The organism is Prevotella jejuni (assembly GCF_900187995.1).
GTDB classification, from domain to species: Bacteria; Bacteroidota; Bacteroidia; order Bacteroidales; family Bacteroidaceae; genus Prevotella; species Prevotella jejuni.
Window position 1 is genome coordinate 1 of the sequence record NZ_FZNZ01000024.1, and the last position, 57,671, is coordinate 57,671.

40 protein-coding genes, 2 pseudogenes and 1 riboswitch (1 of these 43 running past the window's edge) are annotated in these 57,671 nt (G+C 40.7%); of the genes and pseudogenes, 17 read left to right on the plus strand and 25 right to left on the minus strand.

The genetic code is table 11. The annotated features are described in order from the left end of the window. The first annotated feature begins 164 nt into the window (after positions 1–164). The 6 genes from CHB62_RS09775 to CHB62_RS09800 all read left to right on the plus strand — a co-directional run bounded on the left by CHB62_RS09775 (position 165) and on the right by CHB62_RS09800 (position 9,977). A complete protein-coding gene (locus tag CHB62_RS09775; protein WP_089366687.1) occupies positions 165–3,392 on the plus strand; it encodes a SusC/RagA family TonB-linked outer membrane protein in 3,228 nt (1,075 codons plus the stop codon). Between the two features lie 12 nt (positions 3,393–3,404). Continuing rightward, positions 3,405–5,471, plus strand: a complete 2,067-nt coding sequence (locus CHB62_RS09780; RefSeq protein WP_089366688.1) for a RagB/SusD family nutrient uptake outer membrane protein — start codon at positions 3,405–3,407, stop codon at positions 5,469–5,471. Between the two features lie 434 nt (positions 5,472–5,905). Then, positions 5,906–6,331: a hypothetical protein gene (locus CHB62_RS09785; RefSeq protein ID WP_089366689.1), complete on the plus strand. Its 426-nt coding sequence runs from the start codon at positions 5,906–5,908 to the stop codon at positions 6,329–6,331. Positions 6,332–6,513: 182 nt separating this feature from the next. Beyond that, entirely contained in the window at positions 6,514–7,701 is a 1,188-nt protein-coding gene (locus tag CHB62_RS09790) for a toxin-antitoxin system YwqK family antitoxin (RefSeq protein WP_089366690.1), read from the plus strand. A 4-nt stretch (positions 7,702–7,705) separates the two neighbouring features. Then, positions 7,706–8,674, plus strand: coding sequence for a hypothetical protein (locus CHB62_RS09795; protein WP_089366691.1), 969 nt, complete (start codon positions 7,706–7,708; stop codon positions 8,672–8,674). A gap of 322 nt (positions 8,675–8,996) precedes the next feature. Beyond that, positions 8,997–9,977 carry a hypothetical protein gene (locus CHB62_RS09800; protein ID WP_089366692.1) on the plus strand — a complete coding sequence of 327 codons (981 nt, stop codon included), beginning with the start codon at positions 8,997–8,999 and terminating at the stop codon, positions 9,975–9,977. A gap of 128 nt (positions 9,978–10,105) precedes the next feature. Here the strand turns inward: CHB62_RS09800 and CHB62_RS09805 are convergent, their stop codons facing one another. The 3 genes from CHB62_RS09805 to trmD all read right to left on the minus strand — a co-directional run bounded on the left by CHB62_RS09805 (position 10,106) and on the right by trmD (position 14,390). After that, on the minus strand, positions 10,106–12,415 hold the full coding sequence (locus CHB62_RS09805) for a TonB-dependent siderophore receptor (protein ID WP_089366693.1): 2,310 nt from the start codon (positions 12,413–12,415) through the stop codon (positions 10,106–10,108). Between the two features lie 716 nt (positions 12,416–13,131). After that, positions 13,132–13,668, minus strand: a complete 537-nt coding sequence (locus tag CHB62_RS09810; RefSeq protein ID WP_013264644.1) for a DUF805 domain-containing protein — start codon at positions 13,666–13,668, stop codon at positions 13,132–13,134. Positions 13,669–13,712: 44 nt separating this feature from the next. Beyond that, positions 13,713–14,390 carry a tRNA (guanosine(37)-N1)-methyltransferase TrmD gene (trmD, locus tag CHB62_RS09815; RefSeq protein ID WP_089366694.1) on the minus strand — a complete coding sequence of 226 codons (678 nt, stop codon included), beginning with the start codon at positions 14,388–14,390 and terminating at the stop codon, positions 13,713–13,715. Positions 14,391–14,488: 98 nt separating this feature from the next. Between trmD and CHB62_RS09820 the strand changes: the two genes are divergently transcribed. Next, positions 14,489–15,235 (plus strand): nucleoside-specific channel-forming Tsx family protein, encoded by a 747-nt coding sequence (locus CHB62_RS09820; RefSeq protein ID WP_089366695.1) that lies wholly within the window; start codon positions 14,489–14,491, stop codon positions 15,233–15,235. Positions 15,236–15,507: 272 nt separating this feature from the next. Continuing rightward, positions 15,508–15,604: pseudogene (locus CHB62_RS09825) on the plus strand (molybdenum ABC transporter ATP-binding protein); the annotation flags it as partial. 78 nt (positions 15,605–15,682) lie between these two features. Here CHB62_RS09825 and CHB62_RS09830 read toward each other — a convergent pair. Then, positions 15,683–16,237 carry a DUF4468 domain-containing protein gene (locus CHB62_RS09830; RefSeq protein ID WP_089366696.1) on the minus strand — a complete coding sequence of 185 codons (555 nt, stop codon included), beginning with the start codon at positions 16,235–16,237 and terminating at the stop codon, positions 15,683–15,685. 3 nt (positions 16,238–16,240) lie between these two features. Beyond that, a complete protein-coding gene (locus CHB62_RS09835; protein WP_089366697.1) occupies positions 16,241–17,188 on the minus strand; it encodes a bacteriophage abortive infection AbiH family protein in 948 nt (315 codons plus the stop codon). Between the two features lie 527 nt (positions 17,189–17,715). Between CHB62_RS09835 and CHB62_RS09840 the strand changes: the two genes are divergently transcribed. Beyond that, positions 17,716–18,183 carry an HU family DNA-binding protein gene (locus CHB62_RS09840; RefSeq protein WP_089366698.1) on the plus strand — a complete coding sequence of 156 codons (468 nt, stop codon included), beginning with the start codon at positions 17,716–17,718 and terminating at the stop codon, positions 18,181–18,183. Between the two features lie 197 nt (positions 18,184–18,380). Here the strand turns inward: CHB62_RS09840 and ligA are convergent, their stop codons facing one another. Next, positions 18,381–20,402 (minus strand): NAD-dependent DNA ligase LigA, encoded by a 2,022-nt coding sequence (ligA, locus tag CHB62_RS09845; protein ID WP_089366699.1) that lies wholly within the window; start codon positions 20,400–20,402, stop codon positions 18,381–18,383. A gap of 81 nt (positions 20,403–20,483) precedes the next feature. Next, positions 20,484–20,879, minus strand: a complete 396-nt coding sequence (locus CHB62_RS09850) for a (deoxy)nucleoside triphosphate pyrophosphohydrolase (protein WP_089366700.1) — start codon at positions 20,877–20,879, stop codon at positions 20,484–20,486. Positions 20,880–21,051: 172 nt separating this feature from the next. On the opposite strand from CHB62_RS09850, the gene nhaD (CHB62_RS09855) reads away from it, so the two are divergent. Continuing rightward, on the plus strand, positions 21,052–22,437 hold the full coding sequence (gene nhaD / locus CHB62_RS09855) for a sodium:proton antiporter NhaD (RefSeq protein WP_089366701.1): 1,386 nt from the start codon (positions 21,052–21,054) through the stop codon (positions 22,435–22,437). A gap of 205 nt (positions 22,438–22,642) precedes the next feature. Further along, entirely contained in the window at positions 22,643–24,028 is a 1,386-nt protein-coding gene (gene nhaD, locus CHB62_RS09860; protein WP_089366702.1) for a sodium:proton antiporter NhaD, read from the plus strand. Between the two features lie 782 nt (positions 24,029–24,810). Here nhaD (CHB62_RS09860) and CHB62_RS09865 read toward each other — a convergent pair. The 7 genes from CHB62_RS09865 to CHB62_RS09895 all read right to left on the minus strand — a co-directional run bounded on the left by CHB62_RS09865 (position 24,811) and on the right by CHB62_RS09895 (position 34,813). Then, entirely contained in the window at positions 24,811–25,875 is a 1,065-nt protein-coding gene (locus CHB62_RS09865) for a YncE family protein (RefSeq protein ID WP_089366725.1), read from the minus strand. A 65-nt stretch (positions 25,876–25,940) separates the two neighbouring features. Beyond that, the gene (locus CHB62_RS09870) at positions 25,941–27,917 is read right to left on the minus strand and encodes a TonB-dependent receptor plug domain-containing protein (RefSeq protein WP_089366703.1); all 1,977 of its coding nucleotides are present in this window, start codon (positions 27,915–27,917) and stop codon (positions 25,941–25,943) included. A gap of 31 nt (positions 27,918–27,948) precedes the next feature. Further along, positions 27,949–28,139: riboswitch (cobalamin riboswitch) on the minus strand. A 166-nt stretch (positions 28,140–28,305) separates the two neighbouring features. Continuing rightward, positions 28,306–28,878: a GNAT family N-acetyltransferase gene (locus tag CHB62_RS09875; RefSeq protein ID WP_089366704.1), complete on the minus strand. Its 573-nt coding sequence runs from the start codon at positions 28,876–28,878 to the stop codon at positions 28,306–28,308. Between the two features lie 122 nt (positions 28,879–29,000). Then, complete coding sequence (locus tag CHB62_RS09880) at positions 29,001–29,582, minus strand: biopolymer transporter (RefSeq protein ID WP_089366705.1); 582 nt, start codon at positions 29,580–29,582, stop codon at positions 29,001–29,003. Positions 29,583–30,401: 819 nt separating this feature from the next. Continuing rightward, positions 30,402–32,162 (minus strand): 1-deoxy-D-xylulose-5-phosphate synthase, encoded by a 1,761-nt coding sequence (locus CHB62_RS09885; protein WP_089366706.1) that lies wholly within the window; start codon positions 32,160–32,162, stop codon positions 30,402–30,404. Positions 32,163–32,373: 211 nt separating this feature from the next. Further along, positions 32,374–33,906, minus strand: a complete 1,533-nt coding sequence (locus CHB62_RS09890) for an ATP-dependent DNA helicase (RefSeq protein ID WP_089366707.1) — start codon at positions 33,904–33,906, stop codon at positions 32,374–32,376. Positions 33,907–33,928: 22 nt separating this feature from the next. Further along, positions 33,929–34,813, minus strand: a complete 885-nt coding sequence (locus CHB62_RS09895) for a DNA/RNA non-specific endonuclease (protein ID WP_089366708.1) — start codon at positions 34,811–34,813, stop codon at positions 33,929–33,931. Between the two features lie 679 nt (positions 34,814–35,492). Here CHB62_RS09895 and CHB62_RS09905 point away from each other — a divergent pair. From CHB62_RS09905 to CHB62_RS09920, 4 genes are read left to right on the plus strand one after another with little or no spacing between them, the layout of a single operon-like run. Further along, positions 35,493–36,314 (plus strand): ABC transporter ATP-binding protein, encoded by an 822-nt coding sequence (locus CHB62_RS09905; RefSeq protein ID WP_089366710.1) that lies wholly within the window; start codon positions 35,493–35,495, stop codon positions 36,312–36,314. Between the two features lie 19 nt (positions 36,315–36,333). Beyond that, on the plus strand, positions 36,334–37,062 hold the full coding sequence (locus CHB62_RS09910; protein WP_089366711.1) for a GIN domain-containing protein: 729 nt from the start codon (positions 36,334–36,336) through the stop codon (positions 37,060–37,062). Positions 37,063–37,082: 20 nt separating this feature from the next. Next, entirely contained in the window at positions 37,083–37,871 is a 789-nt protein-coding gene (locus tag CHB62_RS09915) for a hypothetical protein (protein ID WP_089366712.1), read from the plus strand. A 27-nt stretch (positions 37,872–37,898) separates the two neighbouring features. After that, complete coding sequence (locus CHB62_RS09920) at positions 37,899–38,258, plus strand: GntR family transcriptional regulator (protein WP_089366713.1); 360 nt, start codon at positions 37,899–37,901, stop codon at positions 38,256–38,258. Between the two features lie 177 nt (positions 38,259–38,435). Here the strand turns inward: CHB62_RS09920 and CHB62_RS09925 are convergent, their stop codons facing one another. The 8 genes from CHB62_RS09925 to CHB62_RS09965 form a co-directional block, all read right to left on the minus strand. Then, entirely contained in the window at positions 38,436–42,188 is a 3,753-nt protein-coding gene (locus CHB62_RS09925) for a DEAD/DEAH box helicase (protein ID WP_314698799.1), read from the minus strand. Positions 42,189–42,777: 589 nt separating this feature from the next. Next, positions 42,778–43,797, minus strand: coding sequence for a recombinase RecA (gene recA / locus CHB62_RS09930; protein ID WP_009011351.1), 1,020 nt, complete (start codon positions 43,795–43,797; stop codon positions 42,778–42,780). A 32-nt stretch (positions 43,798–43,829) separates the two neighbouring features. After that, positions 43,830–44,150 (minus strand): TfoX/Sxy family protein, encoded by a 321-nt coding sequence (locus tag CHB62_RS09935; RefSeq protein ID WP_089366715.1) that lies wholly within the window; start codon positions 44,148–44,150, stop codon positions 43,830–43,832. Between the two features lie 4 nt (positions 44,151–44,154). Continuing rightward, complete coding sequence (locus CHB62_RS09940; protein WP_089366716.1) at positions 44,155–45,393, minus strand: saccharopine dehydrogenase family protein; 1,239 nt, start codon at positions 45,391–45,393, stop codon at positions 44,155–44,157. A 114-nt stretch (positions 45,394–45,507) separates the two neighbouring features. Beyond that, on the minus strand, positions 45,508–46,128 hold the full coding sequence (locus CHB62_RS09945) for a DUF6621 family protein (protein ID WP_089366717.1): 621 nt from the start codon (positions 46,126–46,128) through the stop codon (positions 45,508–45,510). 52 nt (positions 46,129–46,180) lie between these two features. Then, positions 46,181–46,597, minus strand: coding sequence for a DUF1648 domain-containing protein (locus CHB62_RS09950; RefSeq protein ID WP_240616241.1), 417 nt, complete (start codon positions 46,595–46,597; stop codon positions 46,181–46,183). Positions 46,598–47,147: 550 nt separating this feature from the next. Next, on the minus strand, positions 47,148–50,723 hold the full coding sequence (gene nifJ, locus CHB62_RS09960) for a pyruvate:ferredoxin (flavodoxin) oxidoreductase (RefSeq protein ID WP_089366720.1): 3,576 nt from the start codon (positions 50,721–50,723) through the stop codon (positions 47,148–47,150). A 46-nt stretch (positions 50,724–50,769) separates the two neighbouring features. After that, positions 50,770–51,954 (minus strand): ATP-binding protein, encoded by a 1,185-nt coding sequence (locus CHB62_RS09965; RefSeq protein ID WP_042856055.1) that lies wholly within the window; start codon positions 51,952–51,954, stop codon positions 50,770–50,772. A gap of 152 nt (positions 51,955–52,106) precedes the next feature. Between CHB62_RS09965 and CHB62_RS09970 the strand changes: the two genes are divergently transcribed. Then, complete coding sequence (locus CHB62_RS09970) at positions 52,107–53,171, plus strand: ATP-grasp domain-containing protein (RefSeq protein WP_089366721.1); 1,065 nt, start codon at positions 52,107–52,109, stop codon at positions 53,169–53,171. 1,150 nt (positions 53,172–54,321) lie between these two features. Here the strand turns inward: CHB62_RS09970 and CHB62_RS14905 are convergent. From CHB62_RS14905 to rlmD, 3 genes are all read right to left on the minus strand, one after another. After that, positions 54,322–54,483 (minus strand): hypothetical protein, encoded by a 162-nt coding sequence (locus tag CHB62_RS14905; protein ID WP_158296829.1) that lies wholly within the window; start codon positions 54,481–54,483, stop codon positions 54,322–54,324. A 143-nt stretch (positions 54,484–54,626) separates the two neighbouring features. Next, the gene (locus CHB62_RS09975) at positions 54,627–55,757 is read right to left on the minus strand and encodes a porin (protein ID WP_089366722.1); all 1,131 of its coding nucleotides are present in this window, start codon (positions 55,755–55,757) and stop codon (positions 54,627–54,629) included. A 250-nt stretch (positions 55,758–56,007) separates the two neighbouring features. Next, positions 56,008–57,432, minus strand: a complete 1,425-nt coding sequence (gene rlmD, locus CHB62_RS09980) for a 23S rRNA (uracil(1939)-C(5))-methyltransferase RlmD (RefSeq protein WP_089366723.1) — start codon at positions 57,430–57,432, stop codon at positions 56,008–56,010. 203 nt (positions 57,433–57,635) lie between these two features. Between rlmD and ppdK the strand changes: the two are divergent. After that, positions 57,636–57,671, plus strand: a pseudogene (gene ppdK / locus CHB62_RS09985) (pyruvate, phosphate dikinase) (it continues 2,690 nt past the right edge of the window).

Below are 57,671 nucleotides of genomic sequence, written 5' to 3' on the forward strand. Positions count from 1 at the left end.
GGGGGCTTCTCGCCCCCAAACCCCGCGGTGTTTTCAGGTATAGATTATTAAGCTACACCAGCACTTGGGATTGCAGTTCTATGTTGAACTTGCGGTTTAATTTGATTTAACTTTGCGACTATAAAACCTAAAATAAGTTTTAATCTAAATATACTTAAAAGCCTATGTACCTAAGGAAGAAAAGGACTACAAGCTTAATGATGATGGCTTTGTTCAGTTCAAGTTTACTGCATGCCAACATTACGTATAAAGCTAATGCAGCTGTTGTTCAACAGCAAGCTGTATGTAAGGGAACAGTTGTCGACAGTAAAGGAGAACCAGTTGTTGGTGCCTCTGTTTTTGCCGTAAGTAATGGACACAAGAAAGGAAGTGTAACCGATCTTGATGGTAATTTCGAGATAGACGGTATCGCTTCAGGCTCTTCACTTACCATCTCTTATGTTGGTTATAAGACTCAGCAGGTGACTTGGAATGGTAAAGACCTAAAGGTAACACTTCAGGAGGGCAGTGAGATGCTTGATAACGTTGTCGTTGTCGGTTATGGTACACAGAAGAAGGTTAACCTTACTGGTGCTGTCTCTGTTGTATCTTCAAAGGCTCTTGACTCTCGTCCAGTAACGAGTGTAGCACAGGCATTGCAGGGTGAGGTTCCAGGATTGAACTTCAGCGTAGGTAATGGGGGTGGTTCATTGAAGAGCCGTATGGGACTTAACATTCGTGGTATAGGAACTATTGGTGATGGTTCTAATGCTGCTCCACTCGTACTTATCGATGGTTCGGAAGGTGATCTTTACTCTATTTCTCCAAATGACATCGAGAGTATCTCTGTATTGAAGGATGCTTCATCAAGTGCTATCTACGGTTCACGTGCTGCGTTTGGTGTTATCCTCGTTACAACTAAGAGTGGTAAGGAAGGTCGTACGAACGTTTCTTATAATGGTAACGTACGTTTCTCTACAGCTACTCAGATTCCAGAGATGCCTAACTCATACGATTTCGCACGCTATTGGAATGATGCTGCAGCAAACAGTGGCGGTAATGCGCCATTTAGTCAGGATATGCTTAACAAGATTAAGAACCATATTAACGGTACACCAGCGCCAGGTGAAGAGGTAACTACGACTTGGCAGGGTACTGCTGCTAATGAGCCATGGAGTATGTATAATGGTTCTTGGGATAACACCAACTGGTTTAAGGAGATGTATAAGTCTGCTGTTCCTTCAACAGAGCATAATATCTCTGTAAGTGGAGGCGGTAATAAGGTGAACTACTATATCAGTGGAGCTATCTTAAGTCAGCGTGGATTGATTCGTCATGGTAAGGATAAGCTGAAGAGATATAACTTCTCTTCTAAGGTTACAGCAAACCTCACTGATTGGGCGACAGTTACCTATAACACAAAGTGGATTCGCGAAGACTATAGCAGACCATCTTATATGACCGGACTCTTCTTCCATAACATCGCACGTCGCTGGCCTACCAACCCTGTTTACGACCCAAACGGCCACTATGTACATGGAAATGAGATCTTACAGATGGAGAATGGTGGTATTGATGCAACCCAGGAAGATAAGCTCTTCCAGCAGCTTGCTCTTGAGTTCCGACCAATTAAGGGTTGGAAGATAAGATTAGAAGGTAACTACAATACAACTAACTACCACAACCATTGGGACGTGTTGCCTATTTACTACTATGATCCAGATCAGCATCCAGTAGCTGCAGCGTGGAGCGGAGACTATTTAGCAGGAAAGTCTTATGTCGGTGAGGCTATGTCTAAGAATAATTACTACAATGGACGTTTCTTCACTGAGTATAACATGACCCTCAATGACAAGCATGAGTTTAAGTTCCTTGCTGGTTTGGACATGGAGTCTAATATTTATACTAACCTCAGTGCTTCTCAAGCTGACCTTGTAACACCATTAGTGCCAACCCTCAATAATGCAACTAATAAAGTTGTTGGACGTGGTTTCTCTAACACACACTGGTCAACAATGGGTATGTTTGGTCGTATCAACTATGCTTATGACTCACGTTATTTGGCTGAGTTCTCTATTCGTAGAGACGGCTCTTCACGTTTCATCGGAGATAAGACATGGGGTACATTCCCATCTATTGCACTCGGTTGGAATATTGCTAACGAGCAGTTCTTCAAGCCTCTTAATAAGACAGTTAATACTCTTAAGTTGAGATTAACATACGGTTCACTTGGTAATACTAATACAGACCAGCTCTATCCTTGGTTCCTCAGACAGCCTATCAACTCAAACTCTTCAGCATGGCTTGTTAATGGTGAACGCGTTAATACATCAGGCGTTCCTGGTCTTGTATCACCTTTCCTAACTTGGGAGAGAGTTCAGTCATGGAACATTGGTCTTGACTTCGGATTGTTTAATAACAAACTTCAAGGAACATTCGATTACTTCGTTCGTACAACAAAGAACATGGTTGGTCCTGCACCAGTTAAGCCATCTATTCTCGGAGCAACACAGCCAAAAGAGAATAATAGTGATATGAGATCAAATGGTTGGGACTTAGAAGTAAGATGGAGAGACAGAGTAGGACAAGTAAACTATGGTATCAAGCTCGTTCTCTCTGATGATTACCAGACTATTACGAACTTCTATAATCCAAACAGACTGCTTTCTCAGTGGTGTGCAGGTAAGCGTATGGGCGATATCTATGGCTATAAAGTAGAAGGTATAGCACAGACTGATCAGCAGATGAACGAATGGTTGGCTAATAACAAGCCTTCATGGGGTTCTGACTGGGCTGCAGGTGATGTAATGTACAAAGACCTCAATGGTGATAAGAAGGTGAACTCTGGTAAGAGCACATACGATGATATGGGTGACTTGACCAAGATTGGTAACTCATTACCACGCTATCGTTTCGGTATCACTTTGGATGCTAACTGGAAAGGATTTGACTTCCTCATCTTCATGCAGGGTGTTGGTAAGCGTGACTTCTGGGATGCCTCTCCTTATAGTATTGGTGCTAATACTGGTTTATGGCAGAGTGCAGCATTCAAGGATCACCTTGACTACTGGAGACCAGCTACCGATACCAACTTCGGACCTAATCCAAATGCTTTCTATCCAAGACCTCTCTTCGGTGCAGGTTCTAAGAACTTCCAGACAAGCGACAGATATCTACAGAACGCAGCATACATGAGAATCAAGAATATTCAGATTGGTTACACGCTGCCAATGTCTATCGCAAGCAAGATAGGAGCTAATAGAATACGTTTCTATTTCTCTGCTGAGAACCTCGCAACATTCACTAAGATGAATAAGATTTTCGACCCTGAAGCAACAGGAGGAGACTGGGGACCTGGAAAAATTTACCCTCTTCAGAGAACTGTTTCATTCGGTTTGAATCTTAACTTCTAAATATACGGAATTATGAAAAAGATTATTTCAGATATACTAAAAGGTGGTCTACCATTGCTGTGCCTTGGCATGACTGTTACTTCATGTGATGATTTCCTTGATAGAAAACCTCTTGATCAGGTTTCACCAAGCGAATACTTCAAAACTGCAGATCAACTTGGTACATTCACCATTAACTACTATACAAGAATCTTCCCTAATAACAGTGGCTGGTTTGGGGGTGTTGCAACATTTGATAATGGTACTGATAACCAAGCAGCAAGAAGTGGAAACTCAGGAATGTACCTACAGGACCAGTGGAAAGTCCCAACATCAGGAGGTCTTGATGTGTATGCTATCAGAGATGTAGATAAATTCATTAATGAAAGTGAAGCAAAGATTGCCAAAGAAGAAGTAACTGGTACACCAGAACTCATCAATCAATACATGGGTGAAGCTTACTTCATCAGAGCTATGCTCTACTTTGATAAGCTGAAGACTTACGGTGATTTCCCTATCATGCTTAATGAGTTAAACATTGATAAAGACCTCGTAGAAGCAAGTAAGCGTCAGCCTCGTAACCTTGTTGCACGTCAGATTCTTTCTGATATGGATAAGGCTATTGATAAGTTGCAGGTGAACTTTGCCAATAAGGTACGTATCAATAAGTATGCTGCTCTGGCTATGAAATCAAGAATGGCACTCTATGAAGCAACCTTCGAGAAGTATCACAGAGGAACAGGTCGTGTACCAGGTGATGCTAACTGGCCAGGTAAGAACAAGGAGTGGAACAAGAACTTCACTATCAATCAGGATGATGAAGTTAATTTCTTCCTTGATCAAGCGATTGATGCAGCTAAGAAGGTGTGTGATGCTGTACCATTGTCAACTCAGAATAACCACGTAATGAATCCTGGTACTGTTGGTAATTTCAATGGTTGGAATCCATACTATGATATGTTTGCAAGTCCAAACTTGACGAAGTATCCAGAAGTTCTATTGTGGAGAGAATTCAATACTGATATCAACGTAGCTCACCTCACGTCAAACAAACTGCGTGGTGGCTTGTCTTCAGGTTGGACTCGTGGTCTCGTAGAGTCATTCCTTATGAAGAATGGTTTGCCTATCTATGCTTCTGGTTCAGGCTATCATGGTGATACTACAGTAGACTTAGCTAAGACTGACCGTGATGAGCGTCTGCAGCTTTTCGTGTTCGGTGAGTCTAATGACCTTGATATTGATCAGAAGAGTATTGATTTAATTAATAAGCAAAGAGTTAAAGAAGGTAAACCTACCATTACTAAACTCTTATTCGATGCGGCAACTCTTTTTGCAACAGACCAGGCAAGTAGAGATGTAACTGGCTATCGTCAGCGTAAGTTCTACAACTATGATCCAGCAATGCAGTTAGGTCAGACCTTCTCTGATGTTGATGGTCAGATTATTATTCGTGTTGAGGAAGCTATGCTCAACTACATTGAAGCTTCTTATCTCCGTACTGGGTCATTGGATGCAACAGCTACTGGTTATTGGACAGCATTGCGTGCACGCGCTGGTATCACAGCTCCAATTTCAACAACTATCGCTGCAACTGATATGACTAAGGAGGCTGATGTAAATCGTCCATCATACGACTGGGCAGCATTCTCAGCTGGTCATCCAGTGGATGCAACACTCTATTCTATCCGTCGTGAGCGTCGTAGCGAGTTTGCTGGTGAGGGTCTTCGTGAAGATGACTTGATTCGTTGGGCAGCTTTGGATCAGGTGAAGAACTATCAGATCGAAGGTGTTAACTTCTGGGATCAGATATATCAGAGTCCTTCTTTCGTTGATAAGAATGGTGTGAGTCTGATTATTGCTGATGGTGGTGCTAATGCTACAATGTCTGCTAAGACACTTTCAAAGTATGTTCGTCCTTACCAGATTCAGACGACCAACAATATCCTCTACAACGGTTACACCTTCTATCAGGCACATTACTTGTCTCCATTCTCTTATCAGGAGATGCAGCTCTGTTCACCTGATCGTAATGCAGAGAACTCAAACTTGTACCAGAATATCTACTGGCCAGTTGAGGCAAATGGTGAAGCTATCAAGTAGGCTTTAACTGAATAAGACAGAATTAAATAAGGAGAGAGAGCATGTCAAGCGATTGATATGCTCTCTTTCTTTGTACGCTTACTTGTTGTCTGTGTAATAGTAGTTGCTTTATGGGACGTAAGTTTTATACTATGTCATTAGGTAGAGATGCGTTTCGATGACCTCAGTATATAATGCTGGTAGAATTATTTACGTGAAAAGAAATATTTATTGTCATGAAAAGAAATATTTATTGTCATGAAGAAAAATATTTTTTTTCATGAAAATAATTTGAGGAAGCTTTATTTTATAGACATGTAACCATGTTTTGTCTGCCAAAGAAGGCTGTTGTTTTTAGTTGTATCCCTTGTATATTAGAGTACAAAAGTTTATCTTTGCAAGATATAATTCTTACTGTTTAGGAGGCAGTCGATGACTGTAATAATAAATTAAGTATGTTCGCTTTTATCATCATTATACTACTTTGTGTTCTTGCTCTTGGTGTTTCACTGTTTGTTGGCCATTGGAATAAGAGCAATAAGAGTGGGGCAGAGGTCAGTGTTGTTGCTTTTTATAATAAGGATTGGCGGTCTTTATTCTGGATATTCCTCCGTGTGTTGTCTTTCGCTTTGGTTACTATTTTATTGTTCTTAATGGTAATTGCCACTTTTGGTGAGGATGATGCAGGCGAGTGTTTCTTTTGGATTATCATGTTTATTGTCGGCAGCTGGTTTATTTCAATACCTATTCTTGTTATTTATATCTGCTCAGCAGTGCAAGCCATTCGGCACCGTGATCATATGAATAACGTCTTTCTTGGCCTTTATTGTTTCAATGCTCTTCAGTTACTTTGCGTTGTGATATTGAGTAGTCAGCTATAAGTGGTTTGTATGAATAATTGTTATTTCATCTTTTTTTCCTTTGCAAGTATCATTAGAAACTCTTATCTTTGTAGTCAATCTATATTTTTTCAGAAAGACAACCATTTTTTAAGACCTATATTAATAACCTATAATCCTTGACTCCATTGTGGAGAAATGATTTATAATGAGTAGAAACTTACATGATAAAGAATAAAAAGCTTCGGATAGCCATAGCTTCTGTTATTATGGCTTTGATTTACCCACTTATTTTTATGTTCTTGTTTGCAATGGAGGCAGCTTCTGGAGACAGTACTGATGCGGCTGGTCGGGGGTTTGTAGCTTTGGGTATATACATAGAAGGCTTCATGGTTTCCGTAGTATACTTTATAATCAGTATAATCTTCTCACGTATTTTCCTACGAACTCTACTTCCTCCCTTCATTGCTTTATTACTTTTATTATTGGGATATGGGATATCTCTTATACCTGATTACATTGATACTCTTCCAAGTGAATACACAGAGTATTATGAAGATGGTAAGGTGAAACAAGTTGGAAAAAAGGAACATAGTTATGATACATGGGTTGGTTGGGTGAAGTCCTATAGGCGAGATGGCACCATTTGGAAGGAAGAGAAATTCCCTTCTATCAAGTCAGATAATCACTTAATCTATGCTAAGTATTATTATGAGGATGGTACTTTAAAGTCGGAGGGGTACACAACTTTTGATAACTTAGCGCATCGAGAAGGTGAATGGAAGTTCTATAAGCCTGATGGAACACTTGATGATATTCGCAATTATGACGAGAATGCAGTAAGATTAAACTCTTCTGAGAAATATCAACTATATACAGATGGGGTAAAGATATACAGAGTCGGTTCTGGGAAACTATTTACTGGTACACTCAGTAATACGCCTGTTGTCTATTTGAAAAACTATTTCAACGAATTCCCAGAAGCCTTTTTCCCAAGAGAAAATGAAGACGACGAGGAAGAGATATTTCCCGACTTATATACATGTAGGGTAAAGAATGGATTAAAGCAAGATAAGGTCGTTATTCGTTATGCTACTCATGGGCATCCTATTGCCTATCAGACTGTTATCTATGACGGTGGTAACTCATGGGCTCCTGCCAATGCTTATTATCCAAATGGACAGATACAAGATAAAGTAACAATACTTGATGATAGTACAAGGCGTTATGATTGCTATTATCAAGATTCAATAAAGCGCCGTCCGCATTGTGTTCTTCGTTTTAAAGTGAAGTACAGGAATGACGATGCTATTGATACGGCTTATTGGTATAATAGTCATGGGAAGCTACGTGCATGGGCTGTTTTCAAGGATGGGGATATCGTTAAACACTGGCCAGAAGAAACGTATTAAGATTATGAAGAAGAATATAATAAAGGTATGCCTGATAGTGCAGGTGATTTGTGTACTACTTTTCTTGATAGATGTCATTTGTTTAGGAAAAGACACCTTCTGCTATTTTATACAGCAGGTGGAGATTGTTGGGGCTGTTCTCACTTGTTGGGTATGGGTTTATTACCTTGCTAAACTTATCTCCTTTTGCACTAATGACTCAAAGGTTGGTAGGTTTCTTCTATGGTCAATATCTGTTATTGTTTTCTTTATCTTCCTAATACCCTCCTTGAACTTTATCCTCTCTAATATAGCTCTGGGTTGTGAGTATCGTGATAGTCGTCATGAGATACTTATAAAGGTCCATGATCCCATCTTTTTCTTAAGTTATAATCCGCAGTTTGTGTTCTATAAGAAAGGAATGATTATTAATCATTATATGGGAGAGGACATTGGCTATAACCTTCCAGGCGACCAAAATAAGCGATGGAAGTTCTATGATGACCTCGGAGTGGCTGTGCTTACGGCAGACAAAGACTTAAATGAAGGTTTAGGACTACTGTCTGACAACAAGTTCTATTATATTGATGAAGCCAAGGCCATGACCCACAAGAAGGAGATAAGCCAGTTATCACAGCAACTCTTCTGTGAGAACGATAAGTATATAGTCATTGCTGATGGGTATTACCTAAAGAATGGTTTTGATACTCGTTCTATCTATGATACAAAGTCACGCTTGTTGCGTCAACTCTTTTTTAGTGATAGCGTGGGCATAGAAGTACCAGATACACGATATAAGCATTTCTCAAAAGTTGATAATGATAGTATTATAGCTTGTATAAGATCAATTCCTTTATCTGTATTACCCGTCAATGTGGGGAAAGATGATACTTTAGGTATGAGTATTAATGAGCGAATTGTTACAGATCAGAATGCAAAGTCCAATCCAGCTGTGAAGAGGAAATTAATGTGGCTGTTCTATAAACTAAACTAAGAAGCTGTCTTTATGTTTGCTCTAGTCTAAAGTGAACAATTCAGTAAAACTAATTTTGCTGTCATTACTGTCATGCTTTTTGAAGATGCAATACTTTGTCATACAGATAGTTGCTGCCAAATGTTAAAATGACAGCAACTTGATAATAACATTATTCTTATAATAGTGTGTGATAAAAGACTTCTGTTTTTAGTAGTTTTTAATGCCTTTATTAGTGAACATTTTTGTAGTTGGCAACCTTATAGGTAAAGAATTAAATAAGTAAGGTTGTCAGATACGTATAAAAGACTCATGGTACTGATAAATATATCAATAGTCTATTATGATGGTATTTACGATTAATATTCTACTATTCCTACTTGTCCTTGGTGTTTGGCTATGGATGGATAATAGGAAGAAAAGTAAACAAAAGGATGTAGTTGTCGATGCAGAAGATTCTTGTAAAAGCGGTTATCGTTTTTTCTTCTGGCTGTTTCTACGTTTTTTGATATATGTTCTTGTAACAGTCCTGTTGTTTACAATCATGTTGAGCTTCTACGAAGATGATTATCCAGAGGATTCGCTCTCCTGGTTAATGATTTTTGCAATACTTGGTTGGTTCATTTCAATACCTATTGTTCTTGTTTATATCTGTTCTCTTGTACAGTCGGTTTGGTATCGTAATTATGTGAACAATATCTTTCTTGGACTCCATTGCTTTAATATCTTACAGGTGTTGTGTATTACGGTATTTGCTGTTGTTCCACAAGAAGAGTGTACCCCTGAGACGATGGAGGCGTCCTACAAGGCTAATCAGCAGAACATAGAGAGACTTATTAAGGTTACAAGAAGTTGGTTGCCAGACAGTACTGGGTTCTCTGTAGCGTATTCGAAGCATGGAAAACTGACGGACTGGGGTGTATCTTCAAAGCAAGACGTTAATTTCAAAGGTGATGAGATAGAGTCGAAGAAAGAGCAGGAAAGAGAACTACAAAAGATAGGATTAAGTATAGAAAGACTCGATTCTGTTCGTTTAGCCTTACAGAAGATGGGCTATCGAGGCTTGTCTGTCAGTAGAGGTGGTACTGTAAGTGACTATACAGAAATCGTTTATGGGGTGACTGGAAATAAAGAGTTTGATTATAGAATCTATGATAAACCGCTCACAGACTCACTTGCGTATGAGTTAAATCGGCAATATAGCCTTGTTGTCTACAATCGATATGTAGTGTTTAGTTGTGTGGAATCAATTGATTATGATTGTCCTTTTCCTGGTAAATATGACTATTTGCAGAAACATGCAAGGGCTAAGCGTGTGCAATAGTTTGTAAGAGAGTATATGTATAAGGGTTTTAGTACATCACTACTGATAGTAAAAAGCCTTCATCTTCTGCAAGGACAATAATGCTGCAGACGGATGAAGGTTCTTTATGATTGTGTTTTGTTTACTCTTTAGAACTTGTAAGTGACTGTAGCTTTTATGTTCCGTGGAGCACCAGGGAAGGAGCGGAGTTTGTCGTATCCGCCCACCCAATAAACTTTGTTCAGTGCGTTGTCGAGATTTAACTGTACCTGCAGGTTACGGAGACGATAGTAAAGAGCAGCGTTAATGAGACCATAGCCAGGGTAGACCGTAGTATTCTCACGTCTTCCAACTTGTCCATAACGTTTTGTAACAGCATTCCAACCAAGTCCAAAACCGAAGTTACGTAGTGTACCAGTCTGTATGATATACTTTGACCAGATATTAAAAGCATTGCGAGGAGTGTTAGGACGCTGCATTCCAAAGTCTTTCTCAGAATCAGTTGCAGTCTTTGTGATAGCAGCATGGGTGTAGGCATAGTTAGCAACGATACTCCAATTAGGAAGAATGAAACCTGCTACATCTAATTCAATACCCTTTGACGTCTCTTCTCCCACTTGTTCTAATAACTCTGGATTATTTGCATCGTTGGCATTATAGAGTGTATTGCGTTTCTGAAGATGGAAGAAAGAAAGGGTTGTACTGAGTCGTTTGTCAAACCATTCACCTTTCAAGCCCGCCTCCAACAACTGGCTGTATTCTGGGTCGAATGGTCCACCTGTGTTAGGGTTACCCTGTACGGATGCACTCTGTGGTTCAAAGCCTTTTACCCATGTACCATACACATTCAGATTCTTGTTGATAGCAACGACAGCACCAAGGCGTGGAATGAACGCATGTTGAGTAGTTCGGCTTTCCTTATTAGTCTTATAATTTAGTACATCGGTGAATATCTCCTGACGAATACCCAAGAGAAGTTTCACTGGTCCTACTTCCATCTGCTCTTGAAGGTAGATACCATGAGAATACTGCAGGTAAGGAGAGAGTGCTGTTGAGACAAAGATATACTTCGAATAGTCACGCTCAATGTTGTTATTATTACTTGTCAAGTCATAGTAAGGCACATTCGTTCGTGGATTACCATCCTTGTCAAGTACGTATTTCGCAATGTTGGCAGGCTTGAAAGCTGTTGTTGTCGTACCGTCTTTTAGCAGATAGCCTCCTGCTGTCATTGCTGACGAGCCAGCTTGCTGTGCCATTTGGAAATAGTCATAACCTAAAAGGATACGATGATTGACTGGCCCCGTGCTTACATTATAGTTAAAATAGGTATTGAAACTATTGTTGCGGAAGTGACGCTGGCGTACAAGGCACTGCATAAGGATGCGTGACGGACTTTGTGTACCATCGGCTAACTTCACATACGCATTAGCCTGATTGTGTTCACGGAGGTCTTCATCATAGGAAGAGTTCAGATAGGTAGCATTGAAAGAGAGGTTATCCGTGAACTTATGGGTTACACCAAGCGTAATATTCACGAGGTTTTCCTTTAGATAGTCATTTGTTGCAGAGAGCGAACGACTAATAGGAACTGAATTGAGGTCACCATCTCCAAAGATAGGCTGACCACGATCGACCTTGCCATTGGTGCGCTGATAAACGATGTCGACGTTAAAGCGTGTCCTTTGTGTTGGGAGAAACGAGAAAGATGGTGCAACGATATAGTTCGTATTTGCCTGTAAGTCACGATAAGAATCAGTATGTTCGTAACCGATATTAAGACGATATAGAAGGGTGTTCTTCTTGTCTAATGGTCCAGTAAAATCTCCGTAGGTGTTCAGTGTGTTGAAGCTACCAACGGTCGTTGATACTGTATTGCGTTGATAAGGTAGTGGTTTCTTAGTTACACGATTAATAACACCACCCGGTGCAGCATTGCCGAAGAGAGCAGAAGCAGGACCTTTGATGACTTCAACACGCTCGATATTTGCCAATGACTGCTGTTTCCAAAGACTTGTCTGCGCTCGCATACCATTGACAAGGTTTCCTGAATTGCGGTTACCTGTAGTGCGGAAACCACGGATAGAGAAGTCATTATAGAAGGTATATTGGTTTACACCACTGATATTCTTTACAACCTCATTAACTGTGGTTGCGCCTTGGTCGCGCACTAACTCCTTTGTTACGTAACCGATAGATTGTGGAATGTCTTTCAAAGGTGTCTCTGTCTTTGTGCCGATGAAAGAGTTGGTATTCTTGTATGAACGTTCGTTACGTCCAATTACTTCTACCGTCTGCAACACTTGGTCGTGCAGATAAGGTGTTGAGAACAATGTGTCTTGTGTAAGGCTGTCTGTTGAAACTTTACCCATAGTGTTCCCTTGTGCATTTATTGGCAGGGCTGCTGAATATAATAAGGTGCCTGTCAATAAAAGATAAGAGTGTAATCTTTTAACCATATTGATAAATATAATGATCCTGAAATAATTTATAAGCGGTGCAAAAGTATATATAAAATATGAATACTACAATACCTAAGAATTGGTATAAATTAGTTTCTGTTAGGTTATTGAGTGACAATATGTAATAATAAGTCCCTACTTATGTGTTGTGGGAGAGCACTTGTAAAAGTTAGAAAGAATGGTTTAACTTCCGTATCTCTCCAAATGTAGCGAGAAATAGAATTTTAGTTTACCCTTATGAAAAAGCTGTTAGCTGAAGAGGGGACGCTAAACGAGTAAGTAGAAATTGCAAGGATATTTCTGTGATTACTCCCTCTTCATTCAGAGAAAAGGCTGTATATGAGGGAAGAAGAGGCCTAACTACGTTCAAGAACATGCTCTTCTTATATGAAGAAGACGCCCTTCTTGCTGCAAGAGGGACGTCTTCTATGATGCAATCTGTAATATGCTGATTTGTTGTATGTTATGAGCTTGGTTGTTGGAGATGTTATATCCTTTCGGTGAAGATGTTTTGTACGATGTTATGTAATGATTTTTTATTACTTTACTGGTTCTTTTGAAACATGGAAGATTACCCATTACGTTTCTATGAAGATGTTGAGCAAAGTAGTAGCTTACGTTCTGTTTCTTAGTGTAACGTCGGCTGGAAAGTTATTAGTCGGACGGTAAGTCGTCTCTTTTCTTTTAACTACGTTACCCAACAATAATGTTTTTTACACCTCTGTATTCTGAAGAACATACTTCGGAGACTCACCATACTTATTTGCTTCTGGCTGACTATCTTGTAGAAGGAAAACCAGAATTGTAATACCTAAGGCGATGTTTATTAGATAGAAAACGATAGCTAAGATACCTGTTATGCTTGTTATAGCACTAATCAAAACGTTCATTGCGGCCTGAATATCTTGTGATCGTATGGCTTCTAAATATGCGCTGAAATTGAAAGACACAAAGAAAAGTGTACAAGAAATTGTTCCCACACAAGCTTGGGCAGCCCACCACCATCCGCTTCTTCCAGTGTCATGTAAACGACGGAACTGCATAGAAATACCTGCAATACTAAGAACAAGTGCTACAAGAGGTCCAACAAAGGGAACTAATGATATAACAAAAGCTGCGATGAAGAGGGTAAGAAAGCCCCACCAATACTCAGATCGACGGATGCGACCATTGAACTGAAAGAATTTCTTGAATGCGTTCTGTGCTGCTACAGCAAACTCAACTTGTGGTAATTCTTTGTACTGTGACATGATTTAGTATATTTTTATTTGTTAATCTTAAATGCTCATTTGTCTTATTCTTTCAGGAGGTCAGGGCGCAATCTTCTGGTTCGCTCCATTGCTTGATCAAACTCCCATTGTTTAATCTTAGCCTCATGTCCACTGAGAAGTACCTCAGGAACATCCCAACCATTATAGCTACGAGGGCGAGTGTAGATAGGTGCTGAGAGCATATCATCCATAAAACAGTCGGAGAGTGCACTCTGTTCGTCACTGATAACACCTGGAACCAGTCGTACAACAGCATCAGCAATGATGGCTGCAGGTAGTTCGCCACCTGTTAAAACAAAGTCGCCAACAGATATTTCACGTGTAATAAGATGGTCGCGTACGCGTTGGTCAACACCTTTATAATGTCCTGCAAGAATAATGAAGTTACCTCCCAATGAGAGGTCATTAGCAATCTTCTGATTAAATAGTTCGCCATCAGGAGATGTAAAGATGACTTCATCGTACTCCCGCTCTTCCTTTAAAGCAGCGATACAACGATCAATAGGTTCAATTTGCATGACCATACCAGCTTGTCCACCAAAAGGATAGTCGTCAACACGACGCCATTTATCCTTTGTGTAGTCACGAAGATTATGTAGACGAATCTCTGCCAATCCTTTCTTTTCTGCTCTGGCAAGGATGCTTTCATGTACGAATCCTTCCAGCATCTCTGGTAATACGGTGATGATATCTATTCTCATATAGGTACAAAGTTAACTAATCTTTTGCTATTACGTTGATAGTTTAGGATTTTTTTGTAACTTTGCCGTAGATTCTAATATATAAACTAAGAACAGTTATGAAGAGATTCTTTACCCTCGCTATTATGGTAGCAGCTTTTTGTTGTGCAAATGCACAAGATGTCCAGTTGCATTATGACTTAGGTCATAGTCTTTACAAGAACCTAAGTTCTCGTACGTCGGTAACAACAACAGTAGAAATGTTCAAACCTGACACATGGGGTTCTACCTATATGTTTACTGATATTGATTACAAGAGCGATGGAGTAATGGGAGCTTATTGGGAGATTTCACGTGAGTTTAATCTTACGAAGAATAAGCAGTGGGCTGCACATATTGAGTATGACGGTGGTTTAGGTTCTGGTAAAACTATGGATAGCTATTATGGTAACCGTTATCAGCATGCTGTTCTTCTTGGTGGAGCATGGAACTGGGCTTCAAAAGACTTTTCAAAAACGTTCAGCCTTCAGTTGATGTATAAGTATCAGTTTAAGAATGCTCACACTGGTGCACATCCTTTCAGTGGTTTTCAGCTGACAGAGGTGTGGGGTACAACCTTCGCTAAGGGTCTTTGTACATTCTCTGGATTCTGTGACCTTTGGTATGATCCAAATGTTAATGGTAAAATGATTCTTCTCTCTGAACCTCAGTTCTGGTTTAATCTCAATACGCTAAAGGGAATGAAAGATGTAAACCTCTCTTTGGGTACTGAGGTTGAGATTAGCAATAACTTCGTTTGGAATGACAAAGGTCAGAATAATCGTTTCTACGCTATCCCTACAGTGGCTGCTAAATGGACATTCTAAGCAGATAAATAGAATTTTATTATCTTAAGATAAGAAGAGGGTGTGTCAAAATTCAAATGCCATTTTGATAACCTTACAGTTTGAAACAATTCATTTTAAAAGACCATTTCTATACTCGATTTTGAGTAAAGAAATGGTCTTTTCTTTGCTTTTAGGAAAAACTTACTTATTAGTCTGAAAAGTTGTCAAGTTAATGATTCGTGTTTTGGCACACCCCTTTATTTGTATGAACTGCGAAGATAAGTAGTTGAGTGCTTTGCTCGAAAAAATGACTATGTGAAGCAGTGAACTCTAACATCTATTTCTGCACTGCTGTTCTCCAACTATCACTTTGACTTCTTTGACGTGCTGAAGAAATATTTTGTCAATTAGTACGGACAATGGACTGAGTATTACACCCCCGACAGAACAAGCCTAAGAGCCTACCTATAATAGGTAGATTAAGAATTACCAATCTACCATTGTAGTATCTATATTAGTTAGAATTTTATTTATGACTTTATTGACAAAAGAAAATTGTTCAATTGCATCATTTGCAAGTACAGCCTCATTATCTCCGCTTAATATAAAATAGCCCAATGGGTGTTCTATACCATCGTTATCTCTTATTTGAATTAAAGTTGGTGCATTTACTTTAATTTTACCATCTTTAAACTCAAATTCAATATTATATTTTATGTATTCATTAAAATAGATATATTCCTTAGACCAATTTAAATACGCTGAACTATGTAAAATATAATTAGTATTAACAGACAATATACTATTGTCTGTTTTATTTATCTGGTCATCTTTTTTTGCAAATATTTTTGTAAAAACTGATACAGCTTTATTAAATAGCTCTTGTTTGGAATGACCTTTATAGTCAAATACATAAAATGATTTATCCGTATCTTTAGAAGTGTATGTACAATTAGGTGTTATCACAAAATTAACCTTACTTTGTCCGTAACTAATCAAAGAGATAAATAAAAAGATAATTAGAGTGTGGATTTTTTTCATATTTTATTGATTTAATTTTATTACTGTATTCTCAAAACAGGAGTTATAACGTAGCAAATTACTCCCAATATGCATCTCTGCCATTAAATTTTCTGCACTTGCCCTATCACTCTCCGAAAAATAGTATAAAGTCCAAGTTGCTCTATTATTGATAGATTCCGATATTTTCTTGAAATATGGTAAATCTATTTCATTATATGAGTGTCCTATAACGATAACCTCATCTACATCCGAAAGTTTGTGAAATTGATCCAAATATTCTTTTATGATTTCATCTGTATGCTTTCGCATCTTGTCATAAAAAGCACAGACGGCACTTTCAGCAAATTCCTCATGCCCGTCCTCCGTTGTTACGACATCTCCCATTTCTTCGTCTATAATCAAATGGGCGTTCTCATCTCCATACAAGGCTTTTTTTACATTAAACTTTTCTACATCCTTACCGTGCCCAAATATTAATTCTTCCCCCACTCTTTTATGTATGTGAAAAACATTCTCAGCAGGAATCTCATATATTTTCTCCAGCACTTCAGTATAGTTGAAAGTGAAAAAACGGGCGGTTTTGTCTATTTCGTATTTCTTCGTTATGGTATCAAGTTCCAATGAATTTATCCATTCCTCAAATCCTGAACGAATGCAGTCTAATAGATTATCGCATTCCTCTTCTATGTATATTTGCGCATTATACCAATCAGCATCCCGGAATTCATCTGAAGCGAAATTAGGAGTGTTTTCATATATTATATCTGCAAGAGAATCATAACAGATACCTTCTTCTAATCCTCGTTCAAAATCTGACCATAATTCGGAGTCGCTATCAACATAGTAATATTGCCCCATTTCTTCTAAAACATCTTCTCTGTTACGTTCAAGATATGTGTAGAAATCTGAATATTTGCATGGAATTCCATGACCTATATCAAAGCCATTGCCAATAATGTATAGTTTCATAATTTTGTTTTATTTGTTTGATCTGTATATATTATCTACATTGTTACAGCAGTCTTATAGAACTCTTTTATTAGTATATTACTGAATAGAGCAACTAATAAAGCAAGTATTAAATTCGTTATGCTGCCATTCGTTTAATTAATATTACCCACAAAGATAATGCTTTCCTTTCATAAATACAATTTTAAATAAAAATTTTAATTAGCCATAATGCTTCTTCCAGAAAGATTTGACGGTTTTTTCAAAAAGGGTCTACCTTTTGGGCGAAAAAGGTAGACCTTTTTAATAGAAAAGGTAGACCCTTTTGGCGGAAAAGGTAGACGGTTTTCTGGTAATAGGTAGATGGTTTTACTAAAATAGGTGAACTCTTTTGCGAAAAAGGGTTGATAAGTGTAAGAAAAAGTATGAACATCCCTTGGAGATAGTCAAGAAATTTCTTACCTTTGTGATATAAATCTACGAACAAGTTGAGGAGGATAAAGCCCCAGCCTCCAAAGGCTTAACAATCGGGGGCAACACTAATTACTATGGCGAACAGACCTATTGCCTATACGCTAAAGGAGCGTAAAGGAACAGTTGGAAATTTGAAAGGGAAAATCGTTGTGCAGGCACATCCTACAGGACGAAAGAGAGTTGATCATCGTAGTTTCTGTGATGAAGTAGCACACGCTACAACATTCACAGGTGCAGAAGTTGAGGCTGTTCTCAGACTTGCAGCTGAGATAGCAAAAAAGCACGTTGAAAACGGAGACATTGTAGACTTCGGAGATATCGGGACACTTACACCTTCTTTCCAGAGTAAATTGGTTGAGAAGGGAAAAACGGAGTTCAACCCAAAGGTTCATATTACGAAACCTGTGGTACATCTCACTCCCTCAAAGAAGTATTTTACACTTACTGGAGTGAGCTACGAGCGTGTTGCTGCACCTGACAAAGAAACTAAGAAGCCAGCTAAGAATCACTCTCAATCAGGACCAGAGATTGCAGAGCCATAAGCGGACGAACGATTGTGACTTTCTAATCTTTACATAGGGGATGTGTCAAAACACAAATCATTAACTTGACATTTTCAATCTATACGTAAGATTCTTCTAAAGTTAAAGAAAAGACCATTTCTTTACTCAAAACCGAGTATAGAAATGGTCATTTGCATTTTGATACACCCTCTTTATTTGTTTATAGAATCTATATCTTAGAATAGACTCCCTTCTGTTGGTTGTGAAGATGTTTCTGGTGCTGTAACTTGTGTAAAGCGAGCTATGAATTCATCTTCAGAGATAATAGGAATGGAAAGTTCCTTTGCTTTCTGATTCTTTCCTGAAGTACTTTCTACGTCATTATTAATAAGATAATTCGTTGATTTAGAAACAGAACCAGTTACCTTACCACCTTGACTTTCTATGTACGCTTTCAGTTCGTTACGATTCTTATAATGGTGAACATCACCAGTAACGACGAAGGTTAATCCCTGACAACTATCACCAGTTGGTGCTGATGAAGGTTGACTAACGTTTAGCTCAACCAACAGATGCTGTAGCATTGATTGATTATCAGTATCTTTCATCCAGCGTACAAAGCTTGCACTCTTCTCTGGTCCAATACCAGCAATGGTTGAGAATACATCTTCTGCAGCACTTTCTGTAGCTGTTTTAATAAGTTCCTCCAATGGATATGCTGATAAAAGACGATTACAAACATCCTGTCCAACAAGTGGAATGTTTAAAGCAAAGAGCAGACGACGAGCTTCTACATTACGCGCTTTTTCAATAGCAGCCAATAATTTAGTGACACTCTTGTTTCCGAAACCTTCCATTGTACGCAGCTCTGTAGCATGTTCTGTAAGATGGAAAAGGTCGGCATATTCACGAACCCAGCCAAGGTTAATAAATTTCTGTACGGTTTGTTCAGAGAGTCCGTCAATGTTTACACCTTCTTTTGATACAAATCTACCAAACTTCTTCAGCTGTTTAGCTGGACAATGTGTATTGGTACAGTGTAGTGTGCGTGTTCCACTAATCTCGCTTTCGCTAACTTCTGTAGCAGAATGGCATACTGGGCAAGTCTCAGGAATATGGAAAGTACCAACGCTTTCAATAACGTTAATAACCTTCGGAATAATCTTATTTGCCTTTATAACAGCTATCTTTGTTCCCTTATCACCAATCCCTAAGCGTTCACATTCGGAGATATTACAAAGGGAAGCACGTTTAACAGTTGTCCCTTCTAAGTCTACAGGGCGGAAAACAGCTACTGGTGAGATGGTTGAAGCAGCACATGACCATTCTATATAGTCTAATTCTGTTTCAGCACTCTCGTCTTGCCATTTAAAAGCATAGCCTGCACGTGTGGCGTGATGACCAGTGACAGAACCTGTTGCAGCGTAGGCTGTATCGTCGTATGAGATTACCAAGCCGTCAACAGGGTAGGGGAATGGTGATGAACTCACACCAGTAACTCTTTCTGTCCAATGATGGATAACTGCTTCTATGTTATTAACGGTAGGTTGTTCGATGAGTTCTCTATCGATAACTCTGAACCCTTGTTGTTCAAGCCATTCCATGCGTCCGCCCCAAGAGTTTATTTCTTCCTCTGTATAAACGAGTGTAAAAGGAATCCAACGCAAGTGGCGGGCTTTCACCTCATTGATGTCTTTCAGTGTGAGTGAGCCTGATGCGAGGTTGCGAGGGTTAGCATATTCTTCCTCTGCTTCCATGTTAAACTGTTCAAAGTCAGGATAACTGATAACAGCTTCACCACGGATGACAAGATGCCCCTTGTAGGGAATGGTTTGCAAGATACCATCAATAGCCGTAGAAAGATGAGTAATATTGGTGCCAATATGACCATTTCCACGTGTGACGACCTTTGTCAGTTTACCATTATCGTATGTAACAACAAGTGTCAATCCATCCAACTTCCATGAGAGCCATATAGGTCTATTCTCTGCCCATTTAGCAAGGTCTTCTACCTTCTTAGTCTTTGCCAAGGAGAGTGCAGGGAACTCATGTTCTTCCTTTTTACCAGCAACATTATCGGCAGATACGTTTTGTGTTGGAGAATCGGGGAGTATAATACCTGTTTCTTCTTCTAATTTCTTTAACTTATCAAAGGCTGCGTCCCATTCATAGTCAGTCATCTGTTCATCACGACCATTGTAATAAGCGTCGGATGCAGCATTAAGTTGATCGACAAGTGATTGTATTTCTTTGTTCATAATTCGGTTTGATAGCTGATGATGATAAATTGTTCTGTGTATTTATTAAGTAGGAATAAGAACTGATTGAACCGTTAGAGGCTATTTCCAAAGCTGTTTAATAAGTGCTGCATCAGCCTCCGTCCAATTGAGCTTTGTAAATTCCTCTGGTCTTAACCAGCATGCGTCAATGTGTTCAAGAAGTTTGAAATCTTTATCATGTGCCATACAGTCATAGGCAGTAAGCCGGACAATGAAATCAGGATATTCATGTTCAATACTCCCGAGCTTTGCCCCTACATATATATTCCAATCCATCTCTTCGTGTAGTTCACGTCGCAAAGCCTCGTAATCATTTTCTCCCTCCTTCACTTTACCGCCTGGGAACTCCCAATGTTCAGCAATATAATCAGGTCCTTTACGTAGCCGTTGGGTGCATAGAAACCTATCACCATCATGGATAACAGCACATACAACGTTGAGATATTTCTTTTCCATCGATTTCTTCTATTATCAAGATAATTTTATCTTTTACTTCATACTTTACTTGCAAATATACTACAATTTAGCGAATGAGTCTATCTTTCTTATAATTAATTTGATTTCTTTATGTACAACTCATTTCTTTTGCTTACCTTTGCGCCAAAGAACAATCGAATTAATATTATTTATGTCTACACTAACAATTGCTATTATCGTCGTTTTCGTCTTGGGTTATGCACTCATAGCGATGGAAAGTCTGACGAAAATCAACAAAGCTGCAGTTGCTCTGTTGATGTTTGTTTTCTGTTGGGTTCTCTATATGGTCGACCCTTCACCATTTGTGCAACTGATGCACCCAGAGTTTAAGGGTATGGGCGATCAGCTCGTCACATTTGCCAATAAGTTGATAACAGAACATCTTGGAGACACTGCAACCACGCTTTTCTTCCTCATGGGAGCTATGACAATCGTTGAGATTGTTGATCAGAATGGCGGCTTTAATTGGGTTAAAGACGTGATGCGCTCTAAGTCAAAGCGTAGTTTATTATGGAAGATAGCCTTCATGACATTCTTCCTTTCAGCTATCTTGGACAACTTGACGACAAGTATTGTGATGATTATGATTCTTCGCAAGCTCGTTCAAGACCATAAGGATCGTATGATTTATGCGTCATTGGTTATCATTGCCGCCAACTCTGGTGGTGCCTTCTCACCAATCGGTGATGTGACAACCATCATGTTGTGGAATGCGGGAATGGTAACAGCTGGTGGCGTGATAAGCGAGATTTTCATTCCATCTCTTATATCAATGATTATCTCTGCCTTTGTTCTTCAGTTCTTATTAAAAGGCAAGTTAGGTGGTGATATGTTAGAGACTGATCACTCTGGTGATACTGAACTATTAGAGTTCAATGGCTCACAACGCAAGATAATCTTTGCTATTGGTGTGGGTGGACTCTGCTTCGTACCAGTATTCCATTATTTCACAGACCTCCCTCCGTTCGTTGGAATCCTCCTTGTATTAGGTATTCTTTGGACGATTACAGAGATATTTTATCGCAATCTACATCGTGTTAAGGGCGATAGCGAAGACTTCTCAAAGCGTGTCACCAATCTGTTGAGCCGTATTGATATGTCAACAATCCTCTTCTTCCTTGGTATTTTGATGGCTGTTGCCTGTCTTGAAGAAGTGGGTATATTACATGAACTCGGTGGAGGATTAAACAGTTTCTTCCAAGGTAATCATTATGTAGTGACGGGTATCATAGGAGTATTATCGTCTATTGTTGACAATGTCCCACTTGTTGCAGGTAGTATGGGTATGTATCCAGTTCAGGCAACAGGCGACATGGCCGTTGATGGTATCTTCTGGCAGCTCTTGGCTTATTGTGCTGGAGTAGGTGGTTCTATCCTTATCATTGGTTCTGCACCAGGTGTTGTCGTAATGGGATTGGAGAAGATTACCTTTGGTTGGTATATGAAAAAGATTTCGTGGATAGCTTTCTTAGGCTACCTCTGTGGTATTCTCTCTTATTGGATTATCCGTACGTTTATTTTTACAACACCATTATAAACGGCCGTATTATCTATTAAAGAGCATTAGAAATTGCATTATAATTAAAGCGGGTGGTTCCTCTACGGTAAGGAAGCGCCCGTTTTACTTGTTCTTTATTCCCTCTTCTTGTGGTCTTTTTCTTATAATTAATTTGATTTCTTTATGTGCAACTCATTTCTTTTGCTTACCTTTGTACCAAAGTACAATCGAATTAATATTTTTTATGTCTACACTAACACTTGCTATTATCGTCGTTTTCGTCTTGGGTTATGCACTCATAGCGATGGAAAGTCTGACGAAAATCAACAAAGCTGCAGTTGCTTTGTTGATGTTTGTTTTCTGTTGGGTTCTCTATATGGTCGACCCTTCACCATTTGTGCAACTGATGCACCCAGAGTTTAAGGGTATTGGAGATCAGCTCGTCACATTTGCCAACAAGTTGATAACAGAACATCTTGGTGACACTGCAACCACGCTTTTCTTCCTCATGGGAGCTATGACAATCGTTGAGATTGTTGATCAGAATGGCGGCTTTAATTGGGTTAAAGACGTGATGCGTTCTAAGTCAAAGCGTAGTTTATTATGGAAGATAGCCTTCATGACGTTCTTCCTTTCAGCTATCTTGGACAACTTGACGACAAGTATTGTGATGATTATGATTCTTCGCAAGCTCGTTCAAGACCATAAGGATCGTATGATTTATGCGTCATTGGTTATCATTGCCGCCAACTCTGGTGGTGCTTTCTCACCAATCGGTGATGTGACAACTATCATGTTGTGGAACGCAGGAATGATAACAGCTGGTGGCGTGATAAGCGAGATCTTCATACCATCTCTTATATCAATGATTATTCCAGCCTTTGTTCTTCAGTTCTTATTAAAGGGCAAGTTAGGTGGTGATATGTTAGAGACAGATCACTCTGGTGATACTGAACTATTAGAGTTCAATAGCTCACAACGCAAGATAATCTTTGCTATTGGTGTGGGTGGACTCTGCTTCGTACCAGTATTCCATTACTTCACAGACCTTCCTCCATTCGTTGGTATCCTCCTTGTATTAGGTATTCTTTGGACGATTACAGAGATATTCTATCGTAGTTTGCATCGTTCAAAAGGCGACAGTGAGGACTTCTCAAAGCGAGTATCCAACTTATTGAGTCGTATAGATATGTCAACAATCCTTTTCTTCCTTGGTATTTTGATGGCTGTCGCCTGTCTTGAGGAGGTGGGAGTATTACATGAACTCGGTGGAGGATTAAACAGTTTCTTCCAAGGTAATCATTATGCAGTGACAGGAGTCATTGGTGTTCTCTCGTCTATAGTCGATAATGTACCTCTTGTTGCAGGTAGTATGGGTATGTATCCAGTTCAGGCAACAGGCGACATGGCTGTTGATGGCATCTTCTGGCAGCTATTGGCTTATTGTGCTGGCGTAGGCGGTTCCATCCTTATCATTGGTTCTGCTGCAGGTGTTGTCGTAATGGGATTGGAGAAGATAACCTTTGGTTGGTACATGAAGAAGATTTCGTGGATAGCTTTCTTAGGCTATCTCTGCGGTATTCTCTCTTATTGGATTATCCGTACGTTTATCTTTAAGACACCATTGTAAACGACCGTATTATCATTCAAGGAGTATTAGAAATTACATTATACATAAAGCGGGTGGTTCCTCTACAGGTGGGAAACACCCGCTTTACTTGTTCTTTGTTCCCACTTCTTGTGGTTTGCTCATTATTTATGGGTCCTAATAATTTACCTTGTATTGGTGATTTTTCATGTCTTAGGACCTATCAAATATTACCGTCATCAGCATGAGTAGGATTGTGGAATATGAAGGAAAACAACTACTCAAATACCCAATATAGTTTTATTTTAGTTTGCTGTCATATTTAACATTTCATGTAAACTATTGTAGACTAAGGCGTTATGATGGGATGATAGCTGACAGGAATGACAGCAAATTTGGTTTTCAATAAATCAGCTAACGATTGCGAACTCCTCAGATGTACAAGAATATTATCCAAAAAGTTTATGTTTCCCCTTTCATTCTCACCTTCTGATAGGATTAAACTTATCTGTCCTATGGAATAAGCTATAAGTTAATCCGTATGTTTAGTATTGTTCTCTATGAGAGATGAATTCCCCAACAGAAATGTAGCAAAATAGCTTTAATGGATATGAGGATAATTGTTTGCCAACAAGACCCCAAAACGTTCATGGAAAAGTGTGGACGCTAACACCATGGAGACTCATAGTTATTTCATTCAGAATGTCGGGTGAACAGCTGTAAAGAATAAAGTATATTAGGCTATTATATATCACACAAAAAGGAGATAAACACCTATGAATGATGCTTATCTCCAATCTTTTTTGTTGTGTTTAAGTGATGCTTTAGTTGGCAAAGCGTACGTTCTGTGCACTCATTCCAACGATGATGTTACCCTGGATAAGCTTGCCTTCTGGTGAGTAGTAGAACACTTCGCTTGGTGCATTATAGCTTGGATTGTCTATAACATAGATGTTACCCCACTTGTCAACATTAACTTGTTGAGGACTACGAAGACCTGTCATGTCAAGGTTCGTCTTCTGACCTGTAGCTAAGTCATAGAGGAAGAAACTCTTATCATTGCTTCCGTAAGGAGCATATAGGCAGACAAGAGCATTCTTCTTGGCACTGTATGCAATGGAAGTAGCATTGAAGAGTTGTGTCACTTTGTTGGTCTTTGTGTCAATCTTCTGTACTAATGGCTTCTCTGTATAATCAAACATAGACACGATAAATACGTCATTACCGGCAGCAATGTTCTGATTGTAAGGGTTGAGACCAACCTCAATATTCTTTGGATTACGGAATGTGTTGAGGTCAACTACTGCTACGTACTTACCATTACCGCTCATACTATAGTTTGAAAGGTTTGCATAGAGCTTACCATTCGTAATTGAGATGGCCTCTGGATGGTCACCCACAACAACAGAGTCAACCATTGGCTTCACTTTGTCGTTAGGATTCATCTTATATACTTTACCGCTGTAGGCAGAGAAGTAAACATACTTACCATCTGTAGCCAAGTAACGAGGCTCAACGTTGTGGAGCTTAATTGTCTGTTCTACTTTACCTACACGGTTCAGAACCTCAATCTTAGAAGAAGTAGTACAAGCAACGACAACCTTATCACCAAATACGATCAAGTCTTGTGCATCGCCAATCTTGATGCCATTTTGTTCCTGGTAAGCATTGCGATATAGGAAAGGTGCTGTTGGACGAGCTTGTATGTTGTAATCAAGAATACCAACAGTTCCATCATTTGCACCAAAGTTACCGGCGCAAGAAACATACACATCTGTGGTTGATACCTCTGGTTGCTTACCATCATAAAAGTCGTCATCATCGCTACAAGCAGTGAAGGTGAGCGCAGACATAAGGATGATGCCTAACGCAAGTAGATTCTTTTTCATTGTCTTCATTGTTTTGTTTATAATTGAATTTTTATTGAATCCTTTTATTGTGATTATATTCTTGCTCAAAGTATCCAGCTTACAGACAATCTCCAGTTGGTGCCTGGCATAGGATAGAAACGAACAACCTCATAGTTCTTATTGCCGAGGTTGCGCACATCAAACTGTACTCGTAATTGCTGCTTATTGATGTTGAACTCCCGCGAGAGCGTTATACTATGGTCAGCAAATGGTTTCATACGATTGTCTGGGATATTATAACTCAGCGTGTATCGCTCGCCCATGACTAAGGCATTATAACTGAAATCGAGCCAAGGAGTATGTAATAAAACGCTTGCTGAGCCCGAATGGCGTGGGGTATAGGCTATCTGATTACGGTAATAGACAGCTGTAGGATCGCTGATGTCCGTTGCCTTCATCAGACTATAGCTACCTGTCGCACTCACGGTCCAATCATTACCCCATCTCTTCTCAATGTTTGCTGATACATCCAGCCCTAATTGGCGCACCTTCCCAGCGTTCATCATCTGCCAATAGAACATCTTTGGCACCGCAATAATCTTATCGGTGACATTGCCAAAATACCCATCAGCAGTCAAGGAAAGCTGGAGTGTATGATTAAAGGTGTGCGAGTAAGTCGTACCAAGGTTCCACATGCGTGACTTCTCTGGGTTCAGATGGCGGTTACCAATACCCGTATAATAAAGTTCATTGAGTGTTGGAGTACGGAAGATGTCCTTATATCCAAAGCGGAGGCGGAAGTCTTGCAGACAACGCCACTGCATACTGAAGGCAGGTGACAGTCTGTGAAATCCGTTCGAAGCGTTCCCTTGTTTTACACGTTCGTAGATATTCGTTGCAAGGAGAGATGCATTGACACTGAAAGAACCTATCTGATAGTTAGCTGCTAAGGCTGTCCACAGTGAGTTGCGGGTTGGGTTAGCAGCTTTCGGAAGCGTCATGGATAGATGGTTATGCGCATAATCCTGTGCGAAAGAAAGGTTTAATCCCTGCAAAGGATTTGTCCACAACGTCGCTGTAAGGTAAGTCTCATTCTGTCGGTAGGTATCTTCTTTATATCCACTGGCAGGTATATCAGAGTAGCGCGACCAAGCGTAATTCCATTTAGCAGCCGCTTTCATCTTGATGTGATTGCTAAATCGGTTCTCATAGAGCATTTGCGTAAAGACATTCTTGTCTTTCAGACGCTCTGCCGAATACGTGTTATCATAGATGACAGCCCCTGGCAATCCTCTATTTGACGTGAAGCCGTAAGCCTTCCACTGCAATGTCTGCTTGTCCGTGAGCTGATAGTTCATATTCAGTTCACCTCGCCACGTCTGTATGTCACTATTGTTTCTACGCTCATGGATGGTCTTGATACCATTTTTTAGCGTGAACCAATAAACTCCGTCAGCCCTTTCGTAGCTTGTGTATGCGCCAATCCCAAGACGTGAGAACTGTTGATGATAGAGTAGGGAGGGCGAAAAGAGACCATAGCTACCCGTGCGCAGTGTTGTTGTGAGGTGTGGTTTGCGGTCGGATACGCCTTGTAACGTACTGATATTGATAAGTCCTGCTGAGGTGTACGCCTTTGCACTCTGATAGATATTGTCCTCTTGTCCAATCTGCAAACTGACGAGTGAGACGTTGTCAAGCGTGAAGCGAGAGAGGTCTACCTGTCCACTCTGGCAGTCACCCACCTGCACTCCATCATACGTTATGCCCGTGTGTCCAGCCCCTAAGCCTCGAATATTGACCGTCTTCATACCGCCTATACCGCCATAGTCCTTCACTTGTACACCAGCAAACCGTTTCAGCGCATCGCCCATATCGTGTATGCCGAGACGCTCCATATCCGTGTGTGACAATGTCTGTATCGGTGTACTTGCCAATACATTCCCAGGAATACGGAAGCCTTTGACCACCACCTCGTCTATCGTCTGTGTGGAATCATTGGTTACGGTTTGTGCTGTCATACTCAAAGGGCATAACAACAGAAAGAAGCCAGCCAGTTGCCTCATCTTCTTATAATGTATCATAATGGTTCTATGCAGTGCCCTTCCTCGAGGGATGCAATGACTTGCAATGGCAGGTCTTCTGACTTGTTATCCAAAAGAAGGTAAACGCCTTCCCAATCATTCGTTATCAGTGGCTTATGTTTACCTGTGACAGACAACTTACAGCTGCGGGACAGTAGCGGAATCTCACCGCTTTCCCTTTTTAATCATGCTTATAATGAACCTATTGCGCCTACAAAGATACGATAAAGAGAGGAGATTAACAAATAAAGGTATGCTTTTCTGTCTATTGTCTCACGAGAATATTGTCACAATCAGAGAATAGACCGTAACGCAATAGGTAGGCCTATCAATTCATAGATAATGCTCTTTTGAACCGATAAAAGCTGTCCTATCTCAAAAGCCAACCTCAATCAAGGTGCTTTTGAAGGTGTTTCATCTGATGTCCACCCCATTGGTTATCGTCTACATAAACGAAGCCTATGCGATGGTAAAGTCGTTCGGCAGAAGGATTACCAGTGTCGACGAGCAGACCAGTAGGGAGGTTCATCTTCCTTCCTTTCTCTATTGTTGCCTCAAGAAGTAGCTTTGCTATCCCTTTCCCACGGAACTTTTTGTCTACACAGAGCGAATCGATATACAGTTCGCCAGCCGACGTCTCGTCATCCATATCAGCGTAATTGCGACCGAAAGCCTTGAGGGCTCCTTCGATGAAGGCTTGTCTCAGCTTCGGAAGTTTCGCACCATCATAACTGACACAGATACCCGCAATCTCGTTATGTGCTGTTAGTGCAACCAATGTGTTGAGATAGGAGTATTGCGAATCATCCCGTTCTACTAACGATGTTATAAGCTGGTGGAACTCTTCTAAGCTATGGTCTGGTCCTGCAAACCACTGACAACAGTCGTGGTTCATCGCTTCCATTATCAGTCGGGCTATTATTTCAGCCTGTTCTTTTTGTGCATCTTCAATTTTAATCATATTGCGAAGATACGAAAACTATTTGAGATGGCGTGTTTCTCGTGGGTGAAATCCGTATGATATAAGGTTTGAATAAACTCCCCACCACTTCCTAAGCGAGGAAGGGGTGGGGCGAAATAGGATTAAAGACCTAAATCTTTCATAGCCTTCTTAGCAGCCTCACCAGACTTACCCTGCATCTTTTCGGCAGCTTCCTTAGCAGCCTTCTTAGCAGCTTCAATCTGTTCAGGTGTTGCATTCTTTACTGCATCCTTTGCCTTCTGTAGACTTTCTGTAACGTCCTTAGGGTCCTGCTTTGATGCTGCGTCAACTGCCTTGCCAACAGCCTCAGCAGCTGCTTCATTGCCAGAAGCCTTCAAAGCCTCTTGAATGTTCTTTGAATTACTCTGCATCCACTGCTGAATTTTTCCGATATACTCCTGTGCCTGCTTTGGATCCTTCTGTGCTAACTCAGCCATCTTAGTCTGAGCTGTGGTCAATAAAGCGGCAACACCCTTCTCATCCTTAGCCTTTATCTTCTCGTTGAGTTGGTTGATGAGCTGATCAGCATCGGTAGGCGCAGCTGCAGTTGTTGCAGAGTCTGCAGCAACTGACTCTGTTGTGTCTGAGTCTGCATTAGCCTTTGGAGCATTAGTTTTACCGTTGTTACAACTTGAAATAGTCATTGCTGCTACAGCAAGAGCCATAAGAAATACTTTCTTCATAATTTTCTTAGTTTAAATGAATTAAAGACTTAATCTATAAATGTCCTCAAAGATAAGTATTATTCTTGTTAGTTGTTGCCTTTTTAGAATGTTTTAACTATAAAAATGTAAAGTTGATTGACTCAGAGATAATGGTCTTTCAACGTGGATCTAACCTGTGACACGTTGCTTGTCGATGATGTTAGACGCTCTCCTTAACGGGCAGTAACAATCTTCGTCTTACCCTTTTCCAATACTTCGGAGGAATTTGTAACGTGGTAAAAAATCATTACATAAGTGTGAGATGAATATCCTCACGAAAGGAATATAGCTCTGCTTAAAAGTAAGTTTGTAACTTACAACAAATCAAAATGTTACGTATAATACCGAAAAAGACGCCCTTCTTGCTTCAAGAAGGGTGTCTTCAACATGCAAGAAGGGCATGTTCTTGAACGTTGAAAGGCGTCTTCTTGTCTCTTCCTCGGCCTTTCTTCGAATGGAGAGACAGGTGTTTGATGAAATATCCTTACAACTTCTATCTGTATATTTAGCATTCCTTTGGTCTCTATCAATATCATTGTAGGGGTGTTGTGGGTTTTGTATCTCACAAAGAGATATCAATTTCTCCACAGAGAGAGAGCCCGCTGAGGAATTGTTTAAACGCAAGATATCACAGAGCTTATAGCTGATGTCAGCGAAAGTACTCTGTGATATCTGTCGTTAGAAGGCCTTTTGTAGGCTCTTCACGTGTGCAAAAAAGCTCTGTTTCGTCTGTGGTATTCGTGAGAGATGATTAATCCCACGATATACCCATCGACATCCTTATCCATTCGCAAAACGTTAAGACAGGATGTCTATCACGTCTTCAACGATCTGTTCGTCAAGTAAATGGTTGTCTGAAAGAAGCTGTTGAAGGTCGAAGCGGTCATAAAGGTCTTTCTTTATACCTCCCACGAGTACTTTCATCTCTGATGTCCCGTAGTAGGCAGCGATACGTTCTCCGAAGCCTCCATCTTTACTACCATCTTCTAATGTGACTACCAATTCGTGGCTTCCTTTCAGTGAGTCGAGTGTCTCTCGGTCAACTTCATTTAAGTAACGAGGGTTGACGAGTGTTGCCTTTATTCCCTTCTCGGCAAGTAAACGAACGACATTTTCACCCTTCTGATAGAAAGAGCCAGCAGCGATGATAGCAACCTTTTCACCCTTCTGTATCACTTTGTATTTTGCTTCGTAAGCATATTCTCTGTCAATAGTCTCCGTAGTGTGATGCACACCATTGCTTGGTATGCGGATAGCAATAGGCTTCTTATCTTGCAGGATAGCCCAACGTAACATTGCAAAATACTCTTCACAGGTTGTTGGAGCAAGATAGATAAGTCCTGGAATGCTGCATAACATTGGTATATCAAAGAGACAGATGTGGGTAATGTCATTCATGGAAGCAGTGCCACCCCAAGTCACGTTGATAACAGCTGGATTAGCGTTGATACAGAGATCCTGTGCTATTTGGTCGTAGGTACGTTGGATAAAGGTGCTGAAAACAGTCCATACTGGTCGCAATCCACCCTTTGCCATACCAGAAATCATCGCTACAGCCTGTTCTTCTGCAATACCCACGTCAACATGTTGTGCGCCAGCTTCTTTACGTTTCTCTGGTGTGAAACCTGCTGCCGAAGGTGTACCGGCTGTCACAGCGATGAGTGTTTTGTCTTGCTTCATCTCCTTCAACAGCCAATCACTAAGTAGTTGCTCGTAGGATTCAGTAGTTGGACGCTCTGGTCTGCTGCCATCTTCCTTATTGAAAGGCATACCATAATGCCATGCTTCCTTATTCTCAACGGCTGGTGTAAAGCCATGTCCTTTCTCGGTATGGATATGAACTACGGTCGGCTTGTTCGTATCTTTCACGCTGCGGAACACCTCGATGAGTTTTTCTACGTCGTTGCCTTCCTCTAAGTACTTATATTCAAAGCCCCAAGCCTTAAACCAGTTGTGATTGCACTGGCCATTGCTTTCACGTAGGTCACGTAGGTTTTTGTAGATACCTCCGTGTGGCTCAGCGATAGACATCTCGTTGTCATTCACGACGATAATAATACCTGTGCCGAGTTCGGAAGCCTCGTCAAAGCCTTCAAAAGCCTCACCACCAGAGAGAGAACCGTCACCAATGACTGCAATAATATTCTCTTTCGTCCCTTTTATATCACGAGCTTTCTGCAGACCAGTGGCAAGACTCACGGAAGTAGAGGTGTGTCCAACTTCGAAATTGTCATATTCAGGACACTCTGTTGGTGAAGAATAGCCACTAATAGCATTCATCTCGTCGAGGTTACCAAGGAATCCTGAAGCACGTCCTGTTAATACCTTGTGTGGATAACTTTGGTGGCTCACGTCAAAAACCAACTTGTCTTTAGGCGTGTCAAAGACATAGTGGAGGGCAACAGTTGCCTCTACAAAGCCGAGGTTAGGTCCAACGTGTCCGCCATGCTTGCTTACACGATTTAATACTGCTTGACGGGTCTCATCAGCTACAACCTTTAATGCCTCAATATTCAGCTGCTTTAAGTCGGCTGGAGATTTAATATTCTCTATATACATCTTCTCTATTTAATGTGAATACATATCTTATTTAAGGGCAAATATAATCATTTTCTGTTGAATACTCATTATTTCAACCCCATATAAAACAATCGTTTTTATCTTTTTATGAATTGTTTATCTCTTTGTTTCATGTCTTTTTCAGACTATTTAAGTCTTGTGGAGATGTTTGTTATCCCTGTAGCGGAGTCGTTGTATAGGCTTCAACCGTTTATTCCACTTGTGTTTTGGGCCAGTTGACAAGGTAGAGATGTTCAGTAGCACGAGTGAAAGCGGTGTAAAGCCAATGGATGTAATCGGGTGTGAGCATCTCGTCTGTCATGTATCCTTGGTCAAGATAGATGTGTGCCCACTGTCCACCTTGCGCTTTGTGACAGGTGATAGCATAACCGAACTTTACCTGTAGGGCGTTATAATACTCATCTTCACGCACCTTCTTCATGCGGTCTGCCTTTAGAGGGATGTCTTCATAATCCTCTAACACATGTTGGAAGAGTTGTTCGTTCTGCTCTTGAGTCAAGGCTGGGGCTTCTGTCATCAGTGCGTCAAGGATGACCGTCATCTCCTCTTCAGCATTATCATAGTCGGGAAACTCCAATGACACATCAGCAAAACGGAACCCATAGAACTCGCGAACATTGCGTACACGTCGCACAACAGCACGGTCGCCGTTGGCAATGAAGGTTAGTACGGGTTTTTCTATCTCCTTTCCACCTCCTGAAGGGAGTTGCGTAACCTGTCTTGTCGCTTGTGTAGTAAGGCTGTTTACGTTATTTGTAGCATTGTTGAGGCTGCCTTTGAGGGATGGAGAAGGGGTAGGGGTGTTCTTATATTTATTCTTCACCACCATCAACATGTCGCCTGTTGTCAGTTCTTCCTCACGTCCAAGAACCATGTTTCGAATACCTTGATTGAATACATTAGCACGTTTGTTGGAGCGTGTGATGACCATAGTCTCGTCGATTCCCACCTCAGAATAGCTGGAGGCCAGTCGTTCGATAAGTTCATCACCTGGGACAATAGAAATGTCAGCAAAGCCATTGAAGCGAATCTTTGGTAGTTGCGTTACCTCATCATGGGTTATCATTTGACGAATAACGGTGGCGTTATAGAGAATGCCAGAGTCTTGACTCTGACGAAGCACCTCGTTTAAGTCGCATTCATAGACTGTCAGACCGTAGGCTCGAAGAACATCTGAACGTAGCGCAGGGCTCTCTTCTTCACCTACAGGAGGGAGCTGTGCCTTGTCTCCAACAAGCAGCATGCGACAGTTTCGGTCGTTATAAACATATTGAATAAGGTCGTCAAGTAGGCAACCACTGCCGAAGGTGGTGTTGTTAGACGATAAACTAATCATTGAAGCTTCATCGACCATAAACAAGCGGTCGCGGAAGAGGTTGACATTTAGATTGAACTTTCCATCTAATCCGGTAAAGGCTTTCTCACGATAGATGGTGCGATGGATGGTTGCAGCAGGCTGGTTGGCATTTAAGGAGAATACCTTAGCAGCACGACCCGTCGGTGCTAAGAGAGTTACCTTCTGTTGTAATTGCTGCAGTGTACGTACAATCGCACCCGCTAAGGACGTTTTACCCGTTCCGGCACTACCTCTGAGAATCATTACAACACGCTCGTCACGCTCGGTCATAAAGTGTGTAAAGACCTCAATAGCATGTGTTTGGTCGGTTGTTGGCTCAAAGCCAAAGTTCTGTAATATCCTATATTTCAGTTCATCAATTATCATTGCTTAATGTCTTTTACCCTCATTAATTCCAATCTTTAATGTCTGCTTTACCTTCTATCTGTCGTTCGATGTTATCAGGAAGTTGTGAGAAGAAGTCCATACCTGTGATACGTTCTACCTCGTCTACGGTGTTGACGTAGTCTGTCTTCTTATGTCCTTTGGCTGAGACATTCCTACAGATAAAGCCAATAGCCTTCGGTTCGTCTTTCAGACGGAGGATAACTTTGAAGAAGGCTTCGGGCACTTGCACCTTATTCTTACCTATTGTCTTATGCTTTTGATTGAGATAAATAGGTCCACAGACGATATATACGTCGCCATACTCTTCTGCCCATGTGCGGCATTGATTCTCTATTGAGTTCCACAGACCACTGTTCAAGGCTGGGTTCTGTGGACACACATTGGTCATGAGGAAGCTTTGCTCCATTGCTCTCTGGCTCCAATGGTTGTCAGCAGCAGGACACATGTGACCTCGGTCGTAGCCAGAACGCATATAATCGTAGGTGTCGACACGTGGTTCTGGTATGTCTTCATCTACTTGGAAGGTGATACCCTTGCGCTTAGCAGGACCGTTAGTGTGAGTCGCCGTTAGGTGCCATGCCACCCAGTTAGGTGTACGTGTTTCTGCGTTATACGATGTTGTATAACCTTCGCGATAAAGTAAAAGGGACGGGACATTGGCTTTGCCGATAGGAATCTCTAAGCCTTTTTTTACTTTAAGCGTCTTTCTTTGGTTGGTATTTGGGTCCTCATCTGATGTGTTGGGAGCGTCTGCTCTTTCGTTGTTATATGGCTCTACAAATGGTTTGTCTAATGTTGACAAGTCTCCTCTTCGTTTCTCTCCTTGACATGCAACGGCTACTAAGGACAGAGAAAGTATGATGGTTTTTAAGAATATATGGTTCATTGATTGGTATGTTGGTTTTAATGCTACTTATAATAAGGTGGGGCTGCTCCTTATTCAATCCTTTTCCTAATGAGAAGAGAATAGCTTTCTGCCTCAAATGGTTGGTTAAGAATAGAAAAGAAGGGCTATATGTGCCTGTTAAGTCTTCTTGTTTATAATAAATTACATGTGTTTACAAAGTTACTATTTTCTTATTACTTAATAGGTGTTTTTCATCAAAGAAGTTCATTAGAGGGCTATCTTTTATTGGTCTTGTCCGTTGTTTAGGGTGATATAATAGCGACTTTTTGTAGCGTAAACATTTGTTTTTCTGTATGCTTTTAGCTTTTTCAGTACTGATAAAGGACAAGTTCTTTCGTCCTATTAAGTGTGAAAGGAAGATGGAGGAGGGAAAGTGCAGTACGAGTTTATTTCTCTTATCCTTGTCTTTATTGCGTATATACCTTATATATAAATGGCCTTCTTCAGAAAGGAAAACGCTGAAAGTGGTGACAGCCCATGAGGGTAAAGATAAAAGAAAATAATCATTAAGTTGTAAAATTATTGCTGAAATGCTTGCAAGTAATGATTTTTAATATTACATTTGCAGTGTACTATTATAGTAGTACGCTGTTACTAATAAATATACAAGTAATAAATGACGTTATATAAAACAATCTAATAAAAGAAAGAAAGCCTTATGATTCAAGTTAATGAACTGACTTTCAGTTATCCTAAAAGCAAGCACAATGTGTTTGAGGGACTGAGTCTACAACTCAAAGAGAACCGAATTTATGGTCTTTTAGGCAGGAACGGTATGGGAAAGAGTACACTGCTCTACCTCATTGCTGGCCTTCTACGACCGCAAAAGGGTAGTGTTTTGGTTGATGGTTATACCGCTTCAAGTCGTTACCCAGAGATGTTAGAGGAACTGTATATTGTTCCTGAGGAGTATGATTTGCCCAATATGCCACTCAGTAAGTATGCTAAGATTCACGAAGACTTTTACCCTCGATTTAGCGAGGAGGTGCTTGAAAAGTGTCTGACCGACTTTGAGATGTCTTTAGATGTCGATTTTAAGCAACTCTCTATGGGACAGAAAAAGAAGGTGTATATGAGTTTTGCACTTGCTACTGGTTGTCATCTGCTATTGATGGACGAGCCAACTAACGGGCTCGACATTCCTTCAAAGGCTCTTTTCCGTAAGGTTATTGCTGGGAATATAGCAGAAGATTCGTCGTTGATTATCTCTACCCATCAGGTGCATGATGTTGAGCAGTTGCTTGATCACATTATCATCCTTGATAACTCACAGTTGCTTATCAACGCTTCTACCGAGGATATCACCGCAAAATACACCTTCGGCATCCGTCAAAGTAATGAGATGGATGACGAAGTACTCTATGCTGAACCATCGCTTCAGGGCAATAATGTAATTGCTCGACGTCAGGAGGGAGATAACGAAACAACTATTAACCTTGAGTTGTTGTTCAATGCTGCAACAACAGGTAAACTAAAATAAAAGAAGGAGGAATATCATTATGAAGACAACATTTGCAAAAATCATTAATATCGGCCTAATCTCTGTAGCTTGCTTACTTGCTTTAAATTCTTGCTACATCCGAAAAAAAGACTACGGAAAGATGGTGACAGAGGAGGCCTCTGTTGATTCGTTTGACACGATAGACATCCGTGGAGCTGGTACTGTTTATATATCACAAGGTAAGAAGTACAGCTTAAAGTTTAAAGGGGAGGAGAAGCGACTTGATGTATTAAGTTTTGTCAATAAACAGAATAGACTGGTAATTGACATGAAAAACCTGATTCAGCATATAGGCTTTTTTGATTTGAAACCTTCAGATAGGGTAACGCAAAGTATTGTTATTTATATCACTACGCCAACACTCTCAAAGCTAAGTTGGAACAATTCTGCTACTGTTATTCTTTCAGATTCTTTTAAACTTGATAAGCTCAGCATTGATGCTCCTTTAGGTGGTAATCTGAAGATAAATAAGATGAATATCAATCAGTTGGAAGTCTCTATGGTGGGTTTGGGGGCTATTGATGTTAAAAGCCTAACTGCTAAAAAGGTAATCTTTGATACCTATGGCGAAGTAGGCTTAGGTGTAAATTTCTATCGAACTGATACGGCAATTATCTCTGCGAAGGGTGAACCAAAGATCAATACTACGGGAACAACGTGCTTACCCTTGACCATGGTTACAGAGAAGGGAGCCGTTATTAAAGATAAAACAACAAGAATAAAATAGAATTAAGGAGGATATAAATTATGACAAAGTTTGATTTAGACCGTTTCGGTAAGGTAATGAGTAGACTCTTGGTGATAAGCCAGCGCAAGAGAAGTGTAATCTTTATTACTTTTCTTATCATATTCTTAGTTCTTGCAAAGTTCACTACACCTATGTTTTCTGGAAAGTCTATGGATGATATAGGTTACAAGTCATTCGTTTCAGAAGTTGTAGATTTTATTGGGATTTTTTCTCCAATTGTCTTCTTCGTATTAGGTACATTTTTCATTCAAGACCTTGAAGGGCGTCAGCAACGTATCAATGAATTGATGCTGCCAGCTACTAATCTTGAGAAGTTTGTTGCACGTGTGCTATTGGTTGCAGTGATTTACCCTTTAACTATTTGTGCTTCTTTTATTGTTGCAGATGGATTACAGCTGTTGATTTCAATGCTTATTGCACCCGAAGAAAGTTTTTCTATGGTTGTAGCCTACTTTGACAGCAATTCGTCTATAGGAGATTCGCTCCTATGGGATAAGGTTCTGTCAACACTTATGAGTTATTCAATTGCTATCTTTGGAGGTTTACTTTTCCGCAAGTTAGCTTGGTTGAAGACGACAGTTAGTTATTTAACTGTGATTATTCTTTCTATAATAGGTTTCTTCCTTTTAAAGATATTCCTTTACGAAAGTACAGACTATGAGGTTGTTTTTATAAAGAATCCTTATGCTTCTATGATTTCGATTGGAGTAAGTCTATTGATGTTCTGGTCTTCTTATAAGATTTACACACGTCTGCAGGTCATCAACAATCGATGGAGAAATATTTAACAAGGCGTGGATTAAATATTAAGGCTTATGAATTTCGAAAATAATAAGGCTATCTATGAGCAAATGGCTGACCGCCTTTGCGATGAGATCATAGCTGGAACCTATAAAGCTGACGACCGAATACCCTCTGTCCGGGAGTATGCCGTTATGCTGCAGGTGAATACGAACACTGCAGTGAAGGCCTATGAGCTACTCTCTCGTGAGGAGATTATATACAATCGGCGTGGACTTGGCTACTTTGTTTCAGCTGGTGCACGTGAACAAATCATGAGTACTCGACGTAAAACATTCCTCACACAATCGCTCCCTTCCATTTTCCGAGAGATGAAACTGTTAGGAATTACTATAGAAGATGTTGAAAAGGAATGGACTATTGCGCAGCAGTAGTAATTGTTCTTTCCCAAATGAAGGCACTTACAAAAGCGTACTACGGATAGAGATTTACCGTAGAAGCTAAACTTCAGTGTCTCACTATTCCAATTAAAATAGGCAAAACAGGAATGTATTGATTATAAGTTCCTGGTTTGCCTATTTTATAGATGTCATGAGGAAGACTCAATTCTGTTATCGGTTGTCTTGCAGCATTTCGAGTAGTTCTTCCTGTGTCAGTGCATGAGAGATGTCAGAACCCTCAAGAAGAGAGTCAGAAAGGTTACGCTTTGTCTTATGTAGACGTAGTATCTTTTCCTCAATGGTGTGCTGACTAATCAAATGATAGACTGTTACGTCCTGTTGTTGTCCAATACGATAAGCACGGTCGGTAGCCTGCTGCTCGATGGCAGGATTCCACCATGGATCAAGATGGATGACATAGTTTGCACCCGTAAGGTTGAGTCCCAATCCTCCAGCCTTCAGACTAATGAGGAAGAAAGGACACTTCCCTGACTGAAACTCCTTGACTAACTTCTCGCGCATAGCCATCGGTGTGCTTCCGTCAAGGTAGAGATAAGGAAGTTTAGCTGTGTCCATAGCCTTCTTTATCTCCTCGAAGAAACTGGTAAATTGGCTGAACACGAGGGCTCGGTTGCCACTGTCGTTGAGGCTCTCAGCCAAGTCGATGAATGCAAGAACCTTACTGCTTGGGAGTTTCCACTTCTTATCAACTAACGAACAGCTACATGCCATCTGGCGTAAACGGGTGATTTCAGCCAATACAATCATCTTGTCAGCTTTTTTGTCAAGCACCTTCTCTTCTACATGACGACGTCTTATCTCATACATCGCCATCTCTTCAGACGACAACTCCACAGGTAGTTTGATTTCATTCTTAGCTGGTAATTCATCGATAACTTCTGCTTTTGTTCTCCGTAACAGGAATGGAGATATCAGTCGACGCAGCTGATTTTGTCTGTTTTTGTCGTTCTCACCTTCAATTGGTAGGATGAATTTCTGCTTAAATTGCTCTGCACTCCCCAAAAGACCAGGGATAATAAACTGGAAGAGGTTCCACAACTCAGCTAAATGGTTTTGAATAGGAGTACCCGTAAGGATAACCTTTCGCTGTGCTTGTAGCTGCATAGCTGCCTTCGACATCTTTGTGTTAGCATTCTTAATGGTGTGTGCCTCGTCAAGACAAACTATATTCCATTCACGTGCAGTGAGGTCTTTCTGCTGAATATTCAATAGTGCATAAGTAATGATAATGACATCACCAGCCTTGGCTTCCTTGATATCTTTTGAGCGATCCTCGCTCTGATTGAGTACAGTAAGGTTCAGTGTCGGTGCAAATCGTTTAAGTTCGTTGCGCCAGTTGGGTACAACAGATGCTGGTGCAACTATAAGTGAGGCACCATTTGCACTCTGTTCAAGGAGTAGGGTAATGGTCTGGACAGTCTTTCCTAATCCCATGTCATCAGCAAGACATACACCAGCTCCCCATGCAGTCAGTCTTGACATCCATTCAAATCCTTCTTCTTGATAATCACGTAGTTGTGCTTGTAGCGTCTTGGGAACGATAGGCACCTCCTTACTGCAGGTTTCGATACGCTTACGCAAGGCATCTATTGCTTCATTATGCTTGATATCTAAGGATGAATCATCTAACAGATCGCCTATTAAAGAGACGGCTGCAGGAGCCATTTGTAGGTGCGAACGGCTCTCTGTTGTCACTGTGTCGAGTCGTTTAAGAATACGTGAAAGTTGGCTACTAAGGGTGATAAACTCATTGTCACCAATGCGAATAAACTTCTGTTTATAGTTTTGCCGCATAAGTTCGAGCAGTTTCTGGAGAGAGATAACTTGTCCTTCGCTTATTTGTACATTACCCTCTACCTCAAACCAACCGTTTTTCGTTTTGAAAGAGATGTGTGTTGTACTGCTATTAATGTTGGGATGGTAATTTATTTTACAGCCTTCAGCCCATTCCAAAGTACAAATATCTTGATGTTCCTTACACCATTCTATAAAAGGAAGTAACGACAGAAGTGAAAGTCCTAAAGGCTCGTTGATACTCTGGGGAGTCCATGTGTCCTCTTCTTCGAGGACCTCAGACACTATCAAACCTTCGTTGATGGCCTTTAAGTATTCCCGCTCTTTCTTTAAATTTCGTACCAGTTGTACTTTCTGTCCATCTTTTTCTGCGATTGTAGTAATATTACCCTTACCTGGAACAAACAACATGCTTTCAGAAGCTCGTACAGAAGCTGTCATTAAGAAGTTATGGTTCTTGTCTGGAACGATGCGGAGAATGATACATGGAGAAACGTCAACTTTCTTCATAGAGTCAAGCTCTGCAACCATATTAGAGTGTATCTCAGTCTTACCTCCAATAGCTGTTATTAACTTGACAAGATAGGGCTCGGCCTCTGCGGGGTAACTTGCCTGAGTAAGTATCTCCTTATATGTCTTGTATTCAAACTGAGTAGGCGTAAAAACAGAGTAGTCTGTCTCCGTATTCTTAGTAAAGAAGAAAGATGATCTTATCCCTCTCTCTAACTCAATTACATTGGTAGAGACGCTAAAAGAACCATCTTTTTGTTTATTAATAATCAGATGAGGCTTGTCTAAATGGACCGCTACAGGGATGAGATTATTGGTGTTGCCTATATAGATATGGTCACAATCGATAAATAGATATAAATACTTCTCTATATAAATACTATATTCCCAAGTAGAGATTTCCGTCTTGACATTCTGATCAATACTGTCAAAGCATGGCTCATCGAGACTCTTAAACTCCTGAATAGATAACTCCCTACCCACAGACCAGCTTCCATTCTTTAGCTTTCGTTTGAGGATTGGGACTATGATACCATATCGTAAGATATATATAAGTTTAGTATTATACTCCGTTTCACCTTCTTGTACATCCTCTGTTTGGTTTTCTGCAAGGAGTGATTCAAGGCGAATTTGCCAAGTAGATTTTATCTCCAGTCGGTTAAACAAGGATGTCCCTCCGAAGAGCTCTTGCAGTTGATGAGATTTAGCGTCCTCCTCCTTTGAACATGTCTCAAGTTGTAGGTACGCCCAGTTAGGTGCTATTGGTGGTATCTCAGCACTTTTTGGGGTCTTTCCTAATCGTTGATATAATATCCATGTTAGCCAGCTCACCGCCTGCGTATTGGCATCGTTGCGTATTGTCATGAAATAAATATCATTGATGTGTGGGTCTTTTTTGTCACAGAAATAATCTCTCAATGGTGAAATTATCATTGATGACAGGTTTATAAAAGAAACCCCCTTCTTGTTCGCCATAGTCCTCAGTTTCTGTAAGGATGATTCTGTATTGGCGAAAATAGCAGCTAAGGCAAAGTAATAGTTTGAGATGGGGTTCGTGAAGATGCCTTTTATTATGGTTTGCTTGTTATGGGTTGCTAATGCCTTAGTGTATAATTTGTAGGCTAAAGAGTAATCGTCCTTGTATAAAGCACCAATCGCAGCTATCTGGAGGGTAAAGGAGTTGGCTATAGAAGTATGTAAATCAATGCAGAGCTTACCTGTTCCTAAGTAGTAATAGAAGGCAAAGGTCCTAATTGATTCAGAGCTCTTTATATTCCCTTTTTTAGTTGTCTTATCCTGTATAATAAGTTCTTTAAGGTAATCCCAATCTAATTGTTTGTCTTGTAAGAGTGCTCTAAGCAGGTTGTCATCTATAATAGACAATAAGAGTTCATCTGGTAGCGAACTAAAGAATGGTTTATACAATCTATCATCAAGAATGTCGTAAGAACAGTAACATAGTTCTATTGTTGTCTTATGATCTGAATACCTTACTGCCTCAGGCTCCTTCTCAGCAATAAGATATACAATGAGGCTGATTAAAGGGTCGAGTTGGCTAAGTCGTTTCTTTTGCTGAAATAGACTTCTTATACTCTTCAAAAGAGGTTTATTCTTAGTCTTAAAGAGTTCGACAATGGCTGGTATTATTATGTTTCTATCTGCGTATATAGTTTTTGTATTATACGAAACTTGTGACTCATACAGCATATTATTAGTAAGTAACTGTTGTAGAGTTAACTTATAGATAGCGGGAGACATTATTTTAGAAGCCAATACACTAAGCTCTGTTTTTCCTACTTCATTATGATGAAAGTAGGACATCAGCATAAGAAGTGATTGTTCATTAGAGGAAAGAGATGAGAAAGGTGTCACTTTGAATAGAATCTTAATTAATGAATGAATATACTTTTAAGATAGATGTATGATGGGGGGATAAACGTATTTAGTCCATAAGAGGAGTAGAGAGGTGGGGGAAATACAGACGAATCTCCTAATATGTATGATAAATAATACCTGCTAACAGGTGTGGAGTATTTTATATTTAGATGAGAGTAAATGGACTATATGCAGTTAGGCCTTTATGATTATAATCAATCTATGGTAAGATCTATATGAACATAAAAAGTTTATAGTATCCTAAATGAACTCATTTTGCATGAGAACACTTAAGATACTATATTCGTTTCGATTACTTTGTTTGTTCAGTAATAGCGTTCTTAATCAATCCTTCCAGCTCCTCTGCAAGTTCTGGATTATCTTTGATCATTGCCTTGGTAGCATCACGGCCTTGTGCGAGTTTGGTACCGTTATAGCTAAACCAGCTACCACTCTTCTGGATGATGCCGTATTGAACACCTAAGTCAACAATCTCACCAATCTTTGAAATACCCTCACCGAAGGTGATCTCAAACTCTGCTTTACGGAAAGGAGGGGCTACCTTGTTCTTAACAATCTTCACACGAACCTGGTTACCAATAACTTGGTCGCCATCTTTGATAGATGTTACACGACGGATATCAAGGCGAACAGAACTGTAGAACTTCAAAGCGTTACCACCAGTAGTTGTCTCTGGGTTACCAAACATGATACCGATTTTCTCACGCAACTGGTTGATGAAGATGCAACAAGTATTGGTTTTTGCAATTGTTGAGGTAAGTTTACGCAACGCCTGACTCATCAATCGTGCCTGTAAACCTACTGCAGAATCACCCATATCACCCTCAATCTCCTTCTTTGGGGTCAAGGCTGCTACTGAGTCAACTACGAGAATGTCAATTGCAGATGAACGAATCAGCTGATCAGCAATCTCTAATGCCTGCTCACCATTGTCTGGTTGTGATATCCAAAGATTATCAATATCCACACCTAACTTCTCTGCGTAGAATCGATCGAATGCATGTTCGGCATCAATGAAGGCTGCTATTCCACCCTGCTTCTGTGCCTCTGCAATGGCATGGATAGCCAATGTTGTCTTACCAGAACTCTCCGGACCATAGATCTCTATAATCCTACCACGTGGATAACCACCTACACCAAGTGCCGTGTCAAGTGCCACACTGCCTGTTGGGATTACCTCTACCTGCTCTATCTGCTCATCGCCCATGCGCATGATAGACCCTTTACCAAAGTCTTTCTCTATCTTAGACATTGCAGCCTGCAAGGCTTTCAACTTGCCTTCAGCTGCTGATGTTGTCTCTTCTTTTGCCATATACTATTATCTTGTTTTTGATTGATAAAACATTATTTATTCTTCTTTCTTTTTTTTGGATAGGGTAAAACCTCTACTAAGGTCTTAACAACCCTGACTGCAAAATCAGACCTTGAAACATCTAAAACGTAGTGTTCCTTAGCTCCTTCATAAGGGAATCCACGTTCGGAAGATAGCATCATTGACTTAATTGCCTCGTGTTCTTTGACATAAGGTATATTGTCACAAACTATGATAACAGGCTTTTCGTCAACATAAACTATGTAGCCACCAAACATCTTCCTGTATCTTACATTTCCCGCAGTTGCTATCTGACTACTAACAAATTCAATAAAGTCCAAAGAGCAAGCCATCTTCTTATAGTTCTAAATCTCCTCCAAACTCCTCATGCCAAGGTAGTCCCTGTTTATTGAGAACCTCCAAGAATGGATCTGGGTCGAAGTCTTCCACATTCCAGACACCTGGCTTGCGCCACAGCCCCTTGAAGAACATCATCGCACCAGCCATTGCTGGTACGCCAGTCGTATAGCTTACGCCTTGCATACCTGTTTCATTATAGGCATCCTGATGCTTGCAGTTGTTATAGATGTAATAAGTTTGTTCCTTACCATCCTTGATACCACGGATACGGCAGCCGATAGAGGTCTCGCCATCATAGTTCTCACCGAGTTCTTGTGGGTTTGGTAATACTGCTTTCAAGAACTGTAAAGGTACTATCTTAACCTTTGCAGTCTTACCAGAACCGTCAGCTAATGGTGCTTCATATTCAATCTCATCGATACGACTCATACCAAGGTTCTGAATACAATCGAGGTAAGTAAGGTATTGCTGACCAAAGGTCATCCAGAAGCGAGCACGCTTAATTGTCGGATAGTTCTTGACTAATGACTCCAACTCCTCGTGGTGCATCAAGTAAGAGTCGCGTGGACCGATGTTTGGATAGGTAATATCTTGATGTACTACCAATGGTTCTGTCTCAATCCATTTACCATTCTCATAGTAAAGACCCTTTTGGGTAATCTCACGGATATTGATTTCTGGGTTGAAGTTAGTGGCAAACGCTTTGTGATGGTTACCTGCGTTACAGTCAACAATATCGAGATAGTGAATCTCATCAAAGTGATGCTTTGCTGCATATGCAGTGTAGGCTTGTGACACTCCAGGGTCGAAACCACAACCGAGGATAGCTGTTAAGCCTGCTTTCTCGAACTTATCTTTATAAGCCCATTGCCAGCTATACTCAAAGTGTGCCTCATCTTTTGGCTCATAGTTAGCTGTGTCAAGATAGTTGCAACCGCAAGCTAAGCAGGCATCCATGATGGTGAGGTCCTGATAGGGTAGTGCCAGATTGATTACCAGCTCAGGTTTGAAGGAATTGAAGAGCGCCTTCAACTGTTCAACATCATCTGCATCAACCTGTGCAGTCTTGATGTCTGCCTTGTAGCCTTTGTCATGAATAGCCTTAACCAGTGCGTCACATTTCTCTTTACGACGGCTGGCAATCATGAACTCCGTAAACACGTCCTGGTTTTGGACAATCTTAAAAGCGGCTACAGTGGCTACACCACCTGCGCCAATCATTAAAACTTTTCCCATAGTTCAATCCTATTCCTTGTCATATTATCCTTTCTCTCCATTCCAGTGATAGGGGAAAAGGGAATGTTATGTTAGGAATTCTTATTTTATAATTATTGTTTTTATGCTTTTTTCTTACTTAATCTTACGGTCAATCTCTGATGAGGTTATGCCCATTGCGTTTAGTAGTGAATAGCCTAAGATTTGCTGTTTGAAGTTGCCTCCTTCGAGTGGTTGCATTGCAAACAGCGTGATATGTTTTAGCTCATCATCTACATCGCAAAGCGTAGATCGTAGTGCACTCATCACATGCCCATCCTCAGCATTTGGTATTATCATAATACGCTTAACCTCTTCATGATTAAGAATGGTCTTCAGAAGGTCGAGAAGAACATAGTCTTTCTCGGCTGCTTCATCACCAGTAGCAATCGTATTAATAATGAACTCTCCAAGTTGAACATCTTTGAAAGCTTGTCCGTTCAACTCTTTCTCATAGTCAGATGGGGCAAAGTTCTCAAGTTTTCGATTCTTTCTGTCATGTAGAAGGACTACTTGTGTCTCATGATTTCCTGGCTTCAATCGTCCGTCAAGGGCGATGTTGACAGCCCACTGACTGAAATCAGCAGCTGGAATACGACGGTTAAGCATTCGCTCAAAGTTGACAATGAGGTCGAACGCAACATGGTCTATATAATCACCATCCACGATGATGATATTCTCACTCCATTTAATGTTCTGTGCTTCTTGTGCATTCATAGCTACAAAGATACATTAAATCAAGCAAAATGCAAAATAAATAACTTCGTTTTTAATGCTTTATCTGTTTGTGTGATTTATAGATATAGATAATTATAGCAAGGAAGATAAGGGAGAACAGCACTATTGATGACATGGGAAGCATTTGGGCAGAACATGCTGTAAGATACAATATAACTACCATTAGTATGGGCATAATGGTACGGATAGCCTTTGGATTGCTCTTTCTTCGACTTTGTTCGCTCAATAGACTTGTGTCGTATGGGTGCTTCTCTTGGTTGATAATCAGCAAGAAGACGATTATTGAAATAGCAGGATGTGCCAATATAAGATACTTAGGACCGTAGCTGTCTGCCTCTCCTGCAAAGCTCCAATGCAGGATAATACTCTCAGGACCGTTCGTAATACGGAGTAATGAAATGACGGTAATTGCAATGATGATGGCTAATGATAATATTCTACTTTTCATATTCGGATTGTTGTCTACGTTAGGAGTAACTGTCTTCATGTACAAATATACGCATAATCATGGTAAATTCAAAGCGAATATGTTGTTTTTTCTTCTCTTAAACAAAATAGATTAAGAGCGTATTCATGATGGCCTTTTATGTTGTTTATTCACGTTATTCAAATTCTTTTCATGAGTGAAAATGTTTTTTTTCATGAAAAAAAAGAATTATGTTCACGTAAAAAAATATTTTCCTTCATGAAAATAATTCGTAGTGATGTCTTTTTTGTCTCAGAAATCTTGAGTAGGAATAGTGATATTGTTATGCTTTTGAAGGTGTACTGAATGGTTTTTATCAATCACAAAGAGTAGGTCCGTAATCTGTTTCGATGGCTGTGAGAATATGTATAAACAATCAGTAAGAGACCTTTCCATGGTAATAGGACTGATAATATGTAACGTGATGAATGATTAGAGACAATAAAAAAGAGGCCTCTCCATTGTGGAGAAGCCTCTTAGCGTATGTTATATAGTGATTAAACTATATCAATTTAGTCTGTGCAGTAGGCGATTATGCCTCTTCGCTCCAGTCTTCCTTGGTCTTGCGAACATAGCTCTTGTAACGGAGCTTGGCCATATCCTCACAAGCCTTGAAGAGCTCTTGCCCCTCGTTTGGATAAGCTTTGAGGACAGAGAGGAAGCGAACCTCACTGTGAAGGAACTCTTGGAACTTGTCCCAATCTGGCTCCTTAGAGTCGAGAGAGAATGGGTTCTTGCCTTCTTCTGCCAACTGTGGGTTGTAACGCCAGAGGTGCCAGTAACCACAAGCAACAGCGTTAGCCTCTTGAGCCTGGCTGCGACCCATACCACCCTTAATCTTCAAACCATGGTTGATACATGGAGAGTAAGCGATAATGAGTGATGGACCTGGGTAAGCCTCAGCCTCACGAATAGCCTTTAAGGTCTGTGCGTTGTCAGCACCCATAGCTACCTGAGCTACGTAAACATAACCGTATGTAGTTGCCATCAAGCCGAGGTCCTTCTTACGGATACGCTTACCCTTAGCAGCGAACTGAGCGATAGCACCGAGTGGAGTAGACTTAGAACTCTGACCACCAGTGTTTGAGTAAACCTCAGTATCGAGTACTAAGATATTAACGTCCTCACCAGAAGCGATAACATGGTCGAGACCACCGTAACCGATATCGTATGAAGCACCATCACCACCGATAATCCACTGGCTACGCTTAACGAGATAGTGGTCGAGCGTCTTCAACTCTGCACATACAGGGCAACCCTTTGCTGCACCAGCCTCGATTAATGGCTTCAACTTAGCTGCTGCAACCTTAGAAGCATCAGCGTCGTTCATGTTGTTAAGCCATTCTTGAGCTGCTTCCTTGAACTCTGCAGATACATGCTCGTCATCCATAGCACCACTAAGGAGCACTACGATGCGCTCACGCATCTTCTTGTTACCCATTGCCATACCCATACCGAACTCGCAGAAGTCCTCGAACAATGAGTTGTTGAATGCAGGACCATGACCTTCCTCATTAGTTGTGTAAGGAGTAGAAGGTACTGAAGCTGAGTAGATAGAAGAACAACCAGTAGCGTTAGCAATCATCTCACGGTCACCGAAGAGCTGTGAAACGAGCTTAACGTATGGTGTCTCACCACAACCAGCACATGCACCAGAGAATTCGAACAAAGGCTGAGCAAACTGAGAGTTCTTAGCGTTTGACTTGATATCTACCAAGTTCTGCTTGCTCTTAACGTTCTTAACAAGATAGTTCCAGTCGGCTGCACGACGTGTAGCTTCCTCTTCACCTGCAACAAACTGTGTCATTGACAATGCCTTGTTACCCTTCTTACCTGGGCAGACATCAGCACAGTTGCCACAACCTGTACAGTCGAGAACAGATACTTCGATGCGGAATTGCATACCCTTGAGCTGCTTTGGAGCAAGGATATCAAGTGTTGGCTCATTGAAGCCAGCCTTCTCTGCCTCATCCAAAACGAATGGACGGATACATGCATGAGGACAAACGAATGCACACTTGTTACACTGAATACAGTTCTCAGCATCCCATGCAGGAACAAAAGCAGCTACACCGCGCTTGTCGTAAGCAGCAGTACCAACTGACCATGTACCGTCAACGGTGCCATGATTAACGAAATCAGAAACCTTCAAGAGGTCACCTGCCTGTGCGTTCATAGGACGAACGAGTTCCTTAACGAATGCTGGAGCATCGTCAACCTTAGCTTCATCGTCTGGAAGGTTAGCCCATGCTGGGTCAACAGTCAGTTGTTTGTACTCGTTACCACGGTCAACAGCAGCAAAGTTCTTGTCTACAACATCCTGACCCTTCTTGCTATAACTCTTAACGATGAATTTCTTCATCTGGTCTACGGCAAGATCGAGAGGGATAACCTCTGTGATACGGAAGAAAGCAGACTGTAGGATGGTGTTGGTACGGTTACCAAGTCCAATCTCCAGAGCAATCTTTGTTGCGTTGATATAGTAAACGGTAATATTGTTCTTAGCGAAGTAACGCTTTACCTTGTTAGGTATAAAGTGTACGAGTTCATCACCCTCAAAGATTGTATTCAGCAAGAATGTACCGTTCTTACGCAATCCACGCGTTACGTCATACATGTTCAGATAAGCCTGAACGTGGCATGCAACGAAGTTAGGAGTATTTACCTGATAAGTAGAACGGATTGGGCTATCACCGAAACGAAGGTGAGAACAGGTGAAACCACCTGACTTCTTAGAGTCGTAAGAGAAATAAGCTTGGCAGTGCTTATCAGTGTTATCACCGATAATCTTTACTGAGTTCTTGTTAGCACCAACTGTACCGTCAGCACCCAAACCATAGAACTTAGCCTCGAACATGCCTTCACCACCTAATGGAATCTCTTCAACCTCTGGGAGAGAAGTGAAGGTTACGTCATCAACGATACCTACAGTGAAATGATCCTTTGGTTCTGGCAATTCAAGATTATCATAAACAGCGATGATCTTAGCTGGTGTTGTATCAGCAGAACCAAGACCATAACGACCACCAACAATTAGTGGTTTGTTCTCAACATCATAGAATGCACTCTTAACATCGAGGTACAATGGCTCACCCTCTGCACCTGGTTCCTTTGTACGGTCAAGTACTGCAATACGCTTAACAGACTTAGGAACTGCAGCGAGTAAGTGCTTAACAGAGAATGGACGATAGAGGTGTACGGCAATCATACCAACCTTCTTACCCTGAGACATCAAGTAGTCGATAGCCTCACGAGCTGCCTCAGTTGCTGAACCCATCAAGATGATGATATTCTCAGCATCCTCAGCACCATAGTAATCAAAGAGGTGATGCTCACGACCAGTAATCTTGGTCAATTCGTTGAGATAGTGCTCAACAACCTCTGGTACGTTCTCGTATGCGCTGTTAGATGCCTCACGATGTGTGAAGAAAGTCTCAGGGTTCTCAGCAGTACCACGTACAACTGGGCGCTCAGGAGTCATTGCACGGTCGCGGAAACGCTTAACATCTTCCTCGTCAACCAATGGACGGATGTCTTCCTGGTCAAGACACTCAATCTTATGATACTCGTGTGATGTACGGAAACCGTCGAAGAAATTGATGAAAGGAACTGATGTCTTCAATGAAGCAAGGTGTGGAACTGCAGAGAGGTCCATTACCTCCTGTACAGAACCAGAGCAGAACAATGCGAAACCTGTCTGACGACAAGCCATAACGTCCTGATGATCACCGAAGATACAAAGGGCGTGGCTTGCAAGTGTACGTGCTGAAACATTGAATACACATGGCAAAAGCTCACCGGCAATCTTATACATGTTAGGAATCATCAATAGAAGACCCTGTGATGCGGTGAAGGTTGTCGTGAGAGCACCAGACTGTAAAGAACCGTGTACGGCACCAGCTGCGCCACCCTCTGACTGCATCTCCTGTACGCTAACAGTCTGACCCCAAAGGTTCTTACGTCCACGTGCTGACCACTCGTCTACGTGCTCAGCCATAGGAGATGATGGAGTGATAGGATAGATAGCTGCTACCTCAGAGAACATGTAGCTCACATGAGCAGCGGCCTCGTTACCATCACAAGTGATAAACTTCTTTTCTTTAGCCATTTTGAAATTTATTAAATGAATATTGTTATAATGTTTTTGGTCTTGCCTAATATAGGAAACCCATTAGCCAAAGAGGTACTTGATTGTCTTTCCCAACTTCGGTATTGTATATAATATAGGTTGTGTCGTTACTGAATCGTTTCTTGTTCTTTCCTGTATCACAAACCTTAAATTTGTCTTTCTGACTGATAATATATGTACCAGGCTTATTACTTTCGTTTACTAAGCAGACTTCTTGTAGCGCATTGACAAAGAATGTCTCCATAAGTTGCTGATCATCAAGATGGATAGGATAGATAGCATATATCAAGTTGGAGTTCTGTAGCATTACCTTTGCAGGTTTCTTTGGAAACTCCTGACCTACTGGGTAAACAAGACTTATGAGTCGTGCATCAGCGAGATTCTTGATGTAATTCATCACAGTAGCTCGACTTGTATTGATTTCTTTAGCAAGGTTACTGATGTTGGGAGCCTTTGGACCTTCCAGAGCAAGAAGATAAAATAGCTTCTTAATCTTCGTGAGATACTTCAGATCTATTTGTTTGATGAGGAGGATATCGACCTCTGTCATCATGTTCATAGTCTTTAATAAGTTCTCAGAAAAGTTACGATGCTCTAAGAAGAAAGGGTAGAAACCATGGTGAATATAGTCTGCAAAGAAACTCATGGGACTAACCTTTGAGAGTATTTGTCTTGTTATTTCCTCGTGGTTGTTTACGATGTCTTGTAATGTGTAAGGCTCAAAGTGTTGTCCTGTCTGTAGGTTTAAGTATTCACGGAAGGAGAATCCTCTAAGGTTGTAGCTCTTTACTATGCCATTCAGTTCGGGGTTTTCTTCTTTCAATCTCATGACGCTTGACCCCGTGAAGACAATTTTCAACTCAGGATAAGAGTCATAACACAAACGGAGTTCACTGCTCCAATTTGGCTGCTTGAATACTTGATCAATTAACAATACTTTTCCTCCATGGCGATAGAACTCGCCGGCAAAGTCTGCTATTCCTCTACTTTGGAAGTAAAAGTTGTTCATGTTTACATAAAGACATTGGCGATCAGTAGAGCCATAATGCTCTTTCGCATATTGCAATAGGAAGGTAGTCTTACCCACGCCTCGTGTGCCTTTGATGCCAATGAGCCTGTCGTTCCAATCGATTTCATCCATGAGCCGACGGCGCACAGGGGCATTTACGTGCTCCACCAAGTAAGTATGCGTGCGAAAGAATGCGTCCATCTTGTTCTCTTTATATAATGTTATGCACATGCAAAGTTACTACTTATTTCTCTTATTTGCAAACTATAGATAGCAAAAAATGATTTTTTTATTTTTATTTTGTGGTATATTTGCTTTGATGTACCTTTGCACAACATAAATAAAGGACATCTATGACATTACATATATTCAATCCCGAGCATGATATAGCATTAGCTTATGATAATAAGTATTTTACGGCTCCACACGCAGGAAGGCTACTTCGTCACGATTTAGATTATCTTCCTGTTCTTTGGGCAGCGGAAGGTGACTACGTTCTTGTAGAGAACATTGGCTCTGCCAAGCAACATGCGCTTCGCTTTCAACGTTACGGTGAGCAGGTTAACTTTGTAAGCAGAAACGATGTAGAGCGTCTTTCTGAATATATAGATAATGTGTCACCCTGGGGATGGGACGCTGCCTTGAAATTTCAATTAGAACAGATGGGTGTTAAAACAGCAGTTCTTCCTACTGACAAAGAACTTGCCGATATACGAAAACTTAGTAATCGACAGTTCTCTTCTGCCGTGTTGGAGGATGTACAGACACAACTTGCTAATCCTGTCTTGCTTGGTAAGGCTTTTTATGTAGACTGTTTTGCGGATTTAGAAAGCATGCTTCAAACGATAGGAAAGGCTGTGATTAAAGCGCCATGGAGTAGTAGCGGGCGCGGCGTACGCTATGTTGATTCAATCTTGGGGCCAGCTTTGGCTAATTGGGCTAAGAATGTGATAAAGATGCAAGGGGGAATAATGATTGAACCCTATTACAATAAGGTGAAAGACTTTGGTGTTGAGTTCTATTCTGATGCTGAAGGTGTTCACTATGCGGGACTATCTGTCTTTCATACCGTTAATGGGGCGTATCTTGGTAATAGCCTTGCTGATGAAGTAGAGAAGAAGTCTATCTTGTCTACTTATATCTCAGAAGGTTTGTTGAATGATGTAGTAACCTCCTTAGAGCAGTTGCTTACCATTCATTTGCGAGGTGTTTACAGAGGTCCGTTGGGTGTTGATATGATGATTGTTGCGGCAGAAAAGGGGTTTATGCTTCATCCTGTTGTCGAAATAAATCTACGACGTACGATGGGACATGTTGCTTTGTCGCTATCAAGTCGACATGAACTCTCTGATAGAATAATGCGAATTGATTACGACGGGGCACACTACCATCTCCACCTTGTTCATAAGGATAGATAATGACTACTGTCAGAGAAGGGATGTTAAGGAGTCTGCGAGTTGATATTGAGGGATAGTAAAAAGATAAGGTAATCCTAAATATTATCATACCATGATGTAGTTTATGTGGCTTACTGACTTTCCGAGTGACGTTTCAGATACTACATACAGTGCCTATATAGACTTTTTCTGTGTGCAAAATTCACCGTTGTTCTGTGAGTGACTGAAGTGTCCTACTGCTTCACTCCTTGTCTTCATGGAAACATCTTGGTAACTACTTTATATCTCTGGGATAACCGCAAGGAAGTAAAAAAGTATTACACGTTTCTGTACAAAACACCCTCATGATAAGGGTATAACATCTCTAAGCACCTAATCCGTAATATTCAATAAATCAGTATGTTATAAATAGCATTGGAGAAGACGCCCTTCTTGCCTCAAGAAGGGCATCTTCTGCATGCAAGAGGGGCATGTTCTTGAATATAGTTAGGCCTCTTCTTTGAGCTTAAAGAGCGTGTGTTGGGGTTGAGAGTCGCGAAAAATGTTGACATAAAGAGACTTGACACCTCTCCTCATAGACTCTCAACGAAGAGGAAAGGAATGTTTAGTGGGAAGGACCTCCCCCGACCCCTCCGAAGGAGGGGAGCGCCTAACGGGATATGGTTTGCTATGATTTAATGCGTGACAAGGAAGGTGAAGGAGCCTAATCTAAGTTGTTAATAGCCAACACTCAACATTTAGTACTCACGGTATAAGCCATAATCACCCAACACTCAATACTTAACACCCATCAAACAATCCATTAACAGCTAACAAAACACCTAACACCCATCAACCACTATACAAATCATTACCACCTAACACTTACCATCCAACACCCATTAAACAAGCCATTATCACCTAACACTTACCACCCAACACCCATCATTTAGACGGTTATTCATAAATAGGGAGAGGAGGAATAAACTCTTGGATTGTAGTAAAATTGATGATAAGAGACAACTGGCAACGATCATGCTTGAAACATGGTTGTCGTATGCCGATAATTAATGGAATTCTTTTCGTGGTATTGTGAGTTTGTTTACAATGTACAAACCGTTGCTTATTCAGCTATCATAACCGAATAAGGAGTAATATATTAGACTTTAGTTTGTTAATGAATCCAGTTGGATTAGTTGCTATATAGCCAGTAGACCAATCCAACAATTGCTATAGCAAAGAATGTCATAACAATCTTCATTACCTTATTTATAATCTTGCGACGGCGTGCAGCTGATGAAGAAGGGGGCTTAATTCCTCCCGTGTGATGGTGTGTATGATGATGCCTTGTCATGTTTTAGAGTTTGTGTGAGCCGGTTCTTCTGTATGGAAGTAACCCTTTGTTTGTTAATATAACTTTACACTAATTGTGACAAAGGTACAAAAAATCACGGATACAACCTAATGTATCCGTGATTTTCTTAATTTTAATTTATTTTAGAAACGGAAACTTAATTCCAAGTCGAACATTGAGTAGTTCGGATGACCTGCAGGACCATTCAAGGAACGGTCGTGAACGTAAGAATAAATACCGCTTAAGGCAAGGCTCTTAGTAAACTCATAATCAAGTCCTAAGTCGTATTGTGTGCGCTGCTTATCTGCTCCATCAGATGGCTGATACATATCGTAACGTGCCTTGGCATGTAGCTTCTTAGGAATGATAGGTGCAATGACTAAAGCATAAACACCCTGAGCTTTGTCTCCATCTGTACTAAGATTGCAGTCTGTAGCTGCCGAAGCATCTGTGTTACTCAGTGCTTTAGCGAAGGCATTACCAGTAGAATGTACGTATTCAGAGCGTACTGTCCAGTCTTTAACCTTGTATTCTGCAGAGAAGGCATAGCGTCGTTGTTGCAGACTACGTACACCAGAGTGTGTGGTTCCGGCTGCGTCTGTCCACGTACCCTTGCGAGCATACGAACCTGTCCAGCCGAAACAACCTAAGCGCATACCTTCAACAGGCATTACCCATACGCCACCAATGATGTTCTTCTGCTGGTCGACATCTCTTACGTTGATACCCTGTCCGTCGAAAACTCCAACTTGATAGTGTACAAGGTTCCTACCAGCATTATTCTTTAAGAAGTCACCTTGTATCTGTACACCAATATCACGACCGTTTGAAGGATGCGCACCAGCACGGTCAGAGAAGCTTGCCAACTTCTGAACACTTTGTGCTACGCTCATGAAACCTTGGTCGATAGGGTGGATAGGATTGTCGAATGTAAATGGATTCTTGAACTGTCCCGCCTTAACACGGAAGAAGTCATACTTCTGCCACTCGATGAATAAGTCGACTACACGGGGTGATGCGCCCAAAGTAGAGGTGTTACCATTAAACTGTAACTGTGCTTTCCAATACCAATCATTTAAGATACGGCCATCAAGAGAGACACGACCAAGACGGAGGTTGAATGTGTTTGACTTGTTGTTATGCATACCATTGTATTGGTATTGAACGATACCAAAGCCTGACAGCTTAACGTTATTAATCCATTTCGGTGCTTCTTGTGCTTTGCTGAGAAGCGAGCATAGCATCATAACAGATAAGATAATTGTTTTTCTCATAACTATATGAATTTAGGTAATGATAATATCTTAGGTTGATAACTTGGCTGTTAACGATGCAAAGATAGTGTTTTATCAAACATAAACAAAATATTATGATGTTTTTATTGTGTGTTTTTCTTTGTGATGGCGATTGATAATGTTATCCTTATATATAATAAGGTGAAATTGTCTGTGATGTCAGTAACAAAGGAGGAAAAACCTGTGAACTGACAAGACAGACAATTTTTCTTTCGGTATTATAGCTTTACTATCTCTTTTCTAATAGTACTACATTCTCAACGTGTGGGGTATGAGGGAACATGTCTACGGGTTGAACAGCTGCTACCTTGTAGTCAACATCGAGTAGAGCGAGGTCGCGTGCCTGTGTGGCAGGGTTGCAACTCACATAAACAATTCGTTTTGGACTTGCTCCAAGGATTACGTTTACAACGTCTTGGTGCATGCCAGCACGTGGAGGGTCGGTGATGATGACATCTGGGCGACCGTGCTCATGGATGAAATCTTCCGTAAGGATGTCTTTCATGTCACCTGCATAGAAGAGCGTATTGTCTATTTTATTAACCTCAGAATTGACCTTTGCATCTTCTATAGCTTCTGGAACATACTCAATACCAATAACTTGTTTGGCCTTCTTGGCGACGAAATTGGCTATGGTTCCCGTTCCTGTATACAGGTCGTAAACAAGTTCGTCACCTGTAAGGTTAGCAAACTCGCGCGCTACAGAATAAAGATGGTATGCTTGTTCGGTATTGGTCTGGTAGAAGCTCTTTGGTCCCACCTTAAACTTCAAGTCCTCCATTGTCTCAAAGATATGGTCATTTCCCTTGAAGAGAGTAAGGTCGAGATCGTTAAAGGTGTCGTTACCTTTCTGATTATCAACGTAGAAGAGTGATGTAATCTGTGGGAAACGGTCGGCAATATGCTGCATTAATGCTTTTGCACGTTCGTCATCTCCCTCCTCATCATAGTGGAACTGTATGAGTACCATCCATTCGCCGGTATTAGAGTTACGCACCATAATATCACGGAGTAGGCCATGCTGTGCACGAATGTCATAGAACTTCATCCCTGTCTGGTGTGCATAGTCGCGAATGTCATTACGTAGTTCATTGCAGAGGTTGTCCATCAACCAGCATTTCTCGATAGGGTAGACCTTGTCAAAAGCTCCTGTGATGTGGAATCCGATAGCTCCTTCTTCTAAGCCAGCGTCTTCTGGCAGAGCTTGAAGCTCCTCAGCTGTGTACCATCTCTTATTAGCGCAGCCGAATTCGAGCTTGTTACGATATTCCTTTGTATGTACAGAACCCATGATAGGGCGGAACTCTGGAAGCTCAACCTTACCGATACGGCTTAGTTGGTCGTAAACTTGTTGTTGCTTTGCCTTTAGTTGCTCTTCGTAAGGGAGGTTCTGCCACTTACAACCACCGCAGATACCGAAATGTTCACACATAGGTTCTTGACGAATATTGCTCTTGCTAATGAAGCGGATGACGGTAGCTTCACAGTAGTTGCGCTTCTTCTTGCGTATCTGAAGGTCTACAACGTCTCCTGGTACTACAAAAGGAACAAAGATAACCTTGTCGTCTACGTGCGTAACACACTTTCCTTCGGCTGCTACAGCCTCTATTGTGACATTCTCCAGAATGGGTAATGGCTTTCTTTTTCTACTCATAATCTGTTTTGTATTTCGTTGCAAAGTTACTAATTTTTTCTTGTTTGTGGTTTACATGATGATATTTATCGGTTCTGTGTACGCCAACAAAGTAAAAATGTAAGGTCAACATAGCAAATTTTACAGAAAAGTTTGCTACTTTACCTATTTATTGGTATATTTGCACTATACAAATAACTAAAATTCATTATCATTTTTAACTTATGAGCGAAAAGAGAGTTTATACCTTTGGTAATGGT

Coding starts and splice junctions, on each gene's coding strand:
- CHB62_RS09970 (WP_089366721.1), top strand. CDS start 52,107: ATGACATTACATATATTCAATCCCGAGCATGATATAGCATTAGCTTAT.
- CHB62_RS09975 (WP_089366722.1), bottom strand. CDS start 55,757: ATGAGAAAAACAATTATCTTATCTGTTATGATGCTATGCTCGCTTCTC.
- CHB62_RS09800 (WP_089366692.1), top strand. CDS start 8,997: ATGATGGTATTTACGATTAATATTCTACTATTCCTACTTGTCCTTGGT.
- trmD (WP_089366694.1), bottom strand. CDS start 14,390: ATGAGAATAGATATCATCACCGTATTACCAGAGATGCTGGAAGGATTC.
- CHB62_RS09965 (WP_042856055.1), bottom strand. CDS start 51,954: ATGGACGCATTCTTTCGCACGCATACTTACTTGGTGGAGCACGTAAAT.
- recA (WP_009011351.1), bottom strand. CDS start 43,797: ATGGCAAAAGAAGAGACAACATCAGCAGCTGAAGGCAAGTTGAAAGCC.
- nhaD (WP_089366702.1), top strand. CDS start 22,643: ATGTCTACACTAACACTTGCTATTATCGTCGTTTTCGTCTTGGGTTAT.
- CHB62_RS09835 (WP_089366697.1), bottom strand. CDS start 17,188: ATGAAACTATACATTATTGGCAATGGCTTTGATATAGGTCATGGAATT.
- CHB62_RS09795 (WP_089366691.1), top strand. CDS start 7,706: ATGAAGAAGAATATAATAAAGGTATGCCTGATAGTGCAGGTGATTTGT.
- CHB62_RS09870 (WP_089366703.1), bottom strand. CDS start 27,917: ATGATACATTATAAGAAGATGAGGCAACTGGCTGGCTTCTTTCTGTTG.
- CHB62_RS09790 (WP_089366690.1), top strand. CDS start 6,514: ATGATAAAGAATAAAAAGCTTCGGATAGCCATAGCTTCTGTTATTATG.
- CHB62_RS09810 (WP_013264644.1), bottom strand. CDS start 13,668: ATGTCACAGTACAAAGAATTACCACAAGTTGAGTTTGCTGTAGCAGCA.
- CHB62_RS14905 (WP_158296829.1), bottom strand. CDS start 54,483: ATGACAAGGCATCATCATACACACCATCACACGGGAGGAATTAAGCCC.
- CHB62_RS09785 (WP_089366689.1), top strand. CDS start 5,906: ATGTTCGCTTTTATCATCATTATACTACTTTGTGTTCTTGCTCTTGGT.
- CHB62_RS09945 (WP_089366717.1), bottom strand. CDS start 46,128: ATGAATGCACAAGAAGCACAGAACATTAAATGGAGTGAGAATATCATC.
- CHB62_RS09875 (WP_089366704.1), bottom strand. CDS start 28,878: ATGATTAAAATTGAAGATGCACAAAAAGAACAGGCTGAAATAATAGCC.
- CHB62_RS09850 (WP_089366700.1), bottom strand. CDS start 20,879: ATGGAAAAGAAATATCTCAACGTTGTATGTGCTGTTATCCATGATGGT.
- CHB62_RS09830 (WP_089366696.1), bottom strand. CDS start 16,237: ATGAAAAAAATCCACACTCTAATTATCTTTTTATTTATCTCTTTGATT.
- CHB62_RS09940 (WP_089366716.1), bottom strand. CDS start 45,393: ATGGGAAAAGTTTTAATGATTGGCGCAGGTGGTGTAGCCACTGTAGCC.
- CHB62_RS09840 (WP_089366698.1), top strand. CDS start 17,716: ATGGCGAACAGACCTATTGCCTATACGCTAAAGGAGCGTAAAGGAACA.
- CHB62_RS09895 (WP_089366708.1), bottom strand. CDS start 34,813: ATGAACCATATATTCTTAAAAACCATCATACTTTCTCTGTCCTTAGTA.
- CHB62_RS09820 (WP_089366695.1), top strand. CDS start 14,489: ATGAAGAGATTCTTTACCCTCGCTATTATGGTAGCAGCTTTTTGTTGT.
- CHB62_RS09885 (WP_089366706.1), bottom strand. CDS start 32,162: ATGTATATAGAGAATATTAAATCTCCAGCCGACTTAAAGCAGCTGAAT.
- CHB62_RS09920 (WP_089366713.1), top strand. CDS start 37,899: ATGAATTTCGAAAATAATAAGGCTATCTATGAGCAAATGGCTGACCGC.
- CHB62_RS09805 (WP_089366693.1), bottom strand. CDS start 12,415: ATGGTTAAAAGATTACACTCTTATCTTTTATTGACAGGCACCTTATTA.
- CHB62_RS09910 (WP_089366711.1), top strand. CDS start 36,334: ATGAAGACAACATTTGCAAAAATCATTAATATCGGCCTAATCTCTGTA.
- ligA (WP_089366699.1), bottom strand. CDS start 20,402: ATGAACAAAGAAATACAATCACTTGTCGATCAACTTAATGCTGCATCC.
- CHB62_RS09935 (WP_089366715.1), bottom strand. CDS start 44,150: ATGGCTTGCTCTTTGGACTTTATTGAATTTGTTAGTAGTCAGATAGCA.
- CHB62_RS09880 (WP_089366705.1), bottom strand. CDS start 29,582: ATGAAGAAAGTATTTCTTATGGCTCTTGCTGTAGCAGCAATGACTATT.
- CHB62_RS09780 (WP_089366688.1), top strand. CDS start 3,405: ATGAAAAAGATTATTTCAGATATACTAAAAGGTGGTCTACCATTGCTG.
- CHB62_RS09775 (WP_089366687.1), top strand. CDS start 165: ATGTACCTAAGGAAGAAAAGGACTACAAGCTTAATGATGATGGCTTTG.
- CHB62_RS09915 (WP_089366712.1), top strand. CDS start 37,083: ATGACAAAGTTTGATTTAGACCGTTTCGGTAAGGTAATGAGTAGACTC.
- CHB62_RS09950 (WP_240616241.1), bottom strand. CDS start 46,597: ATGAAAAGTAGAATATTATCATTAGCCATCATCATTGCAATTACCGTC.
- CHB62_RS09890 (WP_089366707.1), bottom strand. CDS start 33,906: ATGATAATTGATGAACTGAAATATAGGATATTACAGAACTTTGGCTTT.
- CHB62_RS09865 (WP_089366725.1), bottom strand. CDS start 25,875: ATGAAAAAGAATCTACTTGCGTTAGGCATCATCCTTATGTCTGCGCTC.
- nhaD (WP_089366701.1), top strand. CDS start 21,052: ATGTCTACACTAACAATTGCTATTATCGTCGTTTTCGTCTTGGGTTAT.
- rlmD (WP_089366723.1), bottom strand. CDS start 57,432: ATGAGTAGAAAAAGAAAGCCATTACCCATTCTGGAGAATGTCACAATA.
- CHB62_RS09905 (WP_089366710.1), top strand. CDS start 35,493: ATGATTCAAGTTAATGAACTGACTTTCAGTTATCCTAAAAGCAAGCAC.
- nifJ (WP_089366720.1), bottom strand. CDS start 50,723: ATGGCTAAAGAAAAGAAGTTTATCACTTGTGATGGTAACGAGGCCGCT.